49 protein-coding genes and 1 tRNA gene (1 of these 50 cut by a window edge) are annotated in these 56,788 nt (G+C 68.1%); 26 read left to right on the top strand and 24 right to left on the bottom strand.

The genetic code is table 11. The features are described from left to right. From murD to ACMGEZ_RS17850, 12 genes are all read left to right on the top strand, one after another. On the top strand, positions 1–1,449 hold the 3' portion of the coding sequence (gene murD / locus ACMGEZ_RS17905) for a UDP-N-acetylmuramoyl-L-alanine--D-glutamate ligase (protein ID WP_436823622.1). Its footprint begins 339 nt before the window's first position; 1,449 of the gene's 1,788 nt are visible here — the last part of the coding sequence; its start codon lies off the left edge, out of view; it ends in the stop codon at positions 1,447–1,449. Continuing rightward, complete coding sequence (gene ftsW, locus ACMGEZ_RS17900) at positions 1,446–2,741, top strand: putative lipid II flippase FtsW (protein ID WP_436823621.1); 1,296 nt, start codon at positions 1,446–1,448, stop codon at positions 2,739–2,741. The genes murD and ftsW overlap by 4 nt, the downstream gene beginning before the upstream one ends. Continuing rightward, positions 2,738–3,799, top strand: a complete 1,062-nt coding sequence (gene murG, locus ACMGEZ_RS17895) for an undecaprenyldiphospho-muramoylpentapeptide beta-N-acetylglucosaminyltransferase (RefSeq protein WP_436823620.1) — start codon at positions 2,738–2,740, stop codon at positions 3,797–3,799. Before ftsW ends, murG begins: the two co-directional genes overlap by 4 nt. Before the next feature lie 154 nt (positions 3,800–3,953). Further along, positions 3,954–5,426 (top strand): UDP-N-acetylmuramate--L-alanine ligase, encoded by a 1,473-nt coding sequence (gene murC / locus ACMGEZ_RS17890; protein ID WP_436823619.1) that lies wholly within the window; start codon positions 3,954–3,956, stop codon positions 5,424–5,426. Continuing rightward, entirely contained in the window at positions 5,423–6,382 is a 960-nt protein-coding gene (locus ACMGEZ_RS17885; protein WP_436823618.1) for a D-alanine--D-alanine ligase, read from the top strand. The genes murC and ACMGEZ_RS17885 overlap by 4 nt, the downstream gene beginning before the upstream one ends. Then, the gene (locus ACMGEZ_RS17880) at positions 6,382–7,173 is read left to right on the top strand and encodes a cell division protein FtsQ/DivIB (RefSeq protein ID WP_436823617.1); all 792 of its coding nucleotides are present in this window, start codon (positions 6,382–6,384) and stop codon (positions 7,171–7,173) included. Before ACMGEZ_RS17885 ends, ACMGEZ_RS17880 begins: the two co-directional genes overlap by 1 nt. A gap of 15 nt (positions 7,174–7,188) precedes the next feature. Continuing rightward, positions 7,189–8,418, top strand: a complete 1,230-nt coding sequence (gene ftsA, locus ACMGEZ_RS17875) for a cell division protein FtsA (RefSeq protein WP_162578612.1) — start codon at positions 7,189–7,191, stop codon at positions 8,416–8,418. A gap of 157 nt (positions 8,419–8,575) precedes the next feature. Continuing rightward, entirely contained in the window at positions 8,576–9,781 is a 1,206-nt protein-coding gene (gene ftsZ, locus ACMGEZ_RS17870; protein WP_436823616.1) for a cell division protein FtsZ, read from the top strand. 202 nt (positions 9,782–9,983) lie between these two features. After that, complete coding sequence (gene lpxC / locus ACMGEZ_RS17865; RefSeq protein WP_436823615.1) at positions 9,984–10,907, top strand: UDP-3-O-acyl-N-acetylglucosamine deacetylase; 924 nt, start codon at positions 9,984–9,986, stop codon at positions 10,905–10,907. A 17-nt stretch (positions 10,908–10,924) separates the two neighbouring features. After that, the gene (locus ACMGEZ_RS17860; protein ID WP_436823614.1) at positions 10,925–11,101 is read left to right on the top strand and encodes a hypothetical protein; all 177 of its coding nucleotides are present in this window, start codon (positions 10,925–10,927) and stop codon (positions 11,099–11,101) included. Positions 11,102–11,133: 32 nt separating this feature from the next. Beyond that, complete coding sequence (locus ACMGEZ_RS17855; RefSeq protein WP_436823613.1) at positions 11,134–11,394, top strand: AbrB/MazE/SpoVT family DNA-binding domain-containing protein; 261 nt, start codon at positions 11,134–11,136, stop codon at positions 11,392–11,394. After that, on the top strand, positions 11,391–11,789 hold the full coding sequence (locus ACMGEZ_RS17850; RefSeq protein ID WP_436823612.1) for a type II toxin-antitoxin system VapC family toxin: 399 nt from the start codon (positions 11,391–11,393) through the stop codon (positions 11,787–11,789). The genes ACMGEZ_RS17855 and ACMGEZ_RS17850 overlap by 4 nt, the downstream gene beginning before the upstream one ends. A gap of 19 nt (positions 11,790–11,808) precedes the next feature. Here ACMGEZ_RS17850 and ruvC read toward each other — a convergent pair whose 3' ends face one another. From ruvC to ACMGEZ_RS17835, 3 genes are all read right to left on the bottom strand, one after another. Further along, positions 11,809–12,357 (bottom strand): crossover junction endodeoxyribonuclease RuvC, encoded by a 549-nt coding sequence (ruvC, locus tag ACMGEZ_RS17845; RefSeq protein ID WP_436823611.1) that lies wholly within the window; start codon positions 12,355–12,357, stop codon positions 11,809–11,811. A gap of 8 nt (positions 12,358–12,365) precedes the next feature. Next, positions 12,366–13,427 (bottom strand): phosphatidate cytidylyltransferase, encoded by a 1,062-nt coding sequence (locus ACMGEZ_RS17840; RefSeq protein WP_436823610.1) that lies wholly within the window; start codon positions 13,425–13,427, stop codon positions 12,366–12,368. Between the two features lie 273 nt (positions 13,428–13,700). Next, positions 13,701–14,480, bottom strand: coding sequence for a lysophospholipid acyltransferase family protein (locus tag ACMGEZ_RS17835; RefSeq protein ID WP_436823609.1), 780 nt, complete (start codon positions 14,478–14,480; stop codon positions 13,701–13,703). A gap of 62 nt (positions 14,481–14,542) precedes the next feature. Between ACMGEZ_RS17835 and ACMGEZ_RS17830 the strand changes: the two genes are divergently transcribed. Further along, positions 14,543–14,618: transfer RNA gene (locus ACMGEZ_RS17830), tRNA-Gly, on the top strand. Positions 14,619–14,655: 37 nt separating this feature from the next. Here ACMGEZ_RS17830 and mtgA read toward each other — a convergent pair. The 5 genes from mtgA to ACMGEZ_RS17805 are packed head-to-tail and all read right to left on the bottom strand — an operon-like array spanning position 14,656 to position 19,809. Further along, the gene (mtgA, locus tag ACMGEZ_RS17825) at positions 14,656–15,405 is read right to left on the bottom strand and encodes a monofunctional biosynthetic peptidoglycan transglycosylase (protein WP_436823608.1); all 750 of its coding nucleotides are present in this window, start codon (positions 15,403–15,405) and stop codon (positions 14,656–14,658) included. After that, complete coding sequence (gene aroE / locus ACMGEZ_RS17820; RefSeq protein ID WP_436823607.1) at positions 15,402–16,244, bottom strand: shikimate dehydrogenase; 843 nt, start codon at positions 16,242–16,244, stop codon at positions 15,402–15,404. The genes mtgA and aroE overlap by 4 nt, the downstream gene beginning before the upstream one ends. 10 nt (positions 16,245–16,254) lie before the next feature. Further along, a complete protein-coding gene (locus ACMGEZ_RS17815; protein WP_436823606.1) occupies positions 16,255–17,118 on the bottom strand; it encodes an energy transducer TonB in 864 nt (287 codons plus the stop codon). Then, positions 17,115–19,175, bottom strand: coding sequence for a ribonuclease catalytic domain-containing protein (locus ACMGEZ_RS17810; protein WP_436823605.1), 2,061 nt, complete (start codon positions 19,173–19,175; stop codon positions 17,115–17,117). Before ACMGEZ_RS17810 ends, ACMGEZ_RS17815 begins: the two co-directional genes overlap by 4 nt. 37 nt (positions 19,176–19,212) lie before the next feature. Further along, the gene (locus ACMGEZ_RS17805) at positions 19,213–19,809 is read right to left on the bottom strand and encodes a YqiA/YcfP family alpha/beta fold hydrolase (RefSeq protein ID WP_436823604.1); all 597 of its coding nucleotides are present in this window, start codon (positions 19,807–19,809) and stop codon (positions 19,213–19,215) included. Positions 19,810–19,889: 80 nt separating this feature from the next. On the opposite strand from ACMGEZ_RS17805, the gene rodA reads away from it, so the two are divergent. The 3 genes from rodA to ACMGEZ_RS17790 all read left to right on the top strand — a co-directional run bounded on the left by rodA (position 19,890) and on the right by ACMGEZ_RS17790 (position 23,896). Beyond that, positions 19,890–21,044, top strand: coding sequence for a rod shape-determining protein RodA (gene rodA, locus ACMGEZ_RS17800; RefSeq protein ID WP_436823603.1), 1,155 nt, complete (start codon positions 19,890–19,892; stop codon positions 21,042–21,044). 55 nt (positions 21,045–21,099) lie between these two features. Next, entirely contained in the window at positions 21,100–22,560 is a 1,461-nt protein-coding gene (tldD, locus tag ACMGEZ_RS17795) for a metalloprotease TldD (RefSeq protein ID WP_436823602.1), read from the top strand. 217 nt (positions 22,561–22,777) lie between these two features. Next, positions 22,778–23,896, top strand: a complete 1,119-nt coding sequence (locus tag ACMGEZ_RS17790; protein WP_436823601.1) for a 3-deoxy-7-phosphoheptulonate synthase — start codon at positions 22,778–22,780, stop codon at positions 23,894–23,896. Between the two features lie 29 nt (positions 23,897–23,925). Here ACMGEZ_RS17790 and ACMGEZ_RS17785 read toward each other — a convergent pair whose 3' ends face one another. Together ACMGEZ_RS17785 and mpl are read right to left on the bottom strand one after the other, a co-directional pair. Continuing rightward, complete coding sequence (locus ACMGEZ_RS17785; protein ID WP_436823600.1) at positions 23,926–24,426, bottom strand: cupin domain-containing protein; 501 nt, start codon at positions 24,424–24,426, stop codon at positions 23,926–23,928. Positions 24,427–24,430: 4 nt separating this feature from the next. After that, complete coding sequence (gene mpl, locus ACMGEZ_RS17780; protein WP_436823599.1) at positions 24,431–25,834, bottom strand: UDP-N-acetylmuramate:L-alanyl-gamma-D-glutamyl-meso-diaminopimelate ligase; 1,404 nt, start codon at positions 25,832–25,834, stop codon at positions 24,431–24,433. A 68-nt stretch (positions 25,835–25,902) separates the two neighbouring features. Between mpl and ACMGEZ_RS17775 the strand changes: the two genes are divergently transcribed. From ACMGEZ_RS17775 to ACMGEZ_RS17745, 7 genes are all read left to right on the top strand, one after another. Continuing rightward, on the top strand, positions 25,903–26,496 hold the full coding sequence (locus ACMGEZ_RS17775; RefSeq protein ID WP_436823598.1) for a hypothetical protein: 594 nt from the start codon (positions 25,903–25,905) through the stop codon (positions 26,494–26,496). After that, a complete protein-coding gene (locus tag ACMGEZ_RS17770; protein ID WP_436823597.1) occupies positions 26,493–27,023 on the top strand; it encodes a TlpA family protein disulfide reductase in 531 nt (176 codons plus the stop codon). The genes ACMGEZ_RS17775 and ACMGEZ_RS17770 overlap by 4 nt, the downstream gene beginning before the upstream one ends. Positions 27,024–27,137: 114 nt before the next feature. Next, complete coding sequence (accB, locus tag ACMGEZ_RS17765) at positions 27,138–27,608, top strand: acetyl-CoA carboxylase biotin carboxyl carrier protein (RefSeq protein ID WP_436823596.1); 471 nt, start codon at positions 27,138–27,140, stop codon at positions 27,606–27,608. A 2-nt stretch (positions 27,609–27,610) separates the two neighbouring features. Beyond that, positions 27,611–28,960, top strand: a complete 1,350-nt coding sequence (accC, locus tag ACMGEZ_RS17760) for an acetyl-CoA carboxylase biotin carboxylase subunit (protein ID WP_436823595.1) — start codon at positions 27,611–27,613, stop codon at positions 28,958–28,960. Between the two features lie 13 nt (positions 28,961–28,973). Then, positions 28,974–29,858 (top strand): 50S ribosomal protein L11 methyltransferase, encoded by an 885-nt coding sequence (prmA, locus tag ACMGEZ_RS17755; RefSeq protein ID WP_436823594.1) that lies wholly within the window; start codon positions 28,974–28,976, stop codon positions 29,856–29,858. Between the two features lie 41 nt (positions 29,859–29,899). Then, complete coding sequence (locus ACMGEZ_RS17750) at positions 29,900–31,246, top strand: DUF3426 domain-containing protein (RefSeq protein WP_436823593.1); 1,347 nt, start codon at positions 29,900–29,902, stop codon at positions 31,244–31,246. Positions 31,247–31,296: 50 nt separating this feature from the next. Continuing rightward, positions 31,297–32,199 carry a carbohydrate kinase family protein gene (locus ACMGEZ_RS17745; RefSeq protein WP_436823592.1) on the top strand — a complete coding sequence of 301 codons (903 nt, stop codon included), beginning with the start codon at positions 31,297–31,299 and terminating at the stop codon, positions 32,197–32,199. Between the two features lie 69 nt (positions 32,200–32,268). Here ACMGEZ_RS17745 and ACMGEZ_RS17740 read toward each other — a convergent pair whose 3' ends face one another. From ACMGEZ_RS17740 to ACMGEZ_RS17705, 8 genes are all read right to left on the bottom strand, one after another. Next, positions 32,269–32,751 (bottom strand): histone H1-like DNA-binding protein, encoded by a 483-nt coding sequence (locus ACMGEZ_RS17740; protein ID WP_436823591.1) that lies wholly within the window; start codon positions 32,749–32,751, stop codon positions 32,269–32,271. Positions 32,752–32,946: 195 nt separating this feature from the next. Then, on the bottom strand, positions 32,947–34,176 hold the full coding sequence (locus ACMGEZ_RS17735; RefSeq protein WP_436823590.1) for a ribonucleotide-diphosphate reductase subunit beta: 1,230 nt from the start codon (positions 34,174–34,176) through the stop codon (positions 32,947–32,949). 149 nt (positions 34,177–34,325) lie between these two features. Next, a complete protein-coding gene (locus tag ACMGEZ_RS17730; protein ID WP_436823589.1) occupies positions 34,326–37,247 on the bottom strand; it encodes a ribonucleoside-diphosphate reductase subunit alpha in 2,922 nt (973 codons plus the stop codon). A gap of 348 nt (positions 37,248–37,595) precedes the next feature. Further along, positions 37,596–38,204 (bottom strand): 1,6-anhydro-N-acetylmuramyl-L-alanine amidase AmpD, encoded by a 609-nt coding sequence (gene ampD / locus ACMGEZ_RS17725; protein WP_436823588.1) that lies wholly within the window; start codon positions 38,202–38,204, stop codon positions 37,596–37,598. Then, the gene (locus tag ACMGEZ_RS17720) at positions 38,182–39,696 is read right to left on the bottom strand and encodes a sigma-54-dependent transcriptional regulator (protein WP_436823587.1); all 1,515 of its coding nucleotides are present in this window, start codon (positions 39,694–39,696) and stop codon (positions 38,182–38,184) included. The genes ampD and ACMGEZ_RS17720 overlap by 23 nt, the downstream gene beginning before the upstream one ends. Positions 39,697–39,700: 4 nt before the next feature. Further along, a complete protein-coding gene (locus tag ACMGEZ_RS17715) occupies positions 39,701–41,395 on the bottom strand; it encodes a two-component system sensor histidine kinase NtrB (RefSeq protein ID WP_436823586.1) in 1,695 nt (564 codons plus the stop codon). A gap of 136 nt (positions 41,396–41,531) precedes the next feature. Then, positions 41,532–41,780 (bottom strand): PP0621 family protein, encoded by a 249-nt coding sequence (locus tag ACMGEZ_RS17710; RefSeq protein ID WP_436823585.1) that lies wholly within the window; start codon positions 41,778–41,780, stop codon positions 41,532–41,534. Continuing rightward, the gene (locus tag ACMGEZ_RS17705; protein ID WP_436823584.1) at positions 41,777–42,586 is read right to left on the bottom strand and encodes a cytochrome C assembly family protein; all 810 of its coding nucleotides are present in this window, start codon (positions 42,584–42,586) and stop codon (positions 41,777–41,779) included. The genes ACMGEZ_RS17710 and ACMGEZ_RS17705 overlap by 4 nt, the downstream gene beginning before the upstream one ends. Before the next feature lie 87 nt (positions 42,587–42,673). Here ACMGEZ_RS17705 and ffh point away from each other — a divergent pair, with 87 nt between their 5' ends. Next, complete coding sequence (ffh, locus tag ACMGEZ_RS17700; RefSeq protein WP_436823583.1) at positions 42,674–44,062, top strand: signal recognition particle protein; 1,389 nt, start codon at positions 42,674–42,676, stop codon at positions 44,060–44,062. A gap of 84 nt (positions 44,063–44,146) precedes the next feature. On the opposite strand, the gene mdoH is transcribed toward ffh, so the two are convergent. The 6 genes from mdoH to ACMGEZ_RS17670 form a co-directional block, all read right to left on the bottom strand. Continuing rightward, complete coding sequence (mdoH, locus tag ACMGEZ_RS17695; RefSeq protein ID WP_436823582.1) at positions 44,147–46,144, bottom strand: glucans biosynthesis glucosyltransferase MdoH; 1,998 nt, start codon at positions 46,142–46,144, stop codon at positions 44,147–44,149. A 392-nt stretch (positions 46,145–46,536) separates the two neighbouring features. Continuing rightward, positions 46,537–47,967 (bottom strand): sigma 54-interacting transcriptional regulator, encoded by a 1,431-nt coding sequence (locus ACMGEZ_RS17690; protein ID WP_436823581.1) that lies wholly within the window; start codon positions 47,965–47,967, stop codon positions 46,537–46,539. After that, entirely contained in the window at positions 47,964–48,590 is a 627-nt protein-coding gene (locus ACMGEZ_RS17685) for a hypothetical protein (protein ID WP_436823580.1), read from the bottom strand. The genes ACMGEZ_RS17690 and ACMGEZ_RS17685 overlap by 4 nt, the downstream gene beginning before the upstream one ends. Before the next feature lie 73 nt (positions 48,591–48,663). Continuing rightward, positions 48,664–50,091: a sensor histidine kinase gene (locus tag ACMGEZ_RS17680; RefSeq protein WP_436823579.1), complete on the bottom strand. Its 1,428-nt coding sequence runs from the start codon at positions 50,089–50,091 to the stop codon at positions 48,664–48,666. Continuing rightward, a complete protein-coding gene (miaB, locus tag ACMGEZ_RS17675; protein ID WP_436823578.1) occupies positions 50,091–51,467 on the bottom strand; it encodes a tRNA (N6-isopentenyl adenosine(37)-C2)-methylthiotransferase MiaB in 1,377 nt (458 codons plus the stop codon). Before miaB ends, ACMGEZ_RS17680 begins: the two co-directional genes overlap by 1 nt. A gap of 88 nt (positions 51,468–51,555) precedes the next feature. Then, the gene (locus ACMGEZ_RS17670; RefSeq protein WP_436823577.1) at positions 51,556–52,020 is read right to left on the bottom strand and encodes a hypothetical protein; all 465 of its coding nucleotides are present in this window, start codon (positions 52,018–52,020) and stop codon (positions 51,556–51,558) included. A 310-nt stretch (positions 52,021–52,330) separates the two neighbouring features. Here ACMGEZ_RS17670 and ACMGEZ_RS17665 point away from each other — a divergent pair, with 310 nt between their 5' ends. Together ACMGEZ_RS17665 and ACMGEZ_RS17660 are read left to right on the top strand one after the other, a co-directional pair. Then, positions 52,331–53,491 carry an efflux RND transporter periplasmic adaptor subunit gene (locus ACMGEZ_RS17665; RefSeq protein ID WP_436823704.1) on the top strand — a complete coding sequence of 387 codons (1,161 nt, stop codon included), beginning with the start codon at positions 52,331–52,333 and terminating at the stop codon, positions 53,489–53,491. A 58-nt stretch (positions 53,492–53,549) separates the two neighbouring features. Then, on the top strand, positions 53,550–56,786 hold the full coding sequence (locus ACMGEZ_RS17660; protein ID WP_436823576.1) for an efflux RND transporter permease subunit: 3,237 nt from the start codon (positions 53,550–53,552) through the stop codon (positions 56,784–56,786). Positions 56,787–56,788 lie beyond the last annotated feature (2 nt).

Here is a 56,788-nt window from a genome sequence, read left to right as displayed (position 1 = left end):
CGGGTGGTCGAGACGGAGGAGCCGGCGCCGCCGGCCGAGCCGGAGGTGAAATTGGCGCAGGAGGCAGTGCAGCCCCTCACCGATGAACCGGAATCGTCCGAAAAGCTTCCGGCGGAGGAAACCCCGGCGGCCAACGAGCCGCAGATCGCGGCCGAATCCGAATCCGAGCTCGAGCCGGCGCCCGTGGAAGACGACGACGATGCCGAGGCCCCGACACCTGTGCCCGTGCCCGTTCCGCCGGCGCCCAAGGGCTACGAGCCCGCGGTGCTGGCCGTGACCGGCACCAACGGCAAGACCACCGTGACCGCGCTGACCGGCCAGCTGGTCGCGCGCGCCGGCAAGACGGTGGCGGTGGCCGGCAACATCGGGCCCACGCTGCTGGACACGCTGGCTGCGCACATCGATGCAGGCACGCTGCCCGAGGTGTGGGTGCTCGAGCTCTCGAGCTTCCAGCTCGAGGGCGTGCAGGGCTTCGAGCCGACCGCCGCGACCGTGCTCAACGTCACGCAGGACCACCTCGACTGGCACGGCGACATGTCTGCCTACGTCGCGGCCAAGGCGCGCATCTTCGGCAGCAAGAGCATCGTGGTGCTCAACCGAGAGGACGACGCGGTGATGGCAATGAAGCCGGCTCCCGTCAAGCTTGCCAAGGGGCAGGCACCCCGGACCGTCGTGACCTTCGGCGCCGGCATGCCCCTGCGCCCCGGCGACTACGGCATCGAGCGCGTCCACGGCATGGCCTGGCTGGTGCGCGCCCTGGAAGCCGACGAAACACAGAAGCGCAAGCGCGGCGCCGCAGTCGAGGAGGAAGAGATCCACATCCAGCGCCTGATGCCGGCCGATGCACTGCGCATTCGAGGCCGGCACAACGCGCTCAATGCGCTGGCGGCACTCGCGCTTGCCACCGCGGCGGGTTGCCAGCTCGGGCCCATGCTCTATGGCCTGCGCGAATACCGCGGCGAGCCGCACCGCGTCGAGCCGGTGGCCATCGTGGACGAAGTCGAGTTCTTCGACGACAGCAAGGGCACGAATGTCGGCGCCACAGTCGCGGCCCTGAGCGGCCTCGGCGAGGAGCGCCGGGTCGTCGTGATCCTCGGTGGCGACGGCAAGGGCCAGGACTTCGCGCCGCTGGCCGCGCCGGTGCGCCAGTACGCACGCGCGGTGGTGCTGATCGGCCGCGACGCGCCGCTGATCGAGGCGGCGCTCGCGTCCACCGGCGTCTCGCTGGCGCACGCCGCGTCGATGGAAGAGGCCGTGAAACTGGCGGCGGGCCGCGCGCATCCCGGCGATGCAGTGCTGCTGTCGCCGGCCTGCGCCAGCTTCGACATGTTCAAGGACTACGCGCACCGCGCCGCGGTGTTCTGCGAGGCCGTGCAGGACTGGGCCGAATCGCCGCGCGATGTGGGCGTCGACGTGGGCCTGCCGGACAGAGGGGGAGAGGGCGCATGACCTCTACCGCCGCCGCAACGCCCAACAAGAGCCCCCGTTTCTGGGAAGGCTGGTTCAGCCGTGCCAGGAGCGGCATGGACGCCTTGCCCATGCACCTGCCGGTGCGCCTGGGCAGCGCCGGCATGACGCAGACCAAGGCCGCGCCGGTGCGGGTGCTGGGCTTCGACCAGGCGCTGGCCTGGGTCACGGTCGCGCTGCTGGCCTGGGGGCTGGTGATGGTCTACTCGGCCTCCATCGCGCTGCCCGACAACCCGCGCTTTGCGCGTGCCGGCTACGGCGCAAGCTACTTCCTCACGCGCCACATCGCTTCGATCGTCATCGGCTTCGTAGCGGCGCTGCTGGCCTTCCAGGTGCCGATGCGCACTTGGGAGCGCGGCGCCCCGTGGCTCTTCGTCGCCTCGCTGCTGCTGCTGATCGCGGTGTTGATCCCGCACATCGGCATCAGCGTCAATGGTGCGCGCCGCTGGCTGCCGATGGGCTTCATGCGCTTCCAGCCCTCGGAGCTGGCCAAGCTCGCGATGATCCTCTACGCCGCCAGCTACATGGTGCGCAAGATGGAGATCAAGGAGCGCTTTTTCCGCGCCGTGCTGCCCATGGGCGTGGCGGTGGTGGTGGTCGGCATGCTGGTGATGGCCGAGCCGGACATGGGTGCCTTCATGGTGATCGCGGTGATCGCGATGGGCATCCTGTTCCTGGGCGGCGTCAACGCGCGCATGTTTTTCCTGATCGCGGCGCTGGTGGTGGTGGCCTTCGGCACCATCGTCGCCTCCAGTCCGTGGCGGCGCGAGCGCATCTTTGCCTACCTCGATCCCTGGAGCGAGGAGCATGCGCTGGGCAAGGGCTACCAGCTCTCGCATTCGCTGATCGCCATCGGCCGCGGAGAGATCTTCGGCGTCGGCCTGGGCGGCAGCGTCGAGAAGCTGCACTGGCTGCCCGAGGCGCACACCGACTTCCTGATGGCGGTGATCGGCGAGGAGTTCGGCCTCGTCGGCGTGCTGCTGGCCATTGCCCTGTTCCTCTGGCTCACCCGCCGCATCATGCACATCGGCCGCCAGGCCATTGCGCTCGACCGCGTGTTCGCGGGCCTGGTGGCGCAGGGCGTGGGCATCTGGATCGGCTTCCAGGCCTTCATCAACATGGGCGTGAACCTGGGCGCGTTGCCGACCAAGGGGCTGACCCTGCCGCTGATGAGCTTCGGCGGCTCGGCCATCCTGATGAACGTGGTGGCAATGGCGATCGTCTTGCGCATCGACTACGAGAACCGGGTTCTCATGCGCGGAGGCCGCGTATGAGCAGGACGGCACTCGTCATGGCAGGCGGCACGGGAGGCCACATCTTCCCCGGCCTGGCCGTGGCCGAGGCCCTGCGCGAGCGCGGCTGGCGCGTGCACTGGCTGGGCGCGCCGGGCAGCATGGAAGAAGCGCTGGTGCCGCCGCGCGGCTTCGCCTTCGAGCCCGTGCAGTTCGGCGGCGTGCGCGGCAAGGGGCCCATCACCCTGGCCCTGCTGCCCATGCGGCTGCTTCGCGCCTTCTGGCAAAGCCTGGCCGTGGTGCGTCGCGTGCGGCCCGACGTGGTGCTGGGCCTGGGCGGCTACATCACCTTCCCTGGCGGCATGATGAGCGTGCTGCTCGACAAGCCGCTGGTGCTGCACGAGCAGAACTCGGTGGCCGGGCTGGCCAACAAGATCCTGGCCGGCGTGGCCGACCGCGTCTTCACCGCCTTCCCGAACGTGATGAAGAAGGCGCAGTGGATCGGCAATCCGCTGCGCGCGGCCTTCATCTCGCAGCCCGACCCGGCCACGCGCTTTGCCGGGCGCACCGGTCCGCTCAAGCTGCTGGTGGTGGGCGGCAGCCTCGGCGCGAAGGCGCTCAATGCCGTGGTGCCGAAGGCGCTGGCCCGCATCGCCCCCGAGCAGCGGCCCACCGTCACCCACCAGAGCGGCGCCAAGCAGATCGACGAGTTGCGCGCCAACTACGCCGCCGCCGGCGTCGAGGGCGAGCTCACCCCCTTCATCGAAGACACCGCGCGCGCCTATGCCGATGCCGACCTGATCGTCGCGCGCGCCGGCGCGAGCACCGTCACCGAGATCGCGGCCGTCGGCGCGGCTGCGCTGTTCGTGCCTTTTCCTTCCGCCGTGGACGACCACCAGACCACCAACGCCCGCTTCCTCGTCGACGCGGGCGGAGGCTGGCTCGTTCAACAAACCGAATTGACACCCGAATTGCTGGCCGATTTGTTACAGAAGACCGGGCGCCCCGCGCTCATGGAACGCGCCGTGAAGGCCAAGGCGATGCAGAAGACCGAGGCCGTCGAGGTCATGGTGCGCGCTTGCGAGGAGTTGGTGAAATGACGCCCACCCCCGTTGCTTGCTCACTTCGTGTAGCCGCCTCCCCCCTCAAGGGGGCGCCACCAGCGGCCCGGCAAAGCCGGTTCCGCGGTGTCTCCCGAACGGGCTTCGCTTTGCTCGCCGCGAAGTTCGATGCTCAGGCGAATGGAGGCCGAGTATGAAACATGCCATCAGGCACATCCATTTCGTCGGCGTGGGCGGCTCCGGCATGAGCGGCATCGCCGAGGTGCTGTTCAACCTGGGCTACAAGATCACGGGTTCGGACCTGGCCGACAGCGCCACGCTCAAGCGCCTCGGCGGCCTGGGCATCGGCACCTACGTGGGCCACGACGCTGCGAACATCGCCGGCGCCGACGCGGTGGTGACCTCCACCGCCGTGCATGCCGGCAACCCCGAGGTGGTGGCCGCACGCGAGAAGCGCATCCCGGTGGTGCCGCGCGCGCTGATGCTGGCCGAGCTGATGCGCCTCAAGCAGGGCATCGCGATCGCCGGCACGCACGGCAAGACCACCACCACCAGCCTGGTGGCGAGCGTGCTCGCTGCCGCCGGGCTGGACCCGACCTTCGTCATCGGCGGCCGGCTCAACAGCGCCGGCGCCAATGCGCAGCTGGGCAGCGGCGACTACATCGTGGTGGAGGCCGACGAGTCGGACGCCTCCTTCCTCAACCTGCTGCCGGTCATGGCAGTGGTGACGAACATCGACGCCGACCACATGGAGACCTACGGGCACGACTTCGCGAAGCTCAAGAAGGCCTTCGTCGACTTCCTGCACCGCATGCCTTTCTACGGCGTGGCGATCCTGTGCACCGACGACCCGGCGGTGCGCGAGATCGTGACCGAGGTCTCCTGCCCGGTCACCAGCTACGGCTTCGGCGACGAGGCCCAGGTGCGCGCGGTCAACGTGCGCGCGGTCGGCCAGCAGATGCACTTCACCGCGCAGCGGCGCAACGGCGTCACGCTGCCCGACCTGGACATCGTGCTCAACCTGCCCGGCGAGCACAACGTGCGCAACGCGCTGGCCGTGATCGCGGTGGCGGTCGAGCTCAGCGTGCCCGACGAGGCGGTGCAGCGCGGCCTGGCCGACTTCAAGGGCGTGGGCCGGCGCTTCCAGCGCTATGGCGATGTCAGGCTGCCGAGCGCGCAGGGCCTCGGCAGCTTCACCCTGATCGACGACTACGGCCATCACCCCGTCGAGATGGCGGCCACCATCGCCGCCGCGCGCGGCGCCTTCCCGGGCCGGCGCCTGGTGCTGGCCTTCCAGCCGCACCGCTACACCCGCACGCGCGACTGCTTCGAGGACTTCGTCAAGGTCATCGGTGCTGCCGATGCCGTGCTGCTGGGCGAGGTCTATGCCGCCGGCGAGCCGCCCATCGTGGCGGCGGACGGCCGCTCGCTGGCGCGCGCGCTGCGCGTGGCGGGCAAGGTCGAGCCGGTGTTCGTCGACGAGATCGCGGCCATGCCGCAGGCCATCCTGGACAACGCGCGCGACGGCGACGTCGTCATCTGCATGGGAGCGGGCTCCATCGGCGCCGTACCGGCCAGGGTGGTCGAGCAGGGCGGCGCGGCTTCGTCTTCAACCACATCCGAGCGCGCGTCCGGACACGTTGCGCGCGAAGGGAGGTCCCTGTGAATCCGCAAGACTTCGGCAAGGTCGCGGTGCTGTTCGGCGGCACCTCGGCGGAGCGCGACATTTCCATCATGTCGGGCACCGGCGTGCTCGAGGCGCTGCGCTCGCGCGGCGTCGATGCGCACCCCTTCGACCCGGCCGGGCGCGAGCTGGTCGAACTCAAGCACGAGGGCTTCGCGCGCTGCTTCGTGGTGCTGCATGGCCGCCACGGCGAAGACGGCACCGTGCAGGGCGCGCTGGAGCTGCTGGGCATTCCCTATACCGGCTCCGGCGTCATGGCCTCGGCGGTGGCCATGGACAAGGTCATGACCAAGCGCATCTGGCAGGCCGACGGGCTGCCCACGCCGCGCTATGCGCGCCTGGCCTTCGACCAGCAGAGCCGCGAGCAGGTCATGGCGGTGCCCGACGTGCTTGGCCTGCCTCTGATCGTGAAGCCGCCGCGCGAGGGCTCCTCCATCGGCGTGACCAAGGTCCAGGGCTACTCGCAGATGCAGGACGCCGTCGCCCTGGCCGTGCGCTACGACTCCGACGTGCTGTGCGAGGAGTTCATCGAGGGAGAGGAAGTCACCTGCGCCGTGCTGGGCAGCGGCATCCATGCGCAGGCACTGCCGGTGGTGCGCATCGCCGCGCCCGAGGGCGCCTACGACTACCAGAACAAGTACTTCACCGACGACGTGAAGTACCACTGCCCGAGCGGCCTGCCGCAGGACGAGGAGCAGGAGATCCGGCGCATCTCGCTGGCCGCCTATCACCAGCTCGGCTGCCGCGGCTGGGGCCGCGCCGACCTGATGATCCGCGCCAGCGACCGCAAGCCCTTCCTGCTGGAGATGAACACCTCGCCGGGCATGACCAGCCATTCGCTGGTGCCCATGTCGGCGCGCGCGGCAGGCATCTCGTATGAGGATCTCTGCGTGCGGGTGCTGGCTTCCGCAACGCTCGACTCGAAGGCGAAGACCTGATGGCAGATAGCATCCCCGTGCCCTTCGACGTCAAGCTCATGAACGTGACCGCGACCCTGGTGTACGCGTTGTTCGCGCTCGTGCTGCTGGCGGCGGGCGCGTGGTGGGTGCTGCGCCAGCCCTTCTTCCCGCTCGCCGGCATCAAGGTCGACGGCGAGGTCACGCACAACAACGCGGTCACCTTGCGTGCCAACGTCACGCCGCAGCTGGCCGGCAACTTCTTCACCGTGGACCTGGCGAAGGCCCGCGCTGCCTTCGAGACCGTGCCCTGGGTGCGCAAGGCGGTGGTGCGGCGCGAATTCCCGAACAAGCTGCGCGTGACGCTGACCGAGCATGTGCCGGTCGCCCACTGGGGCAACGAAGCGGATTCGCGCCTGATCAACGGCTTCGGCGAAGTCTTCGATGCCAATGTGGCCGAGGTCGACGACCAACTGCCGCGCCTCGACGGGCCGTTGGAGCAGGCGGGCCAGGTCCTGGGCATGTACCGCGTGCTGCAACCGATATTCGCGCCCCACGAGCTGGTGATCGATGAACTGAAGCTGTCGCGCCGTGGCAGCTGGAGCGTGGTGCTGGACAGCGGCGCGGTGCTCGAACTCGGGCGCGGCCGTGCCGAGGAAGTGGCCGCGCGCACGCAGCGCTTTCTCACCACGGTGACGCCGGTCGCCCGGCAGTACGGGCGCACCCTCACCTCGGTCGAGGGCGCCGACCTGCGGCACAACGAGGGCTATGCGCTTCGGCTGCGCGGCGTCACCACGGTCACGACAGAGCCGCCACCCCCCAGGAAGAAATAGAGAGCAGAGGAATTCATGTCCAAGGAATACAAAGACCTGGTTGTCGGACTCGACATCGGCACCGCCAAGGTGATGGCGGTGGTGGCCGAGGTGCTGCCCACCGGCGAGCTCAAGCTTGCGGGGCTGGGCATCGCGCCCAGCAACGGGCTCAAGCGCGGCGTGGTGGTGAACATCGATGCGACGGTGCAGAGCATCCAGCAGGCGCTGAAGGAAGCGGAGCTGATGGCCGACTGCAAGATCAGCCGCGTCTACACCGGCATCACCGGTAGCCACATCCGCGGCATCAATTCGAGCGGCATGGTCGCTGTCAAGGACAAGGAAGTCACGCAGGCCGATGTGGCGCGCGTGGTGGAGACCGCGCGCGCCATCAACATCTCCAGCGACCAGCGCCTGCTGCTGGTGGAGCCGCAGGAGTTCGTGATCGACGGCCAGGACGTGAAGGAGCCGATCGGCATGAGCGGCATGCGCCTCGAAGCCAAGGTGCACATCGTCACCGGCGCGCAGAGCGCCGCCGAGAACATCATCAAGTGCGTGCGTCGCTGCGGCCTGGAAGTCGACCAGCTGATGCTGAACCCGCTGGCCTCCAGCCAGGCGGTGCTGACCGAAGACGAGCGCGAGCTCGGCGTGGTGCTGGTGGACATCGGCGCCGGGACCACCGACGTGGCCATCTTCACCAACGGCGCGATCCGCCACACCGCGGTGATCCCGATCGCCGGCGACCTCATCACCAGCGACATCGCGATGGCGCTGCGCACGCCCACGAAGGACGCCGAGGACATCAAGGTCGAGAACGGCTATGCCAAGCAGCTGCTGGCCGACCCGGAGACGCAGGTCGAGGTGCCCGGGCTCGGCGACCGCGGGCCGCGGATGCTCAGCAAGCAGGCGCTGGCCGGCGTGATCGAGCCGCGCGTGGAAGAGATCTTCTCGCTGGTGCAGCAGGTGGTGCGCGAGTCGGGCTACGAGGAGGTGCTGTCCTCCGGCGTGGTGCTGACCGGCGGCAGCGCGGTGATGCCCGGCATGGTCGAGCTCGGCGAAGACATCTTCCTGAAGCCGGTGCGGCGCGGCATCCCGAAATATTCGAGCGCGCTCTCTGACATGGTCGCGCAGCCGCGCGCCGCGACCGTGATGGGCCTGCTCGAGGAGGCGCGCTATGCACGGCTGCGCGGCTTCAAGGTGGCCCAGAAGAACGGCTCGGTGAAGACCGCGTTCGGGCGCTTCAAGGACTTCATCGTGGGGAACTTCTGACGATGAACAGCACACCACTTTGGCTTGCAAAGGGCAGCCCCCCTCGACATTTCAACGAGCGATGGCGGCGCACCGGTCCGCCCAAGGAGCGCAGACGGTGACCCTCAAAACAACCCATTCGTACAAACAAGGCAACTGCAAATTCAAGGAGTCAGAAATGGCCATCGAAATGATCGAGATCGAAGAGTTCAACCAAGGCACGCAGATCAAGGTGATCGGCGTCGGCGGCGGCGGCGGCAATGCGGTCGCCCACATGATCGAGCGCCGTGTGCAGGGCGTGGAGTTCATCTGCGCCAACACCGACGCGCAGGCCCTCCAGCGCAGCAACGCGCACAAGACCATCCAGCTCGGCACCAACGGACTGGGCGCGGGCAGCAAGCCCGAGAAGGGCCGCGACGCGGCCGAGGCGGCGGTGGATGACATTCGCGGCGCCATCAACGGCGCGCACATGCTGTTCATCACGGCCGGCATGGGCGGCGGCACCGGCACCGGCGCGGCGCCGGTGATCGCGCGCGTGGCCAAGGAGATGGGCATTCTCACGGTCGGCGTGGTGACCAAGCCCTTCGACTGGGAAGGCGGCCGCCGCATGACGAACGCCGACTCTGGCCTGCAGGAGCTCGAGGCCAATGTCGATTCGCTGATCGTGGTGCTCAACGAGAAGCTGCTCGACGTGCTGGGCGAGGACGTCACCCAGGACGAGGCCTTCGCGCACGCCAACGACGTGCTGAAGAACGCCGTCGGCGGCATTTCGGAGATCATCAACGAGTACGGCGGCGTGAACGTCGACTTCGAGGACGTGCGCACGGTAATGGGCGAGCCCGGCAAGGCCATGATGGGCACGGCCGCGGCCTCGGGCCCGGACCGCGCGCGCATCGCGGCCGAGCAGGCGGTGGCCTGCCCGCTGCTCGAGGGCATCGACCTGTCGGGCGCCAAGGGCGTGCTGGTGCTGGTGACGGCGTCGAAGAACTCGTTGAAGCTGAGCGAATCGAAGCTCGCGATGACCACCATTCGCGCTTTCGCCGCGGAAGACGCGCACGTGATCTACGGCGCCGCCTACGACGACAGCCTGGGTGACGAGATGCGCGTGACGGTGGTCGCCACCGGCTTGTCGCGCCAGGATGCGCGCCGCCAGGCGCCCACGCTGGAGGTGATCCGCACCGGCACCGACAACATCCCGTTCGGCGTGCCGACGCTCGGCGGCACGGTGCAAGGCCAGCCCGGCCAGCCCAACTACGACGGCATGGCCGTACCCAGCGTGTGGCGCACCAACCGCACCATGGCCGCGGCCAAGGTGGATGCGTTGTCGACGGGCGGCATGGACGACATCGAGATCCCCGCCTTCCTGCGCAGGCAGGCGGATTGATGGCGCGCAAAGCTGCTGCGCGGCCCGATCTTGCGACCGCGGTGCTCGCCGTACCCAAGTACGGCTGTGCTCCTCTTCGCAACCTCGGGCCGCTTGCTGCGCTTTTCGCGTCATCGGCCGATGTGATCCCAAGATGACGGCTATCGGGGACATAGCGAGGCGCACCGCGCGCCGGATGCCTCGCGCTTCTAAAATCGGTGCCGTGCTCCAGCAACGAACACTGAAATCCATCACCCGCGCCGTTGGCGTGGGGCTGCACAGCGGCCAGCGGGTCGAGCTCACGCTCAGGCCCGCGCCGGTCGATGCCGGCATCGTGTTCCGGCGCGTCGACCTGCCGGAGCCGGTCGAGATCCCGATGCGGGCCGAGGCCGTGACCGACACGCGCCTGGCGTCCACCGTGTCCGCCAGCGGCGCCAAGGTGCAGACGGTCGAACACCTGATGTCGGCGTGCGCGGGCCTGGGCATCGACAACCTGCTGATCGACATCACCGCCGACGAGGTGCCGATCCTCGACGGCTCTGCCTCGTCCTTCGTCTTCCTGCTGCAGAGCGCAGGCATCGTGCTGCAGGATGCGCCGCGCCGCTTCATCCGCGTCACCCGCCCGGTCGAGGTGCGCGAGGGCGAGGGCCATGACCTCAAGTGGGCGCGCCTCGTGCCCTACCACGGCTACAAGCTGAGCTTCGAGATCGACTTCGACCATCGCGTCGTCAACGCCAGCGGCAAGCGCTTCGAGTTCGACCTGGGCTCGGGCTCGTACAGCCGCGACATCGCGCGCGCGCGCACCTTCGGCTTCACCAAGGAGGTCGAGTACATGCGCTCCAAGGGCCTGGCGCTGGGCGGCGGGCTCGACAACGCGATCGTGATGGACGACACCAAGGTGCTCAATGCCGGCGGGCTGCGCTACGACGACGAGTTCGTCAAGCACAAGATCCTCGACGCCATGGGCGACCTCTACGTCATCGGCCACCCGCTGCTCGCGGCCTACAGCGCCTTCCGCTCGGGCCATGCGCTCAACAACAAGCTGCTGCGCGAGCTGCTGGCCCAGCAGGACGCCTACGAGATTGTCAGCTTCGAAGATCAGCAGCAGGCACCGGCCGGCTTCGCCGAAGTCGCGCGAGCCTGGTAGGCCGCCTCCGAGACGCGATGCTGCTGTTTCGCTGGGCCATCCTGCTGCTCCTGCTGGTGGCCGGCGTTTCCTTCGCCTTCTATGCCGGCACCGGCCAGCCCAAGTACAAGCGCTTTGGGTGGATCGTGCTCAAGTGGACGCTGCTGGCGGCCTTCGGGTTCTTTGCGGTGCTGATCGCGGAGCGGGCGCTGTGAAGTGATATCCTTACCTTTTTGTAAGGAACATCGTGCAAACCACGCTGACATCCAAAGGCCAGATGACGCTGCCGAGCGCGGCGAGGGCTCGGCTCGGTCTGGAAGCGGGCGACCGGCTCCTGGTGACGGTGGTGGATGAGAACACGATCGTCCTGAAGCGGCCTCCCGCCACGCCGGCCAAGAACCTGCGCGGACTGCTGGCACGCCCCGGACGGGCACTGTCGGTGGAAGAGATGGATGCCGGGGTCGCTGAGCACCTGCGTGAGAAGCAACGCTCCGGCACCAGGAAGTGAGCGCGCTCGACACCAATCTGCTGGTGAGATTGCTCACCAACGACGACGCGCGCCAGGCGGCCATTGTGGAGACTTGGCTGCGCGACAACGCCAGCGCGCGTTCGCCTGCCTATGTCGATCACATCGTGCTTTGCGAACTCGGCTGGGTACTGGAGCGTAGCTATGGCTATGCACGCGATGTGATCCACGAGGCTTTGAGCGCGCTGCTCGATCATGATCTGCTTAAGATCGAGTCGCCGGGCCTGGTTCGACAGGCCTTGGATTTTTACCAAGCCGGTCCCGCGGATTTTTCGGACTACCTGCTGGCCGCGCGCGCACAGGCTGCCGGCTACGCGCCCATACTGACCTTTGACAAGAAGGCAGCCAAGACCTCGACGCATCAGCTGCTGCGCTGATAGCGCCGAACGGCCAGTCCTAGCGCGTCCGGCCTTTCCGATACATCCCGCTGGTGCTGCGCGCCAGCACCGCCGCCTGCCCGAGCCGAGCCATCGAGCTGCCTACATGGGCGTGGGTGATCGCGATGCCCAGTGCGTCGGCGGCATCGCTCCCGGGCACGCCGGGCAGTGACAGCAGGCGCCGCACCATTTCCTGCACCTGCGGCTTGGCGGCGCGGCCATGGCCGGCCACCGCCTGCTTCATCTGCAGCGCGGTGTACTCCGCCACCGGCAGCGCGTTCGTCACGAGCGCGGTGAGGCAGGCGCCGCGCGCCTGGCCGAGCAGCAGGGTGGATTGCGGATTGACGTTGACGAACACGATCTCCACCGCCGCCGCATCGGGCCGGTAGGTCGCAATGATCTCGCCGATGCCGTCGTACAGCACCTTGAGCCGCGCCGGCAGCTCGCCCTTCCGCACGCTGCGGGTGCTGATGGTGCCGCTGGCGACATAGCGCAGCGCATGGCCGTCCATGTCCACCACGCCGAAGCCGGTGGTCTGAAGGCCGGGGTCGATGCCGAGGATGCGCATGCCGTTCTTCAGGCGTCGAAGTACCAGCGCACCGAGTGGAAGAACACCGGCGCCGCGAAGCACAGCGCATCCACGCGGTCCAGCAGGCCGTTGGCACCGGTCACGCCCATGCCGCGCCCGCCCCAGCTGGGAATGCCGCGGTCGCGCTTGAGCGCCTTCATCACCAGGTGCCCCATGGAGCCGGCCACGCATGCGAGCAGGGACACGGCCAGCGCCTGGCCGAAGCGAAACGGCGTGATGAAGGAGAACATCGCGCCGACCAGGCTAGCGATTGCCATGCCGATCGTCCAGCCGCGCCAGTTGAAACTGCTGCTCACGTGCGGCGCGGCCGGCGCGTCCCTGAAAAGCCAGTCGCCCGTGCGCTTCAGGAAGCCTCGAGGGGCCTCGTCGCCATCCTCGCTGCCGGGCAGGCTGGTGCGCCGCGCGATCAGGTGCTGCACCAGCACGCAGGTCTGCACCACGAAGACCAGGAAGAACACCAGGAAGGCGCTCTTGCCCTCGTAGCCGGGGAAGGTGAGCAGCAGCAGCGCCGGCACATGGCTCATGCCGTACACGCAGACCATGATGCCCCACTGCAGCTTGGCATTCCGCTCGAGGAAGTGGTTCGGATCGTCGGCCAGCGCGCTCACCACCGGGATGGCGAGGAAGGCGTAGACCGGAATGAACACGGTGAACAGGTCGAAGCGCGCCGTCGCGACCAGCCAGAACTGGATCGGCAGCACCACGAAGAAGGCGAGGATCAGGCTGCGGTGGTCACCGCGCCGCGTGGGCGACAGCGTGATGAACTCGCGCAGCGCGAAGAAGGAGATCAGCGCGAACAGCACGGTGGCCACCGTCTCGCCCAGGGCCCAGCCGATCCAGAAGATCACCGCCATCAACCAGGTGGTGCCCAGCAGGCGGCGGAAGTGCGCCAGCTCGCGCTGCCAGCGCTCGTCGTGTTGGGGATTGCGGCGTTCGCGGAAAGTCAGCAGGAAGGCCACGGTGCTCACCACCACGAGCAGGCCGAAGACGATGAAGAAGAGGGCCGCGACCTGGTGGGTGGGCGAGAGCTGGCGAAGGTATTCGTTCATCTAGGGCCTGTTAGCGCTATGCAAGGGGTCGCGTTGCCCCGCAAAGGGGCTGGATGCAAGGCGCCTGCGCGCCGCAAGGCTGATGCCTTGCAAGCGCGGGCAACGCCGCAGACGGCCCCTTTGCGGGGCAACCCGGAGGGAAGGTCGCCACAGCCCACCCCCCGGCGTTGCGCTCCTTGCGTGTGCACATGCACACGCGGCGTCGCGCGCCTTGATGGGCGGGCTGTGGCGACCTTCGCGACCCCTTGCATAGCGTTAACAGGCCCTGGTCATCTACACGTACCGCAGCGCGATCACGGCTTCGCGCGCGCGGTCGAGGAAGGGGCGGCGCTCCTCGCCCTCCTCGAGTCGGATCGGCTCGCCGAAAGTGACCGAGCAGAGGATCGGCACCGGCACCACCTCGCCCTTGGGCATCACGCGCTGCACGTTGTCGATCCAGGCCGGGACCAGCACCACCTCGGGGAACATCTGCGCCAGCGTGTAGAGGCCCGACTTGAACTTCTGCGGCTCGCCGGTGTGGCCTCGCGTGCCCTCGGGAAAGATGATGATCGAGTCGCCGCTCTGCAGCGCGTCGATCAGCGGCTGCAGAGGCACCAGGGCTTCGGCGCTGCCCGGCTGCGGCGTGGGCGCGAAGTCGGCGGGCGGTGATGCCAGCGGCAGTTCTCCCTGCATCGTTTCGACTGGCTCGGAGACGATCGGCATCGCCTCTTCGAAGACGGGCTCGATGCGCTCGCGCGGCGCCGCGACAGGCTCGGGCGCCGGCACGGGTGCGCTGCCGCCGCGCTCCACGTAGATGGCGTTGAACACCTCGGTGGTGATCCAGCGCTTGAAGGGCGTCGTGGCCCAGTAGTCGCGCGCCGCGATCGGCCGCGTGATGCTGCGCAGTTCCTCGGGCAGCGCGGCCCAGATCATCACCAGGTCCAGGTGGCTTTGGTGATTGGCGAAGTAGATGCGCTGCTCGGCCTTGGGCGGACAGCCCCACCAGCGCGCCTGGGCACCAGTGAGGAGCCGGATGAGGCCCAGCAGCACCCACCCCGTGAACTTTGCAAGCATGGCGGCGATGATACGGGCGGCGCATGCATGTTTTTCTCCGTTATGATTCGCACCCTTCAAACGCGGGAATAGCTCAGTTGGTAGAGCGCAACCTTGCCAAGGTTGAGGTCGAGAGTTCGAGACTCTTTTCCCGCTCCAGATTTCCCTTCGCCACCACCGGCGCTGTCCTGCCAGATCAGGGCAGCTCTGCCGATGGCATGCGCGCCACGATGGTGGCCGTGCGGCCTGTGAGATAGGCCGATCCATTCCGCCGCTCGAAGAACTTCGGGCTCGGCAGCATCACCGCCAGTCGCGCCGACTCCTGCGCACCGAGCCGCGACGCCGGCTTCCTGAAGTAATGCTGCGCAGCCGCCTCGGCACCGAAGATGCCTTCGCCCCACTCAACGCTGTTGAGGTAGATCTCGAGGATGCGCTGCTTGTCCAGCAGCAGCTCCAGCGCGACCGCGAGCAGCAGCTCCTGGCCCTTGCGCAGCAGCGTGCGCTCGCCGGACAGCAGCAGGTTCTTCGCGAGTTGCTGGGTGATGGTCGAGCCGCCGCGCATCTGGACCGGGCGCGGCTCCTTGCCGCGCGCGCGCATCTGTGCCGCGCGCCGTGCCGCGATCTGCTCGGCCCTGGCATTGCGCTGGCGCGCACGCTCGACAGCCTCCCACTCGACGCCGTTGTGATAGATGAACTCGCTGTCCTCGCTCGCGATCACCGCGCGCTTGAGGCTCTCGGCGATCTGCGAATAAGGCACCCACTGCTGTTTCCAACGACGCTCCCCGTTGCGGCGCCCCTCGGTCGCGAGCTGCCAGGCCTCGGAGCGCTGGAAGGCGGTGGATTGCGGATCGATCACCGCCATCGCGGCGATGCGGCCGATGAAGAAGACCTCGAGCGCAACCGCCGCGAACAGCAGGCACAGCACCCAGCGCAGGATGGCCTTCACTTGCCGTCGACCACCGCGCGCAGTTCGGCAAGCACCTGGGCCGAAGGCGGCCGCACGCCGCGCCAGAAGGCGAAGGACTCGGCCGCCTGTTCGACCAGCATGCCCAATCCGTCGCGCGGCACGGCGCCGTGTTCGCGGGCCCAGTCCAGGAAGCCGGCGGCGGCCGGCCCGTACATCATGTCGACGGCCAGTGCGCCGCGCCGCAGCACCCGGGCCGCCACCGGCACCTCGCCCCCGGCGAGACTCGAGGCGGTGCCGTTCACCATGACGTCGAACTCGCCGGGCACGGAATGCAGTTCATGGGCCTCCAGCGTGATGCCGTGCTGCAGCGCGAGTGCCGCGTGGTGCCGCACCAGCGCGATGGTCTTGGCCAGCGTGCGGTTGGCCACCACCACGCGGCGCGGGCCCGCTTCCAGCAGGGGGCCCAGCACGCCGGCCGCGGCGCCGCCGGCGCCCAGCAGCAGCAGCTCGCTGCCCGCCAGCGCGACGCCGGCATGCTGCGTGATGTCGGCGACGAGGCCGGCGCCGTCGGTGTTGTCGCCGTGGATGCCGTCCGCGTCAAAGCGCAGCGTGTTGACCGCGCGTGCCAGCATGGCGCGCGGGCTCAGGTGCTGCGCCAGCGCTGCGGCCTCGAACTTGAAGGGCACGGTGACGTTGCAGCCGCGCGCCGTCCCGGCTGTCTCGGCTCGGAAGGCCGCCACCGCGGCCTCGAAGCCGTCCAGCGGCACCAGGCGGCGACCGTAGTCCAGCGCCTGGCCGGTCAGTTCGGCGAAGCGTGCATGAATCCATGGCGAGCGGCTGTGCTCGACCGGGTTGCCCATGACGCAGTAGAGATCCATGGTGCCTCGCTCACTGCTTGGACGACGAGGAGACCTGTGCCTCGAGCGTCTCGTCGCGGGTGAACTTGAAGCGCGACGGCAGCACGATCTGGTCGGTCTGCCGCCGCATTGCGTCGGTGAACTTGCCGAAGTTGCCGATGCTGCGCACGATGGCCTGTGCGCGCCGGTCCAGGGTGGTATTGCCGGAGCCTTCGATGACCTCGGTGCCGAGGATCGCGCCGTCGAAGTTGACGGTCACCATCATCGTGAGCTCGCCATAGAGCTTCTTGCCTGCGAGCTCCGGGAAGTTCTCGGTGCCGCGCGCCTCGATCTTGCGGCGCAGTGCGTCGACATAGACGGCGTAGGTGGCTTCGCGCGTGGCCGGGCTCAGGTAGCGCTTCTTGGGCCGCGCGTTCTCCTCGTTCACGCGGCGCTCGATCTCGGCCAGGATCTTGACGAGCTGACGGCGCTTTTCCTCACGCGCCGCGGCCTCGCTGGGGTTGCCCTGGTGGCGCGGGTCGGGCCGCGGCATCGCTGCGAGCTGCTCCTTGATCTGCGCCAGCAGCAGCATCTGCTGCGCCTGCATGGCCTCCACCTGGCGCTGGGCATCTTCCATCGAATCGCCGATGGTGTTGAAGGTGGAGGGCGGAAGCGGGCTGGTGGCTCGGCCTCGATCGAGGTCGCCGCCGCCGGCCAGCGAGCTCTGGGCAATGGCCATGGCCTTCTCGGGGCGCTCGTTGGTCTTGGCGTTGACCAGGATGACCTCCAGCGGCGTCTCGGTGAAGACCCGGTTGAAAGCCTCCGGGTCGGCAAAGCGAAACGCGAGCAGCAGCGCGTGCGCCGCGACCGAGATGCCGAGCGCGAGCTGCAGGCTGCTCAGGTCGCGCAGGTTCATGCCGGGAGTTTCTCCGGGGGGGCGGCCTCGTCGCTGTCGGCGAGGTCCACTGCAATGGCGATCGGCCCGGCGACTTCCTCTTCGTCGCCTTCCTCTTCGGCCACCGCTTCGGCCGGCGCGGCATCGAGGCGCTCGATGACGGTGCCGTGCACGTCGAGGGCGATCTCGTCGACCTCGCCGAGCTTGACGCGTACGCGAGCCCCGCGCGCGAGGCCCTGGGTGCCGGTGACGTGGAACACCAGCGGCAGCGCGTCGGCCCGCGCCAGGGCGCCGTTGGGCACGTCCTTGATCAGCGTCGCCTCGAGCTCGGCGATGCCCTCCTGTTCCAGGTACTTGAGCGTCCAGAAGCGCTCCATGGCGCCCTGGTGCGCGTTGTAGGCGCTGTAGGCGGCATCGAAGCCCGAGAGGATCGAGAACAGGTCGGCATCCTTGGGCTTGAAGGGCGCTGCCAGCGCGGCGGTCTTGCCATGGCGTGCGGCCGCGATGATCTGCCACTGGTTCACCAGGTCGGTGTAGCGGCGCAGCGGAGAGGTGCTCCAGGCGTAGCTCTTCACGCCGAGGCCGGCATGCGGCAGCGCCTTGGTGCCCATGCGCACCTTGATGCCGGGCGCCAGGCTGGCCTGGCTGCGGTAGAGGGCCGGCACGCCGAGCTCGCCAAGCCAGCCGCCCCAGCTGCTGTTGGCCAGGATCATCGCCTCGGACACGACCAGGTCCAGCGGCGCGCCGCGCTGCCGGGTCGTGATCTGCACCCGCTCGTCGCCGGTGGGCTCGCCGTCTGCATCGGGCAGGCGGAAGTTGTAGTCGGGCCGATTGAAACTCTCCGGCTTGCCGCGCACCACCTCGCGCTGCGCCTTCAGCTGTTTGGCGAGGCGGAACAGGAAGGACAGCGGCTCGCGCAGCCGCGCGGCCACCTCGGGCGTGCCCGGGCTGTCGACCGAGGCGTCTTCGAGCCAGGCCTGGGTGATGAAGCCGTCGAGCTGGTCGTGCCGCAGGTTGGCCACGATGGGCACGCGCTCGAGGCGGGTCTCGGTGGCCTTCAGCGCCAGCGTGGCCTCGTCGAAATCGGCATAGAGCGAGACGGCCGGGCAATCGCGGCCCTCTTGCAAGGTGTAGGTCTCCACCACCTCGTCGGGCAGCATGGTGATCTTGTGGCCCGGCATGTAGACGGTGGACATGCGCGTCCGCGCCACCTGGTCGATCGGGCCGCCGGGCGCCAGCGCCAGGCCCGGCGCCGCGATGTGGATGCCGACGCGCACCGTGCCGCTGCCGAGGCCCGTGACCGAGAGCGCATCGTCGATCTCGGTGGTGTGCGAGTCGTCGACGGAGAAGGCCTGCACCTCGGCCCGCGGCAACTCGTCGGCGATGGCCGGGGCCTTGAGCGCGGGGAAGCCGGTGCCCTTCGGGAAGTTCTCGAACAGGAAGCGGCGCCAGTGGAACTGATAGGGCGAGTCGATTGCGCCGGCGCGCTGCAGCAGTTCGAGGGGCGGGCGCTGCGTGGCGCGCGCGGCCTCGACCACGGCCTTGTATTCGGGCGCGTTCTTGTCGGGCCTGAAGAGGATCTTGTAGAGCTGTTCGCGCACCGGGGCCGGGCACTCGCCGGCGCCGAGCTGCGCGGCCCATTCGGCGATCTGGGCCTGCACCAGCTTCTTCTTCTCGATGGCCGCGAGTGCCTGCTGCACGATCTCGGCCGGCGCCTTCTTGAAGCGGCCCTTGCCGGCGCGGCGGAAGTAGTGCGGCGCCTCGAAGAGCGCGAGGAGCGAAGCGGCCTGTTGGACCAGGGTGGGCTGGGTCTGGAAATAATCGGAGGCCAGCTCGGCAAAGCCGAACTCCCCTTCGGGTGCGAATTCCCAGGCCAGGTCGAGGTCCATGCCGGTGGCGAGCTCGCGGGCTTCGTCCAGCAGTTGGGCCGGCGCGGGCTTCTCGAAGCGCAGCACGATGTTGGCGCCCTTCACCTTGACGCGCTTGCCGGAATCGAGCTCCACCTGCGCCGAGGACTCCGCCTCCGACAGCACGCGTCCACCCAGGTACTTGCCGGCTTCTTCGAACAATACAAACATGGCGCGGATTGTCCCATGCGTGGCAGGGCGCCGCGCCTCAGGCCGGGTCGATGAAGGCCATCGCCTCGTCGAGGTGATGCCGCTCGAAATCGGACAGGGCGTGGTCGCCGCCGTCCAGCAGCTTGATGCGGCTGCCGGGATAGCGGGCCGACATCTCCCGCCAGTCCAGCAGTTCGTCGCCCTTGGCGATGACCGCGAAGACGCGTTCGGGCAGGGCGAGCGGGCCCATGTCGAGCGCGCGCAGCTCGTCGATGTACTCGGGGCGGAAATAGAAATGCTCGGCCGGATCGTGCCAGGACGTCTGCTCGCCGATGTAGTTCGCCAGGTCGCGCGCCGGCTGGACCGCCGGGTTCAGCAGCACCGCGCGGCAATGCGTCATGCCGGTCACGTAGGTGGCGTAGAAGCCGCCCAGCGAGGAGCCGACCACCGCCATGCTTTCGCGCGGCCACTGCGCGATGCCCCGCATGACCAGGTCGATCGCCTCGTGCGGCGAAGGCGGCAGCTGCGGGCACCACCAGTGCAGCAGGGGGTGCCGCTCGCGGACGCGCTGGGCCATCTGCCGCGCCTTGGTCGACTGCGGCGACGAGCGAAAGCCATGGAGATACAGCAGGTGGGTGGTGGGCGCGAGCTTCATGCCTTTGTCTTACTCAAGGACCGATGGTCCTTCGGCGATTGTCCGTGAAGCAGGTGGCTGCGGGCGGATAATCCGCGCCCATGTCCGCCGTGTTCCACCAGCCCTCCCTCGCGCGACGCATCGCGCCCGTGTTCCAGGGCTTCGACGGCTTTCTCGCCTTCGCGGTGTTCCTGCTGGCCTGCGCCGGGCTGCTGACCATGTACTCGTCCGGCTACGACCACGGCACGCGCTTCATGGACCACGGCCGGAACATGCTGCTGGCCGGCTTCATCATGTTCGTGGTGGCGCAGGTGCCGCCGCAGCGGCTGATGTTCTTCGCCGTGCCCATCTATCTGGTGGGCGTGGGGCTGCTGATCGCGGTGGCGCTGTTCGGCATCACCAAGAAGGGCGCCACCCGCTGGATCAATGTCGGCATGGTGATCCAGCCGAGCGAGATCCTGAAGATCGCCATGCCGCTGATGCTGGCCTGGTGGTTCCAGCGCCGCGAGGGCCAGCTGCGCCCCCTGGATTTCGTGGTCGCGACGGTGCTGCTGGCGGTGCCCGTGGGCCTGATCATGAAGCAGCCCGACCTCGGCACGTCGCTGCTGGTGCTGGCGGCCGGCCTGTCGGTGATCTTCTTCGCGGGCCTCTCGTGGAAGCTGATCGTGCCCCCGGTGCTGATCGGGGTGATCGCGGTGTCGCTCATCGTGGGCTTCGAATCGCAGCTGTGCGCCGACGGCGTGGACTGGCGCGTGCTGCACGACTACCAGAAGCAACGCGTCTGCACGCTGCTCGACCCCACCAAGGACCCGCTGGGCAAGGGCTTCCACATCATCCAGGGCATGATCGCGATCGGCTCCGGCGGGGTCGGCGGCAAGGGCTTCATGCAGGGCACGCAGACGCACCTGGAGTTCATTCCCGAGCGCACGACCGACTTCATCTTCGCGGCCTATTCCGAGGAGTTCGGGCTGGCCGGCAACCTGGCGCTGATCGCGGCCTTCATCTTCCTGATCTTTCGCGGCCTGGCGATCGCGCTGGACGCGCCGACGCTGTTCTCGCGCCTCCTTGCCGGGGCGTTGACCATGATCTTCTTCACCTACGCCTTCGTGAACATGGGCATGGTCAGCGGCATCCTGCCAGTGGTGGGCGTGCCCTTGCCCTTCATCAGCTATGGCGGCACCGCGATGGTGACGCTGGGCCTGGCGCTGGGGATGCTGATGTCGATCGCGCGAGCCAAGAGGCTGATGCAGAGTTGAGAAGCTCATTCACGGCTTCCGAGCGTCATCCGGGGGGCGAGCCTAGAATCGCTCGATGATCTCCCGCGAACCCACCCTCGAGCGCCTCGCCACGGCGCAGCAGCTCCTGCTCACGCCCTTCGGTCTGGACGAATCGCACCTGCTGCGCGCCCTGGCCGAGATCACCGCCCACAAGGTGGACGACGCCGACCTCTATTTCCAGTACACCCGCAGCGAGGGTTGGAGCCTGGAGGAGGGGATCGTCAAGACGGGCAGCTTCAGCATCGACCAGGGCGTGGGCGTGCGTGCCGTCAGCGGCGAGAAGACGGCCTTCGCCTATTCGGACGACATTTCCGAGGCCTCGCTGCTCGACGCGGCTCGCACCGTCCGCACCATTTCCGCCGCGGGGCGCAACGGCCGGGTGAAGGCGCCGACGCGCAAGGTCGCGACCAGCCGTTCGCTGTACGGCGGCGTGGACCCGATCTCGACCCTCGACAGCGCCGCCAAGGTCGAGCTGCTGGGCAAGGTCGAGAAGCTCGCGCGCTCGCGGGATCCACGGGTCGCGCAGGTGATGGCGGGCCTGGCGAGCGAATACGACGTGGTGCTGGTGGCGCGTGCCGACGGTACCCTTGCTGCCGACGTGCGGCCGCTGGTGCGCCTCTCGCTCACCGTGATTGCCGAGCAGAACGGCCGCCGCGAGGTGGGCTCGGGCGGTGGCGGCGGGCGTTTCGGCCTCGCCTACTTCGACGAGGCGCGCATTGCCGAGTTCGTCGACCAGGCGGTCCAGCAGGCGCTCGTCAACCTGGACTCGCGCCCGGCGCCCGCGGGCGAGATGACCGTGGTGCTCGGCCCGGGCTGGCCCGGCATCCTGCTGCACGAAGCGATCGGCCATGGGCTGGAGGGTGACTTCAACCGCAAGGGGTCGAGCGCTTTCTCGGGCCGTATCGGCGAACGCGTGGCTGCGAAGGGCGTGACCGTGCTGGACGACGGCACCATCGCGGACCGCCGCGGCTCGCTCAACGTCGACGACGAGGGCAACGCCACGCAACGCAACGTGCTGATCGAGGACGGCATTCTCAAGGGCTATATCCAGGATTCCCTCAACGCGCGGCTGATGAAGGTCAAGCCCACCGGCAACGGCCGCCGCGAGAGCTATGCCCACGTGCCGATGCCGCGCATGACCAACACCTACATGCTCGGCGGCGACAAGGTGCCAGCGGAGATCGTCGCCAGCATCAAGAAGGGGCTCTACGCCACCAACTTCGGCGGCGGCCAGGTCGACATCACGAGCGGCAAGTTCGTGTTCTCGGCCAGCGAGGCGTACTGGGTGGAAAACGGCAAGATCCAGTACCCCGTGAAGGGCGCGACCCTGGTCGGCAACGGCCCGGACGCGCTGACGCGCGTCACCATGATCGGCAACGACATGGCGCTCGACTCCGGCGTGGGCACTTGCGGAAAGGAAGGCCAGAGCGTGCCGGTCGGCGTCGGACAACCCACCCTGCGCATCGACGGCCTGACCGTCGGCGGCACCGCCTGACGCCTTTGCGCAACGGGCACTTTATTTTCCTGTGCTACATTCCGCCCCTATGTCTTCGCGCGTCGCGTTCTTCTTTTCGTACTTTTGGTTCCCGGACTCCGGCGGACGAGAGGCGAGCGCGTAAAGCACACTGAACACCCCTCCCAAAACCGCCGGCGCCTCCAGCCCGGCGGTTTTTTTATGCCCCGATGATTTCCATCCCTTGAAGGAACGAACCATGAGCACGAGCAACGTCCCCGCCACGGAGAACTGGTATGCGAGCGTCGAGAAAACCAGCCGAACCGACGACGAACGCATCAAGGACATCACCGTGCTACCCCCTCCCGAACACCTGATCCGCTTCTTCCCGATCCGCGGCACGCCGGTTGAGACGCTGATCACCGGCACTCGCCGGGCCATCCACAACATCATGAGCGGCAAGGACGACCGGCTGCTGGTGGTGATGGGCCCCTGCTCGATCCACGACCCGGACGCCGCGCTCGAATACGCCCGGCGCCTGAAGGCCGAGCGCGACAAGTACCACGGCACGCTGGAGATCGTGATGCGGGTCTACTTCGAGAAGCCGCGCACCACGGTGGGCTGGAAGGGGCTGATCAACGACCCGTACCTCGACGAGAGCTTCCGCATCGACGAAGGGCTGCGCATTGCGCGCCAGCTGCTGATCGAGATCAACCGGCTCGGCCTGCCGGCCGGCAGCGAGTTCCTCGACGTGATCTCGCCGCAATACATCGGCGACCTGATTTCCTGGGGCGCGATCGGTGCGCGCACCACCGAAAGCCAGGTGCACCGCGAGCTGGCCTCGGGGCTGTCGGCGCCCATCGGCTTCAAGAACGGCACCGACGGCAACATCCGCATCGCCACCGATGCGATCCAGGCGGCGGCGCGCGGACATCACTTCCTCTCGGTCCACAAGAACGGCCAGGTCGCGATCGTGCAGACCAACGGCAACAAGGACTGCCACGTCATCCTGCGCGGCGGAAGGGCGCCCAACTACGACGCCGCCAGCGTGGCCGCCGCCTGCAAGGACCTGGAGGCCGCCAGGCTGCCGGCGACGCTGATGGTGGACTGCAGCCATGCCAACAGCAGCAAGCAGCACCAGAAGCAGATCGAAGTGGCCCAGGACATCGCGGGACAGATCGCACATGGCGGCCGCAGCATCTTCGGCTTGATGGTCGAGAGCCATCTGAACGCCGGTGCCCAGAAATTCAGCGCCGGCAAGGACAGCGTCGCCAACCTCGAATACGGCAAGAGCATCACGGACGCCTGCCTGGGCTGGGACGATTCGGCGCAGGTGCTGGCAGTGCTGTCGCAGGCGGTCAAGGCACGCCGGGGCTGAAGAAAAGGGCAAAGGGCCTCGTCGGCGCTTCAGATCAGCTCGGCCAGCGCCGGCCAGTGGTGGCGCAGCAGCGCCGCCTCGTCGCTGTCGGGCTGCATGAAAGAGAAGTCGTTGAAGTCGAAGCCGGGCCCTACGGTGCAATTGACCAGCGTGTAGTCGGCGCTGCCCGGCGTCACCAGTGGCTTCGCTGCCTGCCAGCGGCCGGCAGTGACCGTGTGCTGCGGATGGGTTCCGTGCACGTCGACGGGGCCGAGCCTGATGTGCGCCGGCGGCGTTCGCAAGGCCGCGTCGGTGGTCCAGAGCGCCAGCGGTGCCCCTTCGAGATGGACCCAGACCTCGTCGGAGAGCACGCGGTGCCAGCGCGAATGCTGCTGCGCCTCGAGCAGGAAGTAGATGGTGGTGAGCGCCTGTCGCGGCGTGCGCCCGTCAGCGGGCGAGACCTGCGCCGCGGAGCGGAAAACCTCTCGGTACCAGCCGCCCTCGGGATGGGGCGCCAGCTTCAGGGTGTCGATCAGTTCCTGCGCGCGCATCCGCTCATTCTGCCGCGCGCAGGGCCGAAAGGAGCTTTTCGTGCACCCCGCCGAAGCCGCCGTTGCTCATGCAGACGATATGGTCGCCGGGTTGCGCTGCTGCCACGATCTGCGCCACCAGCGGCTCGATGGCGCCGGCGACGCGCGCGCGTGCGCCCATCGGCGCGAGCGCTGCCGCGGCGTCCCATTCGAGCCCGCCGCTGTGGCAGAAGGCGAGGTCGGCCTGTTCCAGGCTCCACGGCAACTGGGCGGTCATGGTGCCGAGCTTCATGGTGTTGCTGCGCGGCTCGAAGGCAGCCAGGATGCGCTCGCCGCGATGCCCGCCGGCGTCGAGCTTCTTGCGAAGGCCCTCGAGCGTGGTGCGAATGGCAGTAGGGTGGTGGGCGAAGTCGTCGTAGACCGTGATCGGCCCGCCGGGCCGATCGATCGTGCCTCGCACCTCCATGCGCCGGCGCACGTTCCGAAATCCCGCCAGCGCCGAGGCTGCTTCGGCCGGCGCCACGCCCACATGCTCCGCCGCGGCGATGGCGGCCAACGCGTTCATCTGGTTGTGCAGCCCCGAAAGTGCCCACTCGACGCGGCCGACCTTCTCTCCTTGCCGAAGCACGTCGAAGGCGTCGTGCGTTCCCCGCGCCTGCCATTCGCCGCCGGCACCGAAGCGGGCCAGCTCGCTCCAGCAGCCCTGGGCGAGCACGCGCTGCAGGCTGTCCTCCGTCGCATTGACCACGACGCGGCCGCTCGCCGGGACCGTGCGCACCAGGTGGTGGAACTGCCGTTCGATCGCGGCCAGGTCGTCGAAGATGTCGGCGTGGTCGAACTCGAGGTTGTTGAGGATGGCGGTGCGCGGGCGGTAGTGGACGAACTTGCTGCGCTTGTCGAAGAATGCAGTGTCGTATTCGTCGGCCTCGATCACGAAGAGCTTCTGCGCGCCGCTTCCCAGCCGGGCCGAGACGCCAAAATCCAGCGGCACCCCGCCCACGAGGAAGCCCGGCGCGCGGCCGGCGCGCTCGAGAATCCACGCCAGCATGGAGGTGGTAGTGGTCTTGCCGTGCGTGCCGGCCACGGCCAGCACATGCCGGCCCTGCAGCACCTCTTCGGCCAGCCACTGGGGGCCGCTGGTGTAGCGGGCGCCGGCGTCGAGGATCGCCTCCATCAGCGGGAACTTGGGCGTGCCGTCGGCGAGCCGGATCCGCGACACCACGTTGCCGATCACGAAGACATCCGGCGCCAGCGCCATCTGGTCGGCGCCGTAACCTTCGATCAGCTCGATGCCGAGGGCGCGCAGCTGGTCGCTCATCGGCGGATAGACGCCGGCGTCGCAGCCGGTCACCCGGTGGCCGCCCTCGCGCGCCAGCGCGGCCAGACCGCCCATGAAGGTGCCGCAGATGCCGAGGATGTGAATGTGCATCGGCCGATTCTAGGGATGCCCCGCAGGCAGCTCTTCTGTACGTGCCCTCCTTTGTGCAAAATGGGTCGATGGACGTGCCCAAGCAGGAAATCGCCGCCGCAGCAGCCCGCCTCATCGTCGAGGAGGGGCTGGAGTACGGCCCGGCCAAGCGCCGCGCGCTGCGCGACCTGGGCCTGCCTGCGCGCACCCCGCTGCCCCACAACGACGAGGTCGAGAACGAGGTGCGGGACTACATCCGGCTCTATTGCGCCGATACGCAGCCCAAGGAGCTGCACGCGTTGCGGACGCTGGCGCTCGAATGGATGGAGCACATGGCCGAATACCGGCCCCACATCGGCGGCGCGGTCTGGCACGGCACGGCGACGCGGTTGTCGGACATCTATATCCAGCTGTTCTGCGACGACCCGAAGTCGGCCGAAATCACACTGATCGACCACCACGTCGACTACGAACCGCGCATGGTCACGGGCTTTCATGGCGAGCAGGTCGAGGCGCTGAGCATCCATGTGGCCAGCCGGGCCCTCGGCGAGGAGATCGGCGTCCATCTGCTGATCTATGACCTCGACGACCTGCGCGGCGCCCTCAAGCCCGACGCCCAGGGGCGTGTGCCTCGGGGCAACATGGCTGCCCTGCGGCGGCTGATCGAAAAGGAAAACGGATGAATCCGAGGCCCACGCGCCGCGGCTGGCTCTATGGGAGCGTCGCCGCGGTAGCGGCAATTGCCGGTGTCGGCGGGGCGGTGTGGCACCGGCGCGCCAATGGCAGCGGCGAGCGGTTGGACGCCGCTTTCTGGGCCCAGCGCTTCGAGCGCCCGGAAGGGGGAGAGCTCGTCTTCGAGCAGCTTAGAGGCAAGCCGCTTCTCATCAATTTCTGGGCGACCTGGTGTCCGCCCTGCGTCGAAGAAATGCCGATGATCGACGCTTTCTTCCGCGAAAATGCAGCCAACGGCTGGCAAGTGGTGGGCTTGGCGATCGATCAGCCCAGCGCGGTGCGCAAGTTCCTCGCCAAGACGCCGGTCAGCTATCCGATCGGACTGGCCGGCCTGCAAGGGACCGAGCTGGTCAAGGGCTTGGGCAACACGGCCGGCGGGCTGCCCTTCAGCCTGGTGGTGGACGCCGGGGGCGCAATCGCCGCGCGTAAAATGGGCAAGATCGAGCCGGCCGAGCTCCAAGCGTGGCGGCGGGCATAGTTCATAGCTAGAATCGATCCTCCCCAATCGGGCAGTTGACGGCTTAACGCCGAAGTACACCGATTTTCTCGCGAGTTACGTCCTTATGACCGGCAAAGCCGGCGCTGGAGTCCCATGGATCTGCGCAAGCTCAAGACACTGATCGATCTGGTGTCCGAATCGAATATTTCCGAACTGGAAATCACTGAAACCGAAGGCAAGGTCCGCATCGTGAAGGGCGGAACGGCGGCGCCGGTCCAATATGTGCAAACCGTCCCGGCCCCGCCGGCTGCGCAAGTGCCTGGCCCCGCCCCGGCCGGTGCCATTGCCGCACCCGTTCCGGCGGCGCCGGCCCCGGAGGCAGCGCCAAGTGGCCATGTGGTCAAGTCACCCATGGTCGGTACCTTCTACCGCTCCTCCAGTCCCGGCGCGCCAGCCTTCGTCGAAGTCGGCAGCCAGGTGAAGGAAGGCGACACGATCTGCATCATCGAGGCCATGAAGATCCTCAACGAAATCGAGGCCGACAAGTCCGGCACCGTCACACAGATCCTCGGAGAAAACGGTCAGGCGGTCGAATACGGCCAGCCGCTGTTTGTCATCGAGTGACCATGTTCAAGAAGATTCTGGTCGCTAACCGCGGAGAGATTGCCCTGCGCATTCAGCGCGCCTGCAGTGAGCTGGGCATCAAGGCCGTGATGGTGTATTCCGAGGCCGACCGCGACGCCAAGTATGTGAAGCTGGCCGAAGAGGCGGTGTGCATCGGCCCCGCGCCGTCCTCCCTAAGCTACCTGAACATGCCGGCGATCATCTCGGCCGCCGAAGTGACGGACTCCGAGGCCATCCACCCGGGCTACGGCTTCCTGAGCGAGAACGCCAATTTCGCCGAGCGTGTCGAGCAGAGCGGCTTCCAGTTCATCGGCCCGACGCCCGAGTCGATCCGTATCATGGGCGACAAGGTGTCCGCCAAGCAGACCATGATCAAGGCCGGCGTGCCCTGCGTGCCGGGCTCGGAGGGCGAGCTGTCCGACGACGCCGCCATCAACAAGCGCATTGCGCGCGCCATCGGCTATCCGGTGATCATCAAGGCGGCGGGCGGTGGCGGCGGGCGCGGCATGCGCGTGGTGCACACCGAGGCGGCGCTGGTCAATGCGATCCAGATGACCAAGGCGGAGGCCGCCGCGGCCTTCAACAATCCCTCGGTCTACATGGAGAAGTTCCTCCAGAACCCGCGCCACATCGAGATCCAGGTGCTGGCCGACAAGCACAAGAACGCGGTCTACCTGGGCGAGCGCGACTGCTCGATGCAGCGGCGCCACCAGAAGGTGATCGAGGAATCGCCCGCGCCGGGCATCCCGCGCAAGCTGCTCGAGAAGATCGGCGAGCGTTGCGCCCTGGCCTGCAAGAAGATCGGCTACCGCGGCGCCGGCACCTTCGAGTTCCTCTACGAGAACGGCGAGTTCTACTTCATCGAGATGAACACGCGCGTGCAGGTTGAGCACCCGGTCACCGAGTTCACCACCGGCATCGACATCGTGAAGACGCAGATCATGGTCGCGGCCGGCGAGCGGCTTCCGTTCACCCAGCGCCAGATCGAGATGCGGGGCCACGCCATCGAGTGCCGCATCAACGCGGAGGACCCTTACAAGTTCACGCCATCGCCGGGCCGCATCACCATGTGGCATCCGCCGGGCGGGCCGGGGGTGCGGGTGGATTCGCACGTCTACACGAACTACTTCGTGCCGCCCAACTATGACTCGATGATCGGCAAGATCATCGTGCACGGCGACACCCGTGAACAGGCGCTCGCGCGCATGCGCACGGCACTGAACGAGACGGTGGTGGAAGGCATCCAGACCAACATCCCGCTGCACCGCGAGCTGATGGTCGACGCCAAGTTCATGAACGGCGGCACCAACATCCACTACCTCGAAGAGTGGCTCGCGGCCCACAAGCGTTGAGCGGGGGCGCCCCATGTTCGAACTTCGCCTGCTCGTCCCGGAAGACCGTGTCGAGACGGTCAGCGATGCGCTCGAGGCGCTGGACGCGCTGAGCGTCTCGGTCGAGGACGCGGACGCGCAGACCGATGCCGAGCAGGCGCTCTTCGGCGAGCCGGGCATGCCGCCGCCGAAGGAGGGCTGGCAACGCTCGCGCGTGATCGCTCTCTTCGCCGACGAGGCGCAGGCGCGCGAAGCGGCCACCGTGCTGGCGGCGCAGGACTTCTTCGACGGGTGCCAGCTGCTGGGCCTGGTCGATGTGCCCGAGCAGGACTGGGTGCGGCTCACGCAATCGCAGTTCGCGCCGGTCGAGATCACGCCGGAGTTCTGGGTCGTGCCCACCTGGCACGAGCCGCCGGCCGGGGCGCGGCAGGTGATCCGGCTGGACCCGGGGCTGGCCTTCGGCACCGGCACGCATCCGACCACGCGCATGTGCCTGCGCTGGATCGCCTCGCGCGCCGGGATGACCGGCAAGCGCGTGCTGGACTACGGCTGCGGCTCCGGCATCCTCGCGATCGGCGCGGCGAAGTTCGGCGCTGCGGAAATCGATGCCGTCGACATCGACGAGGCCGCGGTCGACGCGACCCGCCTCAACGCCGAGGCCAATGGCGTGCAACTGAACGCTGGCCTGAGCGAACTCGCCCGCGGCCGCTACGACATCGTGCTCGCGAACATCCTTGCGACCCCGCTCAAGGTGCTGGCGCCGCTCTTGTGCGAGCATGTGGCGCCCGGCGGCTCGCTGGTGCTGGCCGGCATCCTTGCGCGCCAGGCCGATGAGCTGAAGCTGGCCTATGGGCCCTATGCCGCCCTGGAAGTGAGCGATACCGAGGACGGCTGGATCCTGATGACCGCAAGGCTCTGAGCCCGCCAGCGTTGGGGCCGGCCCAATACAATCGGCGCCTCATGAGCCTGGTCACCCGCTGCCCTGCCTGCGGCACCACCTTCAAGGTGGTGAGGGACCAGCTTCGCATCTCCGAAGGCTGGGTGCGCTGCGGCCGCTGCAGCGAGGTCTTCGATGCAACGCTCGACCTGCATGAGACGCCCGACGCGGCCGTTGCGCCCAAGGTGCCTGCTCCGCTCGACGAAGCAGCGGCAAGCGCGCCGCCCCCAGCGCCGGCGCCGCCCCCGGCCTTGCTCGCGCAGGAGGAGGCCGAGCCGCCTGGGGAGGCGCTCGGACAGCACATCGAGGAGGCGGACTTCCTCGATGACGAGCACGAGCATGAGCATGAGACCGAGACCGAGACCGAGCCGCCGCCCGCCGGCGCACCAGTCGCCGACGTGCCGGCATCCGAAGCGCCGGCGAAGCCCGAGGCGCCGGTGCAGAAATCCGATCCGCAGTCCTTCGCCGGTGTCCTCGCCGACGAACCCTGGCCCGAGACGCCAGCGCCAATGGTCGAAGCGAAGCCGCATGTGGTGCCGCCGTACCCTTCCTTTCCGCCCTTCCCGAACATCGACCTGAACCTGGCGGCCGCGCCGCCCATCGGCCGCGAGGCGCGCCCGGCGGAGCCGCCGCAGGACGAGGCGAAAGCGGTGCCGAAAAGCACCGCCGAGGAGGATGCTGCCAGCGTGCAGCTGCAGAAAGCCCTGCGCCGCGCGCGTGCCAAGTCCGCCAAGATCGCCCGCGCGAAGGCACGGGGCGAAGAGCGGGCCGCGCGCGAGTCGGCGCCCGTGGTGCTGGCGGCCAGCGAGCCCGAGCCTGTGCTCGACAATCCGCGGCGCCTGCCCCGCTTCGCTGCGGCCGCTGCCGGCGATGCGGCATTCTGGCAGCGCACGGGTGTGCGTCGCGCGTTGGTGGGCGTGGCCGTGTTCGCGGCGATCCTCCTGGTCGTGCAGGTGCTGCACCAGGAGCGCGACCTGATCGCGGCGCGGCAGCCTTCGTTGCGTCCGGCGCTCGCGGCCTTGTGCGGGCTGACGGGCTGCGAGCTCTCGGCGCCCAGGCAGATCGGCGACATCACCATCGACGGCGCCTCCTTCGCGCGCGAGAAGAGCGGCGACGCCTACAGGCTGAACTTCACCTTGCGCAACGGCGCGCCATTGCCGCTCGCGATGCCGGCGATCGAGCTTTCCCTGCTCGACACCCAGGAGCGGGCCGTGGTGCGGCGCGTCCTCATGCCCGCGGAGTTCGGTGCGCCCTCCGTGCTGCCGGCGCGCGCCGAGCGCGCGGCCTCGCTGCCACTCGCCCTCACCGGTCCCGAGGCGGCGGCGCTGCCGCCGGTCGCGGGCTTCCATCTGCTGGCCTTCTACCCCTGAAGACGGCGCCTTTCTTCTTTCTCTTCCTCAACCCAACCGGTGGTTCATACATGGCAGCAGTGATTTGCGGTTCTCTCGCGTTCGACACGATCATGACCTTCGAGGGCCGGTTCGCCGATCAGATCCTTCCTGATCAGCTGCACATCCTCAACGTATCCTTCCTGGTTCCCGGCCTGCGGCGCGATTTCGGAGGCTGCGCCGGCAACATCGCCTACAGCCTCAACGCGCTGGGCGGCAGGGCGTTGCCGATGGCCACGGTCGGCAGCGATGGCGGCGACTATCTGGAGCGGCTGCGCTCGCTCGGCATCAGCACGGAGTTCGTGCGGCAGGTGGACGACAGCTTCACCGCGCAGGCGATGATCATGAACGACCGTGACAACAACCAGATCACGGCCTTCCATCCAGGCGCCATGCAGCAGGCGCACATCACGAAGGTGACGGCGCGCGACGATATCCGGCTGGGCATCGTGGCGCCCGACGGGCGCGAGGCGATGCTGCAGCACGCCGAGCAGTTCAAGGCAGCCGACATTCCCTTCGTCTTCGATCCCGGCCAGGGCTTGCCGATGTTCGACGGCGAGGCGCTGCGGCATTTCGTGGAGCTGGCGAGCTGGGTGGTGGTCAACGACTACGAGGGAAAGATGCTGTCGCAGCGCACGGGCTGGAGCTTCGCCGAGATCTCCGAACGGGTGCAGGGCCTGGTCGTCACCCTCGCGGCCGAGGGCTGCGAGGTGTGGATCCGGGGCGAGCGCGAGCATGTGCTGCCCGTCAAGCCCACTGCCGTGGTCGAGCCCACGGGTTGCGGCGATGCCTGGCGCGGCGCGCTGCTGTACGGCCTGGAGCAGGGCTGGCCCCTCTCGCGCTGTGCCGCACTGGGCAACCGCCTTGGCGCGCTCAAGATCGCGCAGCGCGGCCCGCAGAACTACCAGGTGGATCGCCAGGCACTCGGACTTTGAACTCCGGCCTGCAATAAAAAAGCCCGGCACCGAAGTGCCGGGCTTTTGCCTTCAAGGCTGCTGAGCGACTCAGGGCTTGCTGGCCGTCGGGAACGGCCAGGCTGCCTGGGGGTTCAGCGTGGTTTGCGCCGCAGGCGCAGGCGTCACGGGGGCCTTGGCAGGCGCCTTCGCGGCCTTCTTGGCAGCAGGCTTTTTCGCTGCTTTCTTCGCGGCGGGCTTCTTGGCTGCGGCCTTCTTCGCAGGCGCCTTTTTCGCGGGCGCCTTCTTCGCTGCGGCCTTCTTCGCAGGCGCCTTCTTGGCTGCTGCCTTCTTGGCAGGAGCCTTCTTCGCTGCGGCCTTCTTCGCCGGTGCCTTCTTGGCCGCTACCTTCTTGGCAGGAGCCTTCTTCGCTGCGGCCTTCTTCGCCGGCGCCTTCTTGGCCGCTACCTTCTTGGCAGGAGCCTTCTTCGCTGCGACCTTCTTGGCCGGTGCCTTCTTTGCAGCAGCGACCTTCTTGGCCGGAGCCTTCTTTGCAGCGGCTTTTTTCGCCGGCGCTTTCTTTGCAGTTGCCATTTCTCTTTTCTCCTTGATCAAGTTGAAAAAATCAACCTTTGAAGCACTCCACGCATGTTGGTCATCGTGAAGCGATTCATGACGTTGGATCGAGCTCCAGCGCCATGAACACCTGCGCCTTCACCGCCGCCGCACTCTCCGGTGCATGTCGACGGGGATGGCTATTCTTGAATTCATTTTTGTTGTCGGAACAATTCAATCCCAGGAGAGCGCACCACCCGATTGATACTCGATCACACGGGTCTCGAAGAAATTGCGCTCCTTCTTCAGGTCAATCATTTCGCTCATCCAGGGGAACGGGTTTTCCTCGTTCGGGAAGAGCGTTTCCAGGCCGATCTGCTGCGCGCGCCGGTTGGCGATGTAGCGCAGGTAGCCCTTGAACATGGAGGCATTCATGCCGAGCACGCCGCGAGGCATGGTGTCTTCGGCGTAGCGGTACTCGAGCTCCACGGCCTTCAGGAAGAGGGCCTTGATCTCCGCCTTGAACTCCGCAGTCCAGAGGTGGGGGTTCTCGAGCTTCAGCTGGTTGATCAGGTCGATGCCGAAGTTGCAGTGCATCGACTCGTCGCGCAGGATGTACTGGTACTGCTCGGCGGCACCGGTCATCTTGTTCTGGCGGCCCAGCGCAAGGATCTGCGTGAAGCCGACATAGAAGAACAGGCCTTCCATCAGGCAGGCGAAGACGATCAGCGACTTGAGCAGCGTCTGGTCGTTCTCGTGCGTGCCGGTGTGGAAGTTCGGGTCGCTGATGGCGTCGATGAAGGGGATCAGGAACTGATCCTTCTCGCGGATCGACGGGACCTCGTTGTAGGCGTTGAAGATCTCGCTCTCGTCCAGGCCCAGCGACTCGACGATGTACTGGTAGGCGTGGGTGTGGATCGCCTCCTCGAAGGCCTGGCGCAGCAGGAACTGGCGGCATTCGGGCGCCGTGATGTGGCGGTAGGTGCCCAGCACGATGTTGTTGGCGGCCAGCGAGTCGGCCGTCACGAAGAAGCCGAGGTTGCGCTTGACGATGCGGCGCTCGTCCTCGCTCAGGCCGTTCGGGTCTTTCCAGAGCGCGATGTCGCGCGTCATGTTCACTTCCTGCGGCATCCAGTGGTTGGCGCAGGTGGCGAGGTACTTCTCCCACGCCCACTTGTACTTGAACGGCACCAACTGGTTGACGTCGGTCTGGCCGTTGATGATGCGCTTGTCGGCTGCCTTGACGCGGCGTGCGGCCGGCATTGCGGGCGCGGGCTGCTGCGGTGCGCGCGCGACAGCGCCGTCATCGAGCTTGCGGGCGACGGGGGCAAGGGTGGGCGCTGTTTGCGAAGTCGGGTGCTCCAGCGAGCGGCTGGCTTGCGCGTCGCCGTTCGATGGTTGCCGCATGCCTTGTTGCAGATCCTTTGGCAAGGAGGGCTTGACTTCTTCGTCCCAGGTCAACATAGAAAAATCCAATGCTCAAATTATGTGAGCAACGATGTGAGTTGCAAAGTGCTCTTCACATCGCGCTCCGTTTATGTTGCCGTTATGTTGTTCGCATGCATCGCCATTTGTCGGGCGATGCCGCGAATCGCTGCGTCTTCACGCCGACATCACTGACATGCTTCGCAGGTCGGATCGTCCACGCCGCAGAAGGCGATGTCGGTCGCGGGCATTGCGCTGAGCTGCGCTTGCGCAGCCGCCGCGGCCGCTTCGAGCGCGCTCATGCCCGATGAAGGCGCATCCATGGAGCCGGAGGACACCGCGTTGAGCCGGCCCGATTGCACCGTCGACTTCTCGGCGTGCGTGGCGCTTTGCGTGCGCAGGTAGTAGGTGGTCTTCAGGCCGCGCAGCCACGCGAGCTTGTAGGTGTCGTCGAGCTTCTTGCCCGAGGCGCCGGCCATGTAGATGTTCAGCGACTGCGCCTGATCGATCCACTTCTGGCGGCGCGCCGCGGCCTCGACCAGCCAGGTGGTCTCGATCTCGAACGCGGTCGCGTAGAGCGCCTTCACGTCCTGCGGCACGCGATCGATCGGGCGCAGCGAGCCGTCGAAGTGCTTGAGGTCCATCACCATCACGTCGTCCCAGAGGCCCAGGCGCTTGAGGTCGCGCACCAGGTAATGGTTGATCACGGTGAACTCGCCGGAGAGGTTGGACTTGACCGAGAGGTTGCCGAAGCAGGGCTCGATCGAGGCGTCCACGCCGATGATGTTGGAGATGGTGGCGGTCGGCGCGATGGCGACGCAGTTGGAATTGCGCATGCCGTCGGCCTTGATCTTCTGGCGCAGTGCGTTCCAGTCCAGCGTGGACGAGCGGTCCACCTCGACGTAGCCGCCGCGCGCCTTCTCGAGCAGGTCCAGCGTGTCGGGCGGCAGCACGCCCTTGTCCCACAGCGAGCCCTTGTAGCTGGAATAGCGGCCGCGCTCGCGCGCCAGTTCGGTCGAGGCCCAGTAGGCGTGGTAGCAGATCGCTTCCATCGATTCGTCGGCGAACTGCACGGCCTCTTGCGAGGCGTAGGGGATGCGCAGCTCGTACAGCGCGTCCTGGAAGCCCATCAGGCCCAGGCCGACCGGGCGGTGGCGCAGGTTGGAGTCGCGCGCCTTCTTGACCGCGTAGTAGTTGATGTCGATCACGTTGTCGAGCATGCGCATCGCCGTCGCGACCGTGCGTTGCAGCTTCTCCTGGTCGACCTTGCCGTCCTTCAGGTGCTGCAGCAGGTTGACCGAGCCCAGGTTGCAGACGGCAGTTTCGGTATCGCTGGTGTTGAGCGTGATCTCGGTGCAGAGGTTGGACGAATGGACCACGCCGGCGTGCTGCTGGGGCGAGCGCACGTTGCAGGCGTCCTTGAAGGTGATCCAGGGATGGCCGGTCTCGAACAGCATCGTGAGCATCTTGCGCCAGAGGTCGGTGGCCTGGACCGTGCGGCTGGGCTTGATCTCGCCGCGCGCGGCCTTCTCTTCATAGGCCACGTAGGCGGCCTCGAAGTCGGCCCCGAACTTGTCGTGCAGGTCGGGCACGCTGGAGGGCGAGAACAGCGTCCAGCTGCCCTTTTCCATCACGCGGCGCATGAACAGGTCGGGAATCCAGTTCGCCGTGTTCATGTCGTGGGTGCGGCGGCGGTCGTCGCCGGTGTTCTTGCGCAGCTCCAGGAACTCCTCGATGTCGAGGTGCCACGTTTCCAGGTAGGTGCAGACCGCGCCCTTGCGCTTGCCGCCCTGGTTGACCGCGACCGCCGTGTCGTTCACGACCTTGAGGAAGGGCACCACGCCCTGCGACTCGCCGTTGGTGCCCTTGATGTGGCTGCCCAGCGCGCGCACACGGGTCCAGTCGTTGCCCAGGCCGCCCGCGAACTTGGAGAGCAGGGCGTTTTCCTTGATGGACTCGTAGATGCCGTCCAGGTCGTCGGGCACGGTGGTCAGGTAGCAGCTGGAGAGCTGCGAGCGCAGCGTGCCGCTGTTGAACAGCGTCGGCGTGCTGGACATGAAGTCGAAGGAGGACAGTACCTCGTAGAACTCGATCGCGCGCGCCTCGCGGTCGATTTCGTTCAGCGCCAGGCCCATCGCCACGCGCATGAAGAAAGCCTGCGGCAGCTCGATGCGGGTCTTGCGCACGTGCAGGAAGTAGCGGTCGTACAGGGTCTGCAGGCCGAGATAGTCGAACTGCAGGTCGCGCTCGGGCTTGAGCGCGGCGCCGAGGCGGGACAGGTCGTATTGCAGCAGCTTCTCGTCGAGCAACTCGTTGTCGACGCCCTTCTTGATGAACAGCGGGAAGTTGTCGGCATAGGCCTCGGCGCGAGCGGCGGCTGGCACTTCGCGGCCGACCACTTCCTTGAAGATCGTGTGCAGCAACAGGCGCGCGGTGGCGAAGGTGTAGTCCGGGTCCTTCTCGATCAGCGTGCGGGCGGCGAGGATGGAGGCCTTGTAGACCTCGTCGAGCGGCACGCCGTCGTAGAGATTGCGCATGGTCTCGGCCACGATGGGGCCGTCGGTGATGCTTTCGCCGAGGCCGGCGCAGGCGGACGCGATCAGGCCCTTGAGCTCGTTGAGGTCGAGCGCCACGCGCTCGCCGCGGTCGAGCACGTGCAGCGTGGAGACGGCGATCGGGGCATCCTGCTCGCCTTGCCTGGAGCGCTCCTGCGCGCGCCGCTCGCGGTACAGAACATAGGCGCGAGCGATCTCGTGATGGCCGCCGCGCATCAGGCCGAGCTCGACCTGGTCCTGCACGTCCTCGATGTGGAAGGTGCCGCCGCCCGGGCGCGAGCGCAGCATGGCGCGCACCACGCCCTGGGTCAGGGTATCGACCGTCTCGCGCACGCTGGCGGAGGCGGCGCCCTGGGTGCCGTGCACCGCGAGGAAGGCCTTCATCATCGCGAGCGCGATCTTGTTGGGCTCGAAGGGAACGACCGCGCCGTTGCGGCGGATGATCTGGTAATTGGCGAGCGCATTGCCGGCGGGGGAGCCGGCCTTGTCACGGGCTTGTTGCGGCGTCGAGGGAACGGCGCGGGACGTGGCGGGATGGTTCTGGGCAGTTTGCATTCGGTCCTCTGTAGGCAATTCTTGTTGGGGCGGCCGTGCCGCGTCTGGCCGGTTGTTCGGCATGAGGGCACGGGGCAGGGCACACTATATCTGGGGTCTCAGAGGGCCACAACCCACTAGATGTAGTGTTTTCCTTGTAGTTCAATGGCATGCATCCCCTGAAAGCGGCCTGGATGGGGAGCTATGCCGCATCGTTACTGAACCACCTTAGCGCGTACCGCTCTCCATGCGCCCTGCGAACGCATTTGGGCTTGGAAGGCGCATGGTTGCTGAGCGGCTGCGTGCCAAGGCGGCGATGTCGGCGGCGTGGCGCCCGCGCATCGGGGTCGCGGCGAAGATTGAAAAAATTCAGCGCGCCATGACCGTGTCGGGAAACATCGTTCGCTCCCAGCCCAACTGCTGTTGCAGAAGCAGCCAGTCGAAGCCGCTGCCGGGGTCCGCCTTCCGGCCGGGCGCGATGTGCTCGTGGCCCGCGACGAACGCGATGGCGTAGCGCTGCGCGATGGCAGGACAGAGACTGGCCAGGGTTTCGTATTGCGCGAATTCGAAGCGCTCGCCCTCCTGGCCCTCGAGCTCGATGCCGATCGAATCGTCGTTGCAGTTGGCGCGGCCGCGCCAGAACGAGGGTCCCGCGTGCCAGGCGCGGTCGTCGCAGCTCACGAACTGCCAGAGCTCGCCGTTGCGCCGCACATAGAAATGCGCAGACACCTCGAGGCCGCGGATGCTGTCGAAGTAGGGATGCGCATCCCAGTCCAGCTGGTTCGTGAAGAGCTGCTGCACCTCGTCGCCCCCGTAGCGGCCGGGCGGGAGGCTGATCGAATGCAGCACGATCAGGTCGATCTGCGCGCCGGCCGGGCGCGGTCCGAAGTTCGGGGAGCGCAGCGATCGAGCGAAGCGGTACCAGCCGTCTTGCCAGAGCTCCGCGCTGCGGCCCTCAGTCGTCGGCGCCGCTGCCATTGTTGTCGTCGCCGCCGGGCGTCGCAATGCCCAGGCGCGCGATGCGATAGCGGATCTGCCGCAGGCTCAGGCCCAGGCGCGCCGCGGCCGCGGTGCGATTGAAGCCGCTTTCCTGCAGCGCGCGCACGAGGATCTCGCGTTCCTGCTGGTCCAGATAGCTTTGCAGATCGCTCGGCACCGTGGCGGGTTTCGCGGCAGCCGGCGCGGCTTGCGGCTGTTCGGCCGGTGCCTGTGCCGCTGTCGTGGGCGACGTGCTCGCGGGCTCGAGCAGTGCCGCGGGGCTCGAGACATCGATATGCAGCACATCGCCGTCGCTCAGGGCGACTGCACGGTGGAGCAGGTTCTCGAGCTCGCGCACGTTGCCGTTGAGCGGATGCTGCGACAGCCGCTGCAGCACCTCGGGCGACAGCGCGGGGATCGGCATGCCGGCGTCGCGCGCGATCCGGGCCAGCAGCGCCTCGCAGAGCGCCGGCAGGTCCTCGCGACGCTCGCGCAGCGCCGGCACCGCGATCTCGATCACGTTGAGCCGGTAGAACAGATCCTGGCGGAAACGGCCGGCCTGCACCTCGGCCTGCAGGTCCTTGTGCGTGGCGCTCACGATGCGCACGTCGACTGCGTCTTCCTGGGTCGAGCCGATCGGCCGCACGCTGCGTTCCTGGATCGCGCGCAGCAGCTTGGACTGCATCGCCAGCGGCAGGTCGCCGATCTCGTCGAGGAAGAGCGTGCCGCCACGCGCGGCCTGGAAGTAGCCGTCGCGGTCTTGCGAGGAGCCGGTGTAGGAGCCTTTTCTGGCGCCGAAGAACTCGGCCTCGAGCAGGTTCTCGGGAATGGCGCCGCAGTTGACCGCGACGAAGGGCCCGTCGCTGCGCTGGCTGCACGCATGCACCGCGCGCGCCGCCAGCTCCTTGCCGGTGCCGGACTCGCCGCGCACCAGCACCGGTGCCATGCCGCGGGCGACCTTGGCGATGCGTGACTTGACCAGGCGCATCGGCTCGGAGTTGCCGACCAGCCTTTCGAGCGCCGCCGTGCCCGCGTTGCCGATGGTCGCGGCCAGCTTGCTGCCGTTGTCCTCCGCCTGGCGCACCGGCCGCGCGGGTGCGGCCTGCGCCTGCACCGCCGAAGCCACGACGGTGCGGAACTGCTTGAGATCCACCGGCTTGGTCAGGTAGTCGAAGGCGCCCGCCTTCAGGGCCTCGACCGCGTTCTCGGCCGAGCCGTAGGCCGTCATCACCACGCAACGCTCGCTGCGCTGCTCCTGCTGGATGCGCTGCAGGATCTCCATGCCAAGCCCGTCGGGCAGGCGCATGTCGGTGATCACGGCATCGAAGCGGCCGGCGTCCAGATGTTCACGCGCCTCCGACACGCTGCCAGCCGCCTCGACGCGGTAGCCCTCGCGCAGCAGCGTGAGCTCGTAGAGCGTGCGCAGGTCGGGCTCGTCGTCGACGACCAGGATCTGGGCGGGGCGGGGCGCGGGCGGATTGAGGCTGCTCACGGCGCTATTGTGTCAGCCCGCCTTCGCCCGGCACGAAGGTGACGGCGAATTCATTGCCCTCCGGCCCGCCCGCCGGCAGGGCACGGCGCTCGTAGCCGATGGTGGCGCCGTGACGCTCGCACAACTCGCGGCACAGATAGAGGCCGAGGCCGCTGGAGCGGCTCTCGGACGAAAAGAAGGGTTCGAACAGATGGCGCTGCACCGCGGGCTCGAGCGGCGCGCCGTCGCTCCACACCTGAAGGCTGGCGCGGCCGGCCGCGTTCAATCGCGTGGTCACCTGGATCGAGCCGTCGCGCGCGCCCGCATAGCGCGCCGCGTTGTCGAGCAGGTTCACGAGGATGCGCCGCAGGTGCTCGATGTCGAAGCGCACCACGCTGCCGGGTGCCTCCAGCACCAGCAGCACGCCCTGGCGCTGCGTTTGCCGCACCCATTCCTCGGCCAGCGTGCGCACGGTGGGATCGAGCACCAGTTGTTCGCCGAGCGCCAGCACGCGCTGCTGGCGGGCGCGGGCGACGTCGAGCACGTCGTCGACGATGCGCGACAGCCGCTGTGCGTTCTGCTGGACCATGGTCGTCAGCCGCCGGTGGCCGGGATCGACCAGGTCTTCGCCCAGCAGCGCACTGGCCTGGGTGATCGCGGCAAGCGGGTTGCGGATCTCGTGCGCGACCGCGGCCGACATGCGCCCCATGGCCGCGAGCTTCTCGGTGCGGATGCGTGCCTCGAGCTCGCGCAGATCCTGGAGGAACATCACGCACAGGCTCTCGATGCCACGCTCGGCGGAGCGGGTGAGTCGCGTGCGCACGCGCACCTCGCGCGGCGCGCCCTGGGCCTGCGCGATGGGGATCTCGCGCGACTGCGACGTGCGGCGCGCGAAGGTATTGCGCGCGATCGCGGCCAGCGGCATCCAGGCCGGGTGCGTGCCCAGCGCGAAAGGCAGCTCGAGCTGGGCCAGTCCCTGTCCGAGAATGGCGTCCGCCGCGGGATTGGCCGCGTGCACCTGCCCCTTTGCGTCGACCACCAGCACGCCTTCGCTGAGCGTCTCGATCACCAGGTCGTTCACCAGGGCATGCATCTGCGCCGTGCCCCGGTTGCGCTGCGCCAGCGCTTCCTCGCGCATCAGCCGCCGCGCCAGCTCGTGCGCCAGCAGCGCCACCACGAACAGGCCGGTGCCGGTCAGCGCGGCTTGCACGAAGCGCGCCGATGGTTCGGCCTGCTGCTGCAGCCAATACCAGCCGGCATGCACCAGCAGCAGCAGCGTGACCATGGCCGTGGTGCCCAGGCCGACGGCACCGCTGCCCAGCACGGCGCCCATCAGCACCGGCAGGGCAAACAACGGCGTGTAGTTGATGCTGCCCACCTGCAGGAGCTGCAGCGCGCTGAAGACCACCAGGTCGACGCCGATGGTCGACAGCCAGGCCGTGCCGAAGCGCCGCACCGGAGGCTGGAAGAGCGCATAGCGCGCGACCAGCAGGGTGGCAACCAGGTAGCCGCCCGCCAGTGCGAGGACGATCGGCTGCACGGCCTGCCCGAGCGCCAGGACCAGGGCCTGGAGCAGCAGCAGCACGACGGCGACGAAGCTGCGCGCAGTCATGAAGCCGCGCCACAGGCGCAGCAAGGCCGAACTGTTCCGGCTGACCGCCTGGTCCAGCGGCGTCCAGTCGGTCCCTGGCTCGGCACGCGACCAGAGGAAGGTGCTCATGAGGCAACCTCCGCCCCGCGGGCCAAGGTGTCATTCGCCTTGGGAGCGGCCCGGCGGCTCACTGAAGTACGTTCGCCTTCGGCTGAGGTGCCATTCGCCTTCGGTGCAGCCGTGCGGCTCATCGATGGAGCCTCTGTCAGTGCGTCGCGGCCAAGCGGTGCGCCGCGCTGCAGTACGCTGTGCCGTCGGCATCGCGCACCGCGTCCGCGGCCGGCAGGTGCAGCCCGCAGTGCGCGCAGCGCAGCATGGCTTGCGGGGGCCCGATGCTGCCCGGCGGAGGCGGAGGAGCGGGCGGCGGCGTGCGCGACTGCAGCTCTTCGCGCCGGCCTTTGCGCCAGAGCCAGATCGCCACCAGGATGATCGCGAGGACCAGCAGGTATTTCATGTCGCTCCGCGCCCCAGTACCACCTCGAGCACGAAGCGCGAGCCCACATAGGCCAGCAGCAGCAGGGCCGCGCCGGCATAGAGCACGCGCCGCGCGGTGCGGCCGCGCCAGCCGAAGCGCGCCCGCCCGATCAGCAGCACCGCGAAGCTGATCCAGGCGAGCACCGAGAACACGGTCTTGTGATCCCATTTCCAGCCGCGCGCATTGGCGCCGTACAGCTGCTCGCTGAACAGCAGGCCGGCGAGCAGAGTGGCCGACAGCAGCACGAAGCCGGCGGTCACGAAGCGGAAGGTCAGTCGCTCCATGGTCAGCAGGGGTACGCCGGCCTGCGGTTCGGCCGCCAGCCGGATCTGCTTCTCGGCGCGCGTCATGAGCCAGGCGTGGATGACCGCCGCGCCGAACAGGCCGTAGGAGGCGATGCCCAGCGCCAGGTGCAACGGCAGCCAGGGCGACGCCGAGACGTGCAGCGGCGTGCCTGGAAAAACCATCGCGAGCAGCACGGCGGCCGCCCCCAGGGCCGCAAGCAGGCGCCGCACCTTGAGCTGCGGATAGAGGCGGCTCTCGATCGCGTAGACCGTCATCACCAGCCAGGCGGTGACCGACAGCGCCGGCGCGAAGCCGAAGCGCGGGTCGCCGCCGGCCAGGGACCAGGCGAGTACGCAGGCGTGCAGCACCCAGGCCAGGCCCAGCATCCATTGCGTGGAAGGCCGTCCGAGCCAGGAAGAGGCTGCGGCAGTCGCCCCGTAGGCGGCGGCGGTGGCGATGCCCAGCGCCACGCCGAGTGGGGAGGGGATCGCTAAAATCATCGACCGGAGTTTAGCGTCTCGCGTTTGCGCGAACCTTCACAAAGACGCCCCGCTCCCCACCTACCGATCCCGCCCCCGGGAAACACCATGGCCAGCGCCCTCACCGAAAAATTCTCACGCCTCGTCAAGCAGGTCAGCGGGCAGGCCCGCATCACCGAAAGCAATGTGCAGGACATGCTGCGCGAGGTGCGCATGGCCCTGCTGGAGGCCGACGTCGCGCTCCCCGTGGTGCGCGACTTCGTGGCCAGGGTCAAGGAAAAAGCGATGGGCCAGGAGGTGCTGGGCTCGCTGAAGCCCGGCCAGGCGCTCGTGGGCATCGTCAATCGCGAGCTCGCCGCGACCATGGGCGAAGGCGTGGCCGACATCAACCTGGTCGCGCAGCCGCCCGCCGTGATCCTGATGGCCGGCCTGCAGGGCGCCGGCAAGACCACCACCACGGCCAAGCTGGCCAAGCATCTGATCGAGAAACGCAAGAAGAAGGTGCTCACCGTTTCGGGCGACGTTTACCGTCCGGCGGCCATCGAGCAGCTCAAGACCGTCACGAAGCAGGCCGGGGCCGAGTGGTTCCCGAGCACGTCGGAGCAGAAGCCGCTCGACATCGCGCGCGCCGCGCTCGATCACGCCAAGCGTCATTTCTTCGATGTGCTGCTGGTCGACACGGCCGGCCGCCTCGCCATCGACGAGGTGCTGATGAACGAGATCCAGCAGCTGCACGCGGCGCTGAACCCGGTTGAGACCCTGTTCGTGGTCGATGCCATGCAGGGCCAGGATGCGATCAATACCGCCAAGGCCTTCAAGGAAGCGCTGCCGCTGACTGGCATCGTGCTCACCAAGACCGACGGCGACTCGCGCGGGGGCGCCGCGCTGTCGGTGCGGCAGGTGACCGGCGTGCCGATCAAGTTCGCCGGCGTCAGCGAGAAGATCGACGGGCTGGAGGTGTTCGACGCCGAGCGTCATGCCGGCCGCATCCTCGGCATGGGCGACATCGTGGCACTGGTCGAGCAGGTCACGGCAGGCGTCGACGTGGCAGCGGCGCAGAAGCTGGCCGCCAAGGTCAAGAGCGGCGCGGGGTTCGACCTGAATGACTTCCTCGGCCAGCTGCAGCAGATGAAGCAGATGGGCGGGCTGTCCAGCATCATGGACAAGCTGCCGCAGCAGCTCGCCGCCAAGGCCACCGATGCCGACATGAGCCGCGCCGAGCGCGACATCCGGCGCAAGGAGGGCATCATCAACAGCATGACGCCGCTGGAGCGGCGCAAGCCGGAGCTGCTGAAGGCCACACGCAAACGCCGCATCGCGGCCGGGGCGGGGGTGCAGGTCCAGGAAGTGAACCGGCTGCTGAACGAGTTCGAGCAGATGCAGCAGATGATGAAGAAGATGAAGGGCGGCGGCCTCATGAAGATGATGAAGCGCATGGGTGGCATGAAAGGCTTGCCCGGCATGGGTGGCGGTGGGGGCGGCATGCCGCGCTTCTGACGCCGGCCGGTCCCTCGCCTTTCGGGGGACTGAGCAAGAAAAAAGCCCGCTCATCGAGCGGGCTTTTTCATGGGCAGCGGACCGTCAGGCGCGCGCCAGGCGCACCGCGTGCATCCACGCCCTTTGCAGCACCGCCGGCGAACGCGACTCTTCCGGAATCACCAGGAAGCCCCGGTCACGCATCGCGTTGCCCAGCGCGATCTGGCTGGTCAGGACCGTCAGCGGAATGGCCAGCAGCAGCGGCAGGCCCACGGGCATCAGCCAGGCCAGCGCGCTGACGTCGATCAGCGCGATGCCCACGGCCAGCGCCGCGATGACCAGCGACATCGGCGCCAACTGGCTGAAGGCGATGCGCCACGGCACGGCAGCGGCTTCCCGCGGCGGCGACTTCCAGTCGAGCTTGATGCCGGTGAGCGCCACCACCACGAACAGCGAGTGGGCCAGCATGCGCACGGGCGCCTGCACGATGGCCAGCGTGCTTTCCAGCGCGGCGCTCTTGAGCAGACCGCCGACACCGCCGTACTGGCGTTGCTCGCGGCGCAGTACCACGGCGGCAATGCCCAGCATGCGCGGCAGGAACAGCAGGCACAACGTCCACAGCCAGAGGCCGGCCAGTTCCATCGGCATCGCGAGCCAATGCGCGACCACGCTCGAGCCGGTGAGCCACAGGGCCGTGCCCAGCGTCAGGAAGGCGAGCCACATCGGCGCGGAGGCATAAGCCATGGTGCCGGTGACGAACATCGCGCGGTGCACCGGGTGCAGGCCGGGCTCGGCCATCAGGCGGGCGTTCTGCAGGTTGCCCTGGCACCAGCGGCGGTCGCGCTGCAGCTCGGCCAGCAGGTCCGGTGGTTGCTGCTCGTAGCTGCCGACCAGGTCGGCGACCAGCCACACGTGGTAGCCGGCGCGGCGCATCAGCGCGGCCTCGACGAAGTCGTGCGACATGATGCCGCCCGACATGCCGCCGGTGCCCTTGATCGGCGCCAGCGCGCAGTGCTGCATGAAGGGCTCGATGCGGATGATCGCGTTGTGGCCCCAGTAGTGCGACTCGCCGAGCTGCCAGAACTGCATGCCCAGCGTGAACAGGCGGCCCGTCACGCGCGAAGCGAACTGCTGGGCGCGGGCGTGCAGGGTGACGTGGCCGATGGCCTGCGTCGCGGTCTGGATGATGCCGGCCGTCGGATTGGCTTCCATCAGCTTGACCATCGAGGTCAGGCAGTCGCCGCTCATCACGCTGTCGGCATCGAGCACCACCATGTAGCGGTAGTCCTTGCCCCAGCGGCGGCAGAAGTCGGCCACGTTGCCGGCCTTGCGGTGGGTGCGGCGCTTGCGCAGGCGGTAGTACACCTCGACCTGCGGCTGGTTCGGGTTGTCCGCCAGCGCGGCGCGCAGATCTTCCCAGGCGGCGCGCTCGGCGGCGGCGACCTCGGGCGTGTAGCTGTCCGAGAGCACGAAGACGTCGAACTGCCTCGCATGGCCGGTCGCGGCCACCGATTCGCAGGTCGCGCGCAGCCCGGCAAAGACCGTGGCCACGTCCTCGTTGCAGATCGGCATGATGATCGCCGTGCGCGCCTCCGGGTTCATCGGATGGTCGGCCACCTGTTTGGCCGACAGCGCATGCTTGTCTCCGCGCACCGAGACATGGAAGCCCATGAGCGCGGTCACGAAGCCGGTCACGACCCAGCCCGAGAGCAGGCCGTAAAGGGCGATCTGGCTGTATTCGAGCCAGAGGTTGCCGTAGTCGGGCTGAACGCGGGCAAACAGCGTCGAGGCGACGACCGTGCTGAACACGGTGAGCGCCATGAAGGCCAGGCGGCGCTGCTGGGCCGCGCGTTCCCAGGCGGCCTGGGGGCGTTGCGGTGCGCGCGACGCCGCAGCCGCTGCCTTGCCGCCGGCGCCGAGCTTCACGAGCAGGGCCGTGCCGATGCTGTTCCAGAAGCCGCGCCAGGGACGCGGCGCCATCGAGCCGCGGTTGATCGGCGGCGCCGTCACCGAGTTGGGATGGCGTTCTTCACGCAGCGGGCTGCGGCGGGAGAAATCCGCCTCGGTGAGAACGTTGAGCTGGGAGAAATCGTTGGGCTTCATGTGCGACTCATCCGCGTTGCTTGTCGACGGAAGGCGTGTCGCCAATAGCCGGAAGACGCTTGAAGACGCAGTCCGGTGCCGCACCGCCGGCGTTGGCCAGGCCGGCCGGCGGATGACCCGCGGCGCGGGACCGCGAGAGGGAAAACTGCTTTTGACGCAGGCCGTCGCGCTGCGGACGCAGTGCGAAAGATGGGCTGGTAAGTGCTGTCATGCCCTTCTTAGGGCAAACCCCGTGCCAGCCTGGAAAAATCCTTTGGGATCAACCGCTTAGCGCGGCTCGATCAGTTTGGAACCGGCTTTTGAAACCAAAAGACCACCAAAACCCCTGATTCTGTCGCCGGATCCCGACAGCCTTGGTAAAGCCTCGGTCAATTTCCAAGGAAATCAAGCACTTAGGATCGTCGCTCGTCAGCGACAGCATCGCCGCCCGGCGGCACGGCATCGGATTTGAAGTGTCCGGGCGTGAGTCCATGCTTCTGCAGCAGCCGGTAGAACTCGGTGCGATTGCGATCCGCCAGACGCGCCGCGTCGGCCACGTTGCCGTCGGTCAGTTTGAGCAGGCCAACCAGGTACTCGCGCTCGAAGCGCTGCTTGGCCTCGGCATAGGTCTGGACCTCGACGCTGGGCGAGCGCAGTGCCCGCTGCACCAGGGCCAGCGGGATCAGCGGCGAGCTGGACAGCGCGCAGACCTGCTCGACCACGTTGAAGAGCTGGCGCACGTTCCCCGGCCAGGGCGCCATGGTCAGCGCCTTCAGCGCTTCCGGCGCAAACCCCGACAGGCGCTTGCCGTACTTGCTCGATAGCCGGTTCAGGAAATGGTTGGCCAGGAGCGGGATGTCTTCGCGCCGCGCCGAGAGCGGCGGCAGATGCAGCGTCACGACATTGAGACGGTAGTAGAGGTCCTCCCGGAACTGCCCGGCTTCCATGGCGGCATCGAGATCGCGATGGGTGGCGGAGATGATCCGCACGTCGACCTCGATGGACTGGGTCGAGCCCACCGGCCGCACCGCGTGCTCCTGCAGCACCCGCAGCAGCTTGACCTGCAGGGCGGGCGGCATGTCGCCGATCTCGTCGAGCAGGAGGGTGCCGCCGTCCGCTTGCTGGAACAGGCCCTTGTGATTGGCCACCGCGTCGGTAAAGGCGCCCTTCACATGGCCGAACAGCTCCGACTCCAGCAGTGCCTCCGGAATGGCCCCGCAGTTGACTGCCACGAAGGGCTTCTCGGCGCGCGCGCTGGCCCGGTGGATGGCGCGGGCCAGCAATTCCTTGCCGGCGCCGCTGTCGCCGCGCAGCAGCACGCTGGCGTCGGACTTGGCCACCATCCGGGCCTCGGCCAGCAGCTCGGCCATGCGGTTGCTGCGGCTCACGATCTCCGAGCGCCAGCTCTCGTCGACGCCTTTGCCGCCGCTGGGCGCGGGCGCGCCGAGGGCCAGCGCCTGCGCAATCTTGTCGAGCAGCTCGCGGGCGTCGTAGGGCTTGGTGAGGTAGGTGAAGACGCCGCGCGCCGTGGCTTCGACGGCGTCGGGAATGGTGCCGTGGGCAGTCAGCAGGATCACCGGCAGCGTGGGGTGGCGCTTGCGGATCTCGTCGAAGAGCTGCAGGCCGTCGCGGCCCGGCAGCCGGACGTCGCTCAACACCAGTTGCGGATGCTCGATCTCGAGCTGCGTCAATGCAGACTCGGCCGAGGTCACCGCGGTCACCTGGTAGCCGGCGCCCATCAGCCGCATCGACAGCAGGCGCAGCATGTCCGCGTCGTCGTCCACCACCAGCAGGCGGGCGCCGGGCGAGCTGGCGGATTCCTTCGCGGAGCCGGTGTTGTTCATGGCGTGGGTTTTGGAGCCGCCGGCGCGACGGGCGGTGGCGGGCTGTTGGGACGCGAGAAGCTGCGTTCGATGGCACGCAACGCCTCGATGCGGTCGCTCAGCTGTTCGATGCGGCGCTGGCTGTCGCGCAGCTGCTGCGCCTGCCGGTCGCGCTCGTCCTCGACGCGGCGCTGCTCCTGGTAGCGTGCGGCCAGCAGCCGGGCGAGCGAGTGCAGGGGCTGGGCCTCGCTCGCCGGATTGGCGATCACGCGCTGCACCAGGCCGAGCGCGCGCGAGAGATCGGCCGGGGCGCGCGTCTGCGAGAGCAGCAGTGCCAGCTGCATCTGCACGAGGGGCTGCTCGCCCGGCTCGCCCAGGCGCGAGATCTCGTTGGCGAGCTCGTTGCCGCCGAGAGGGCGCACCTTGTCGGCGTAACCGAGCAGGGCGGCCACCGGGCCTTGCGTGAGCTGCGCGAAGACCAGCGCCGGCTGCGTGGCCGGCGCCATCGGCTCGGCCTCGACGGGCTGCACCGGCGGTGGCGGCGGGGGAGGCGGTGGTGGCGGCTGCACCGCGACCGGCTCGGGCGGCGGTTCGGGCGGGGCGGCGCATGCAGCGAGCAGCAGCGGCACGACGAGCATGGTCATGGCGAATGCGGATCTGCGAGCGATCGGACTGAAGAGCATGGGTCGGAGAAAACGCTTGAAGCGGGGGCGGTGGTCAGGTGGAGCGCGGCAGCTCGATGCGGAAGCGCGCTCCGGGTCCCTCCGGCAGCAGCGTGATGCGACCGCCATGGGCTGCAATGTACTCCTGCACGATCGACAGCCCGATGCCAGTGCCCTTGACGGCATGCTGGGGTTGGCGCTCGCCGCGGTAGAAAGGCTCGAAGATGCGGTCGCGGTCGCCCTCGGCGATGCCGGGGCCCGCGTCCTGGATCTCGATGGAGACGATGTCGGGCGTGCTCGAGACGGCGATCGAGATGGTGCCGCCGCGCGTCGAATAGCGGATCGCGTTGGACAGCAGGTTGGCCACCGCAGTGCCCAGCTTCACCGGATCGACCACCACTGCGATCGGCTCGCCCTCGGCCCGCACGGTGAGCCCGTTGGACTGCCATTGCAGGCGCTGGGCCTCGATCTGCTCCTCGATCAGCGGCAGCAGGGGCGTGCGCTGGCGGCGCAGCTCGCGCGCCTCGAAGGCCGCGGCGTTGAAGCGCAGCAGCGCCTCGATCTGCCCCTGCAGCGCGACGGTGTTCTGCTGCAGGATCTGCGCCACTTCGCGCTGGGCCGGGTTCAGGGCGCCGGTCACGCCGTCCTCCAGCAGCGAAACCCCTTCGCGCAGCGCCGCCAGGGGGGTCTTGAGTTCATGCGAGACGTGGCGCAGGAAGCGCGCCTTGTCGGCGTCCAGCTCGGTCAGCCGCAGCCTCAGCCACTCGAGTTGTTGGGCAATGCGGCGCACGTCGGCCGGGCCGCGGATGTCGATCGGCTCATCGAGCCGGTTCTCGCCCAGCCCGACGATCGCGCGCTGCAGCCGCTTGAAGGGGCGCGCCAGCCAGACACCGAAGGCGAGCGCGAGCGCCACCGCCAGCGCGCTTGCGGCCAGCACTTCGCGCATCAGCCGCCGGCGAGCGTTCTCGATGCGCTGCGCCAGCGCGTTGTTCTGCGCCTCGATCAGGATCTGGGCCTGCTGGGCGAGATTGCTGTTGAGCGCGTCGAGGTCCCGGAACTGCATCGCCATCGAGCTCTCGCGAGCGAGCGCGGTCTCGGGTGCGCCGCTCATCAATCCCTGGATCACGGCGAGTTGCGCCCGCCAGAGGTCGAGGCCGGTGGCGGGAAGGCCGTTGGCGCCGAGTCGATCGAGCGCCTGGTGCGCGTCGCGCGCCGCGTCGTCGAAACGGCGGCGCAGCACTGCGTCGTTGAGCACCAGCGACTGGCGCCCGGCGCGCTCCATCGCGGCGCTGCGCTCGGCCAGGGACTGCGCCGCGCCCGAGAGCGTGAGTGCGCGCCCCGCGGCGTTGCGGCTCTGGGTCATCAGGACGTCGTACTGGAATACCGAGCGCAGGGCCACGCCCACCAGCAGCGCGGTGATCAGCAGGAACGCGAACAGCAGCAGCTGCTGGAACGAGCCGCGGGCGGACTTCAGGCTCGCCATCAGGCGGCCGGCGCGGCGAGCCCCGCCGATGACGCGGTCGATTCCGCGGTGGGCACCTCGCCGCGCAGCGTGTACGCCAGCGAACGGGTGATGCGCACGTCGATCATGCGACCGGCCAGCCGCGGGTCGCCTTCGAAATTGACCACCCGGTTGCACTCGGTGCGGCCCATCAGCTCGTTCGCATCCTTGCGCGAACGGCCTTCGACCAGCACGCGCTGCGTCGTGCCGACGAGGGCCTGGCCAAAGCGCTTGACGTTGCCGTCGATCACCGCCTGCAGCCGCTGCAGCCGTGCCAGCTTGATGTCGTGCGGAGTGTCGTCATGCAGCTGCGCCGCCGGCGTGCCGGGGCGCGGGCTGAAGATGAAACTGAAGCTGTTGTCGAACTCGAGCTCGTCGATCAGCTTCATCATCTTGTCGAAGTCCGCATCGGTCTCGCCCGGGAAGCCGACGATGAAGTCGCTGCTCAGCGAGAGTCCGGGGCGGATGGCGCGCAGCTTGCGTACCGTGCTCTTGTATTCCATGGCCGTGTAGCCGCGCTTCATTGCCATCAGGATGCGGTCGCTGCCGTGCTGCACCGGCAGGTGCAGGTGGCTCACCAGCTTCGGCACGCGGGCGTACGCCTCGATCAGGCGCGGCGTGAACTCGTTGGGATGACTGGTGGTGTAGCGGATCCGCTCGATGCCGGGGATCTCGGCGATGTACTCGATGAGCAGCGCGAAGTCGGCGATCTCGGCCCCTTGGCCCGTGCTGCCCATCCGGCCGCGGTAGGCATTCACGTTCTGGCCCAGCAGCGTGACCTCGCGCACGCCCTGGTCGGCCAGGCCGGCGACCTCGACCAGCACATCGTCCAGCGGCCGGTTCACTTCCTCGCCGCGGGTGTACGGCACCACGCAGTAGCTGCAGTACTTCGAGCAGCCTTCCATGATCGAGACGAAGGCGGTCGCGCCCTCGACCCGCGCCGGCGGCAGATGGTCGAATTTTTCGATCTCCGGAAAGCTGATGTCCACCTGCGGCTGCCCGGCGCGCTCGCGCTGGTGCAGCAGCTCGGGCAGGCGGTGCAGCGTCTGCGGGCCGAAGACCACGTCGACGTATGGGGCGCGCGCGATGATGGCTGCGCCTTCCTGGCTGGCCACGCAGCCGCCGACACCGATCTTCACGCCGCGCGCCTTGAGGTGCTTGACGCGGCCGAGGTCGGAGAACACCTTCTCCTGCGCCTTCTCGCGCACCGAGCAGGTGTTGAAGAGGATCAGGTCGGCTTCTTCCACGTCGGTGGTGGGCTCGTAGCCGTCGGCGGCGCGCAGTACGTCGGCCATCTTGTCCGAGTCGTACTCGTTCATCTGGCAGCCGAAGGTCTTGATGAAAACTTTGGGGGTCATGAGGAGGCTCCGTGGAGGTGCCGTCGGAAAGCGGACATCCGGCCACGAAGGTTGCAAGGCCTTCGCGTCCGGTATCCGAATTCGACAGCTACTGGCCGTAGCGGGGCAGTTGGTCGAACGGCGTCTTGCCGTCGTCGCGCGGGCCGGTGTCGGCCACGAAGGGCCAGAAGTTCAGCAGCGGCTTCTCGGCCGTTTGGCGCTTGGCCTGGGCCTCCTCGGGCGTGAGGATCCAGACCTCGCTCACCATGCCGGAGGCATCGCGCTTGTAGTTGACCAGCAGGTTCTGGCCGGTGAGGTTGGCCGGCATCACCAGCATCTGCTGGGCGCTGCGGATGCGCGCGCCCGGCGAGAGCCGCTCGGGCTGGCCGTCGAGCTGGATCTCGGGCGCATTCACGACCATGAAGCGGCCGCGCAGGGTGCCGACGGGAAAGTTGCGGCCGCCAAGCGCGGCCTCGTTCTGGGTCTGGACCGGCTCCTGCGCGGCAGCAGGCGCCATCAAGGCGCACAGTGCTACCAGAATCAGAGCAGTCCAGCGGGTGTTGCAGCGGTTCATGGTGTTCATCCAGAGGCTGTGAGGCAGCGGCGATTCTAGCGGTGGCCCTCCGCACTTTCCCCGAGAACGGAAGACCTTCCGTGCGGTGCTTCATGGCCGCTTTACTTATCTTTACGGCACCGATGGACGGCAGTCCCCCACCCCTGCTCCAATAGCTGTTGTCAGGCAAAAGTGCGCCTCGAACAACCGCGGCCGGCTTTCTACCCATCCAGAAGTGCTCATGAACAAGAAACTCGTCCTCGCCCTCGCGGGTGTGCTGATCCTGACCGCGGCCGGCGCGTGGCGCTGGGCAGCAAACAGGACGCAGGACGTGGCGCAGACGGGCGCGCCGCCCGCCGGAAGCACCGCCGTGCCCAGTCCCGGCGCCGGGGCACCAGCCCTGGTCACGCTGGCGGCGGCGCAGAAGCAGGACGTGCCGGTCACCCTGCAGGTCAACGGCAACGTGGTCTCGCTCAACAGCGTGGACCTGCGCCCGCAGGTCACGAACACGGTGCGCGAGGTGCATGTGAAGGAGGGCCAGTTCGTCAAGCAAGGGCAACTGCTCTTCACGCTCGACGACCGCCCCGACCAGGCCAACCTCGCCAAGGCCCGCGCCCAGCAGCAGAGGGACGAGGCCACGCTGGCCGACCTGGAGCGCCAGTACCGCCGCAGCCAGGAACTGGTGGCGCAGAACTTCATCGCCAAGGCCGCCGCCGATGCCACGCTGTCGCAGCTCGAGGCGCAGCGCGCCGCGGTGGCGGCGGACAAGGCCGCGGTCCAATCGGCCCAGGTGGCGCTCGGCTATGCGACGCTGCGCGCGCCCATTGCCGGGCGCATCGGCGCCATCAACATCTACCCGGGCACGCTGGTGCAGCCCAGCCTGTCGCTGGTGACCATCACCCAGCTCGATCCGATCGCAGTCAGCTTCCCGGTGCCCGAAGGCAGGCTGCAGGACCTGCTGGCCGCCGCGCGCTCGCACACGCAGGTCGAGGCGCTGGTGAGCGGGCGCAAGACGCCGATCAAAGGCACCCTCAACTTCGTCGACAACACGGTCGATCCGCTGATCGGCACCGTGCGTGCCAAGGCGGTGTTCGACAACGCCGACCAGGGCCTGTGGCCCGGCCAGTTCGTCGAGACCCGCGTGACCGTGCGCACGCTCGAGGGCGCCACCGTGATTCCCGCGGCCGCCATCATGATGCTGGCCGAGGGCAGCTCGGTCTACGTGGTCGATGCCGAGCGCACGGCAACGCGCCGCAAGGTCCAGGCGCTGTACACCTTCGGCACGCAGGTGGCGGTGCGCGGCGTGGAGCCCGGCGAGCAGGTGGTGATCGAAGGCAAGCAGAACGTGCGACCGGGGGGCAAGGTGCGGCTCGACAGCGCCGCTCAGCCGCAGCAGCGCCCGAACGGCAACGCCCCCGAGGCAACGCCGGGAAGCGCCGCATCGGCCAGGCCGGGCAACGCCAGCGTGGTCGCGGAGCGGGAGCGCATGTGAGCCGCACGGCCGTTTCGAAGGCTCATGGCACCGCAGCCAGCAGGGCGGAGGTTGTGCAATGAACATTTCCGAGCTCTGCATCCGACGTCCCGCGATGACGGTGCTGCTCTCGGCCGCCGCGGTGGTGGCCGGCATCTTCGCGTACTTCCAGATTCCAGTCGCGGCCCTGCCCAGCTACAACACGCCGGTCATCAACGTCAACGCGCAGTTGCCGGGCGCGAGCCCGGACACCATGGCGTCCTCGGTGGCGCTGCCGCTGGAGAAGCAGTTCTCCACCATTCCGGGGCTGTCGACCATCAGCTCGGTCAACACCCAGGGCGTGAGCTCGATCACGCTGGAATTCGTCAGCAGCCGCGACATCGACGCCGCCGCCGTCGACGTGCAAGCGGCGCTGCTGCGCGCACAGCGGCAGCTGCCGGTCGAGCTGACGCAGATGCCCTCGTACCGCAAGGTCAACCCCGCCGACGCGCCGGTGCTGTTCATCTCGCTGGTCTCGCCTTCGATGAATCCGGCGGAGCTGAACGACTATGCCGAGAACCTGATCTCGCCCACGCTCTCCACCATCGACGGCGTGGCCCAGGTCGCGGTGTACGGCCGGAAGGCCTTCGCGGTGCGCATCAAGGCCGATGCCGACCTGCTGAACGCACGCAACATCACGCTCGACGAGCTGGCCAATGCGGTGCGCCTCGCCAACGCCAACACGCCGGTGGGCGTGCTCGACGGCCCGCGCCAGACGCTCACCATCCAGGCCAACGAGCAGATGCTCAAGGCCGCCGACTTCGCCAAGGTGATCGTCGGCCAGCGCAATGGCGCGCCGGTGCGGCTGGACGAGGTGGCCACCATCGAGGACAGCTTCGAGTCGGTCAAGACCGCCAGCAGCTTCAACGGCGAGAGCTCGATCTCGCTGGCGGTGCTGCGCCAGCCGAACGCCAACACGGTGCAGGTGGTCGACGCGGTGCGCGCGCTGATGCCGCGCTTCCGCGAGGAGCTGCCGCAATCGGTCGAGATCAACATGGTCAATGACCGCTCGATCTCCATCCGCGAGGCGGTGCACGACGTGCAGCTCACGCTGCTGGGCACCGTGCTGCTGGTGGTGCTGGTGATCTTCCTGTTCCTGCACCGCGTGGTGGCCACGCTCATCCCGGCGGCCACCATCCCGATCTCGCTGATCGGTGCCGTGGCGCTGCTCTACGCCTTCGGCTACAGCCTGGACAACGTGTCGCTGCTGGGTATCACGCTCGCGGTCGGCCTGGTGGTCGACGACGCCATTGTGGTGCTGGAAAACATCATGCGCTACGTCGAGAAGGGCATGGAGCCGATGGCGGCCGCGCTGCGCGGCTCGCGCGAGGTGGGCTTCACCATCGTCTCGATCTCCATCTCGCTGGTGGCGGTGTTCATCCCGATCTTCTTCATGCCGGGCGTGATCGGCCTGCTGTTCCACGAGTTCGCCGTGGTGGTGGGCCTGGCGGTGATGGTCTCGGCCGTCGTCTCGCTGACGCTGGTGCCGATGCTCGCGAGCCGGCTGCTGCGCCATCAGCCGCGCGAGGGCGGCGTGGCCGCCGCCGGGCCGCCCCAAGGCGGCCACGCCTCCCCCTCGGGGGGTGGCGAAGCACACAAAGTGGCGAGCTGGGGGGCCGATATTGACCACGAGGAAACCCATCCCGAGCCCGGCACCGCCATCGGCCGTGCCTTCGAGCGAGGCTACCGCTGGGTCCACGGCAGCTACATGCGCACGCTCGACTGGACGCTGCACCGCCGCAATCTCATGCTGGGCGTGGCGGCCGCGACCTTCGCCATGACGGCCTGGATGTTCGTCACCATCCCCAAGGGCTTCTTCCCCGAGGAAGACATCGGCCAGATCCAGATCACCACCGAGGCGGCCGAGGACATTTCCTTCCCCGCGATGCAGGCCTTGCAGGACCGCGTGGCCGACGCCCTGATGGCCGACCCGAGCGTGGCCTACGTCAACTCCTTCATCGGTGTCGGCGGCCCGACCGCGACGCAGAATGCCGGCCGCTTGTTCGCAGTGCTCAAGCCGCGCAGCGAGCGGCCGAAGATGCCGCAGGTGCTCGAGCAGCTGCGCAAGCGCTTCCGCGAGATTCCGGGCGTCGCCGTCTACATGCAGCCGGTGCAGAACCTGCGCCTGGGCGGCCGCCAGAGCAAGGCGCGCTTCCAGTACACGCTGCAGAGCGTGAACGCCGGCGCCATCGGTGGATGGGCCGACAAGCTGATGGAACGCATGCGCGCCGACCCCGACTTCCGCGACGTCACCAGCGACTCGCAGAACCGCGGCCTGCAGGCCACGCTGGAGATCGACCGCGACAAGGCCGGCGTGCTTGGCGTCGCCGTCGGCGACCTGCGCACCGCCCTCTACAACGCCTATGGCGACCGCCAGATCGGCAGCATCTACGCGCCCAGCAATACCTACCAGGTGATCCTTTCGGCGGCCGACGACGACCGCCAGTTCGAGGAGGACATGTCGCGCCTGTCGGTGCGCAACAAGGCCGGGCAGCTGGTGCCGCTGTCGGCCTTCTCGACCGTCAAGCGCACCGTGGGCCCGACCTCCGTCAACCACCAGGGCCAGCTGCAGGCGGTGACGGTGTCATTCAACCTGGCGCCGGACGTGCCGCTTGGCAATGCGACCGCGAAGATCGACCAGCTGAAGGCCGGGCTCAAGATCCCGCCCTCGATCATCACCAGCTATGGCGGCGACGCCGCGGTGTTCCAGAGTTCGCAGGCCAGCCAGGCCGTGCTGCTGGTGCTGGCGGTGCTGGTCATCTACGTGCTGCTGGGCGTGCTGTACGAGAGCTACATCCACCCGCTCACCATCCTGGCGGGCCTGCCCTCGGCGGCGGTGGGAGCGCTGCTCTCGCTCAAGCTCTTCGGCTTCGACCTGACGCTGATCGCGACCATCGGCATCCTGCTCCTGATCGGCATCGTCAAGAAGAACGCGATCATGATGATCGACTTCGCGCTGGACGCGCAGCGCACCCAGGGCATGCAGCCGGTCGACGCGATACGGGAGGCCTGCCGGCTGCGCTTCCGCCCAATTTTGATGACCACGCTGGCCGCCCTCATGGGTGCGCTGCCGCTCGCACTGGGCTTGGGTGCCGGCGCCGAGTTGCGCCAGCCGCTGGGCGTCGCGGTGGTCGGCGGGCTGATCTTCTCGCAGGTGATCACCCTGTACATCACGCCAGCCATATATCTCGCGCTGGACCGCTACAGCGGCAGCGGGCCGATGCAGGAGCTACCGGGGGAAAAGCTGGCGCACGCGGCGCCTGGATCTGCCGCCTGAGC

It is taken from the genome of Variovorax stachyos (assembly GCF_051400855.1).
In the GTDB taxonomy this organism is placed as follows: Bacteria; Pseudomonadota; Gammaproteobacteria; order Burkholderiales; family Burkholderiaceae_C; genus Variovorax.
This window is presented reverse-complemented; position numbering and strand designations above follow the sequence as displayed.

Coding starts and splice junctions, on each gene's coding strand:
- ftsW (WP_436823621.1), top strand. CDS start 1,446: ATGACCTCTACCGCCGCCGCAACGCCCAACAAGAGCCCCCGTTTCTGG.
- murG (WP_436823620.1), top strand. CDS start 2,738: ATGAGCAGGACGGCACTCGTCATGGCAGGCGGCACGGGAGGCCACATC.
- murC (WP_436823619.1), top strand. CDS start 3,954: ATGAAACATGCCATCAGGCACATCCATTTCGTCGGCGTGGGCGGCTCC.
- ACMGEZ_RS17880 (WP_436823617.1), top strand. CDS start 6,382: ATGGCAGATAGCATCCCCGTGCCCTTCGACGTCAAGCTCATGAACGTG.
- ftsA (WP_162578612.1), top strand. CDS start 7,189: ATGTCCAAGGAATACAAAGACCTGGTTGTCGGACTCGACATCGGCACC.
- ftsZ (WP_436823616.1), top strand. CDS start 8,576: ATGGCCATCGAAATGATCGAGATCGAAGAGTTCAACCAAGGCACGCAG.
- ACMGEZ_RS17860 (WP_436823614.1), top strand. CDS start 10,925: ATGCTGCTGTTTCGCTGGGCCATCCTGCTGCTCCTGCTGGTGGCCGGC.
- ruvC (WP_436823611.1), bottom strand. CDS start 12,357: ATGCGCATCCTCGGCATCGACCCCGGCCTTCAGACCACCGGCTTCGGC.
- ACMGEZ_RS17840 (WP_436823610.1), bottom strand. CDS start 13,427: ATGAACGAATACCTTCGCCAGCTCTCGCCCACCCACCAGGTCGCGGCC.
- ACMGEZ_RS17835 (WP_436823609.1), bottom strand. CDS start 14,480: ATGCTTGCAAAGTTCACGGGGTGGGTGCTGCTGGGCCTCATCCGGCTC.
- aroE (WP_436823607.1), bottom strand. CDS start 16,244: ATGGATCTCTACTGCGTCATGGGCAACCCGGTCGAGCACAGCCGCTCG.
- ACMGEZ_RS17815 (WP_436823606.1), bottom strand. CDS start 17,118: ATGAACCTGCGCGACCTGAGCAGCCTGCAGCTCGCGCTCGGCATCTCG.
- ACMGEZ_RS17810 (WP_436823605.1), bottom strand. CDS start 19,175: ATGTTTGTATTGTTCGAAGAAGCCGGCAAGTACCTGGGTGGACGCGTG.
- ACMGEZ_RS17805 (WP_436823604.1), bottom strand. CDS start 19,809: ATGAAGCTCGCGCCCACCACCCACCTGCTGTATCTCCATGGCTTTCGC.
- rodA (WP_436823603.1), top strand. CDS start 19,890: ATGTCCGCCGTGTTCCACCAGCCCTCCCTCGCGCGACGCATCGCGCCC.
- tldD (WP_436823602.1), top strand. CDS start 21,100: ATGATCTCCCGCGAACCCACCCTCGAGCGCCTCGCCACGGCGCAGCAG.
- ACMGEZ_RS17790 (WP_436823601.1), top strand. CDS start 22,778: ATGAGCACGAGCAACGTCCCCGCCACGGAGAACTGGTATGCGAGCGTC.
- ACMGEZ_RS17785 (WP_436823600.1), bottom strand. CDS start 24,426: ATGCGCGCGCAGGAACTGATCGACACCCTGAAGCTGGCGCCCCATCCC.
- mpl (WP_436823599.1), bottom strand. CDS start 25,834: ATGCACATTCACATCCTCGGCATCTGCGGCACCTTCATGGGCGGTCTG.
- ACMGEZ_RS17775 (WP_436823598.1), top strand. CDS start 25,903: ATGGACGTGCCCAAGCAGGAAATCGCCGCCGCAGCAGCCCGCCTCATC.
- ACMGEZ_RS17770 (WP_436823597.1), top strand. CDS start 26,493: ATGAATCCGAGGCCCACGCGCCGCGGCTGGCTCTATGGGAGCGTCGCC.
- accB (WP_436823596.1), top strand. CDS start 27,138: ATGGATCTGCGCAAGCTCAAGACACTGATCGATCTGGTGTCCGAATCG.
- accC (WP_436823595.1), top strand. CDS start 27,611: ATGTTCAAGAAGATTCTGGTCGCTAACCGCGGAGAGATTGCCCTGCGC.
- prmA (WP_436823594.1), top strand. CDS start 28,974: ATGTTCGAACTTCGCCTGCTCGTCCCGGAAGACCGTGTCGAGACGGTC.
- ACMGEZ_RS17750 (WP_436823593.1), top strand. CDS start 29,900: ATGAGCCTGGTCACCCGCTGCCCTGCCTGCGGCACCACCTTCAAGGTG.
- ACMGEZ_RS17745 (WP_436823592.1), top strand. CDS start 31,297: ATGGCAGCAGTGATTTGCGGTTCTCTCGCGTTCGACACGATCATGACC.
- ACMGEZ_RS17740 (WP_436823591.1), bottom strand. CDS start 32,751: ATGGCAACTGCAAAGAAAGCGCCGGCGAAAAAAGCCGCTGCAAAGAAG.
- ACMGEZ_RS17735 (WP_436823590.1), bottom strand. CDS start 34,176: ATGTTGACCTGGGACGAAGAAGTCAAGCCCTCCTTGCCAAAGGATCTG.
- ACMGEZ_RS17730 (WP_436823589.1), bottom strand. CDS start 37,247: ATGCAAACTGCCCAGAACCATCCCGCCACGTCCCGCGCCGTTCCCTCG.
- ampD (WP_436823588.1), bottom strand. CDS start 38,204: ATGGCAGCGGCGCCGACGACTGAGGGCCGCAGCGCGGAGCTCTGGCAA.
- ACMGEZ_RS17715 (WP_436823586.1), bottom strand. CDS start 41,395: ATGAGCACCTTCCTCTGGTCGCGTGCCGAGCCAGGGACCGACTGGACG.
- ACMGEZ_RS17710 (WP_436823585.1), bottom strand. CDS start 41,780: ATGAAATACCTGCTGGTCCTCGCGATCATCCTGGTGGCGATCTGGCTC.
- ACMGEZ_RS17705 (WP_436823584.1), bottom strand. CDS start 42,586: ATGATTTTAGCGATCCCCTCCCCACTCGGCGTGGCGCTGGGCATCGCC.
- ffh (WP_436823583.1), top strand. CDS start 42,674: ATGGCCAGCGCCCTCACCGAAAAATTCTCACGCCTCGTCAAGCAGGTC.
- mdoH (WP_436823582.1), bottom strand. CDS start 46,144: ATGAAGCCCAACGATTTCTCCCAGCTCAACGTTCTCACCGAGGCGGAT.
- ACMGEZ_RS17690 (WP_436823581.1), bottom strand. CDS start 47,967: ATGAACAACACCGGCTCCGCGAAGGAATCCGCCAGCTCGCCCGGCGCC.
- ACMGEZ_RS17685 (WP_436823580.1), bottom strand. CDS start 48,590: ATGACCATGCTCGTCGTGCCGCTGCTGCTCGCTGCATGCGCCGCCCCG.
- ACMGEZ_RS17680 (WP_436823579.1), bottom strand. CDS start 50,091: ATGGCGAGCCTGAAGTCCGCCCGCGGCTCGTTCCAGCAGCTGCTGCTG.
- miaB (WP_436823578.1), bottom strand. CDS start 51,467: ATGACCCCCAAAGTTTTCATCAAGACCTTCGGCTGCCAGATGAACGAG.
- ACMGEZ_RS17670 (WP_436823577.1), bottom strand. CDS start 52,020: ATGAACCGCTGCAACACCCGCTGGACTGCTCTGATTCTGGTAGCACTG.
- ACMGEZ_RS17660 (WP_436823576.1), top strand. CDS start 53,550: ATGAACATTTCCGAGCTCTGCATCCGACGTCCCGCGATGACGGTGCTG.